This is a genomic window from Streptomyces sp. NPDC029122 (genome assembly GCF_055569445.1).
In genome coordinates this window covers 1-54,259 of the sequence record NZ_JBVHWK010000037.1, presented here as the reverse complement: position 1 = coordinate 54,259, position 54,259 = coordinate 1, and the positions used below count along the sequence as shown (strand labels likewise).

The 54,259-nt window shown below is 74.0% G+C and carries 53 protein-coding genes, 1 tRNA gene and 2 pseudogenes (1 of these 56 cut by a window edge); 28 read left to right on the top strand and 28 right to left on the bottom strand.

The window, feature by feature from the left end; all coding sequences use genetic code 11:
* The 3 genes from pelF to ACZ4WZ_RS30815 all read right to left on the bottom strand — a co-directional run.
* Window positions 1-240: the 5' end (the start) of a GT4 family glycosyltransferase PelF gene (pelF, locus tag ACZ4WZ_RS30825; RefSeq protein ID WP_467895836.1), read on the bottom strand. 1,389 nt of this gene lie to the left of the window's left edge; only the first 240 of its 1,629 coding nucleotides appear in the window; the start codon lies at window positions 238-240; its stop codon lies beyond the left edge, outside the window.
* Window positions 241-333: 93 nt separating this feature from the next.
* The gene (locus ACZ4WZ_RS30820; RefSeq protein WP_467895833.1) at window positions 334-2,493 is read right to left on the bottom strand and encodes a hypothetical protein; all 2,160 of its coding nucleotides are present in this window, start codon (window positions 2,491-2,493) and stop codon (window positions 334-336) included.
* A 411-nt stretch (window positions 2,494-2,904) separates the two neighbouring features.
* Window positions 2,905-3,429 carry a hypothetical protein gene (locus ACZ4WZ_RS30815; RefSeq protein ID WP_467895830.1) on the bottom strand — a complete coding sequence of 175 codons (525 nt, stop codon included), beginning with the start codon at window positions 3,427-3,429 and terminating at the stop codon, window positions 2,905-2,907.
* 399 nt (window positions 3,430-3,828) lie between these two features.
* Here ACZ4WZ_RS30815 and ACZ4WZ_RS30810 point away from each other — a divergent pair, with 399 nt between their 5' ends.
* On the top strand, window positions 3,829-4,413 hold the full coding sequence (locus ACZ4WZ_RS30810) for a hypothetical protein (protein WP_467895826.1): 585 nt from the start codon (window positions 3,829-3,831) through the stop codon (window positions 4,411-4,413).
* 85 nt (window positions 4,414-4,498) lie between these two features.
* Here ACZ4WZ_RS30810 and ACZ4WZ_RS30805 read toward each other — a convergent pair whose 3' ends face one another.
* Window positions 4,499-5,947, bottom strand: a complete 1,449-nt coding sequence (locus ACZ4WZ_RS30805) for an amino acid permease (RefSeq protein WP_467895822.1) — start codon at window positions 5,945-5,947, stop codon at window positions 4,499-4,501.
* A 326-nt stretch (window positions 5,948-6,273) separates the two neighbouring features.
* On the opposite strand from ACZ4WZ_RS30805, the gene ACZ4WZ_RS30800 reads away from it, so the two are divergent.
* The gene (locus ACZ4WZ_RS30800) at window positions 6,274-6,846 is read left to right on the top strand and encodes a hypothetical protein (RefSeq protein WP_467895818.1); all 573 of its coding nucleotides are present in this window, start codon (window positions 6,274-6,276) and stop codon (window positions 6,844-6,846) included.
* 54 nt (window positions 6,847-6,900) lie between these two features.
* Here ACZ4WZ_RS30800 and sigJ read toward each other — a convergent pair whose 3' ends face one another.
* From sigJ to ACZ4WZ_RS30785, 3 genes are all read right to left on the bottom strand, one after another.
* Window positions 6,901-7,806 (bottom strand): RNA polymerase sigma factor SigJ, encoded by a 906-nt coding sequence (sigJ, locus tag ACZ4WZ_RS30795; RefSeq protein WP_467895815.1) that lies wholly within the window; start codon window positions 7,804-7,806, stop codon window positions 6,901-6,903.
* Between the two features lie 162 nt (window positions 7,807-7,968).
* Window positions 7,969-9,066, bottom strand: coding sequence for a serine hydrolase domain-containing protein (locus tag ACZ4WZ_RS30790; protein WP_467895888.1), 1,098 nt, complete (start codon window positions 9,064-9,066; stop codon window positions 7,969-7,971).
* Window positions 9,067-9,244: 178 nt separating this feature from the next.
* A complete protein-coding gene (locus tag ACZ4WZ_RS30785) occupies window positions 9,245-10,141 on the bottom strand; it encodes an alpha/beta hydrolase (protein ID WP_467895812.1) in 897 nt (298 codons plus the stop codon).
* A 118-nt stretch (window positions 10,142-10,259) separates the two neighbouring features.
* On the opposite strand from ACZ4WZ_RS30785, the gene ACZ4WZ_RS30780 reads away from it, so the two are divergent.
* The 5 genes from ACZ4WZ_RS30780 to ACZ4WZ_RS30760 all read left to right on the top strand — a co-directional run bounded on the left by ACZ4WZ_RS30780 (window position 10,260) and on the right by ACZ4WZ_RS30760 (window position 14,698).
* Window positions 10,260-11,303, top strand: a complete 1,044-nt coding sequence (locus tag ACZ4WZ_RS30780) for a helix-turn-helix domain-containing protein (protein ID WP_467895809.1) — start codon at window positions 10,260-10,262, stop codon at window positions 11,301-11,303.
* Window positions 11,304-11,530: 227 nt separating this feature from the next.
* Window positions 11,531-12,373, top strand: a complete 843-nt coding sequence (locus ACZ4WZ_RS30775) for a class I SAM-dependent methyltransferase (protein WP_467895806.1) — start codon at window positions 11,531-11,533, stop codon at window positions 12,371-12,373.
* Between the two features lie 182 nt (window positions 12,374-12,555).
* Window positions 12,556-13,386: a class I SAM-dependent methyltransferase gene (locus ACZ4WZ_RS30770; protein ID WP_467895803.1), complete on the top strand. Its 831-nt coding sequence runs from the start codon at window positions 12,556-12,558 to the stop codon at window positions 13,384-13,386.
* A gap of 155 nt (window positions 13,387-13,541) precedes the next feature.
* Window positions 13,542-13,784, top strand: a complete 243-nt coding sequence (locus tag ACZ4WZ_RS30765; protein ID WP_467895800.1) for a protealysin inhibitor emfourin — start codon at window positions 13,542-13,544, stop codon at window positions 13,782-13,784.
* 122 nt (window positions 13,785-13,906) lie between these two features.
* The gene (locus ACZ4WZ_RS30760) at window positions 13,907-14,698 is read left to right on the top strand and encodes a DUF2785 domain-containing protein (protein ID WP_467895797.1); all 792 of its coding nucleotides are present in this window, start codon (window positions 13,907-13,909) and stop codon (window positions 14,696-14,698) included.
* 52 nt (window positions 14,699-14,750) lie between these two features.
* On the opposite strand, the gene ACZ4WZ_RS30755 is transcribed toward ACZ4WZ_RS30760, so the two are convergent.
* From ACZ4WZ_RS30755 to ACZ4WZ_RS30745, 3 genes are all read right to left on the bottom strand, one after another.
* Window positions 14,751-14,987: a hypothetical protein gene (locus ACZ4WZ_RS30755; RefSeq protein WP_467895794.1), complete on the bottom strand. Its 237-nt coding sequence runs from the start codon at window positions 14,985-14,987 to the stop codon at window positions 14,751-14,753.
* 230 nt (window positions 14,988-15,217) lie between these two features.
* Window positions 15,218-16,042: a DUF1206 domain-containing protein gene (locus ACZ4WZ_RS30750; protein WP_467895792.1), complete on the bottom strand. Its 825-nt coding sequence runs from the start codon at window positions 16,040-16,042 to the stop codon at window positions 15,218-15,220.
* Between the two features lie 125 nt (window positions 16,043-16,167).
* Entirely contained in the window at window positions 16,168-17,001 is an 834-nt protein-coding gene (locus ACZ4WZ_RS30745; protein ID WP_467895789.1) for a hypothetical protein, read from the bottom strand.
* A 249-nt stretch (window positions 17,002-17,250) separates the two neighbouring features.
* Between ACZ4WZ_RS30745 and ACZ4WZ_RS30740 the strand changes: the two genes are divergently transcribed.
* Window positions 17,251-17,904 (top strand): DUF7691 family protein, encoded by a 654-nt coding sequence (locus ACZ4WZ_RS30740; RefSeq protein WP_467895786.1) that lies wholly within the window; start codon window positions 17,251-17,253, stop codon window positions 17,902-17,904.
* A 124-nt stretch (window positions 17,905-18,028) separates the two neighbouring features.
* On the opposite strand, the gene ACZ4WZ_RS30735 is transcribed toward ACZ4WZ_RS30740, so the two are convergent.
* The 4 genes from ACZ4WZ_RS30735 to ACZ4WZ_RS30720 all read right to left on the bottom strand — a co-directional run bounded on the left by ACZ4WZ_RS30735 (window position 18,029) and on the right by ACZ4WZ_RS30720 (window position 21,152).
* Entirely contained in the window at window positions 18,029-18,577 is a 549-nt protein-coding gene (locus tag ACZ4WZ_RS30735) for a GNAT family N-acetyltransferase (RefSeq protein WP_467895783.1), read from the bottom strand.
* A gap of 72 nt (window positions 18,578-18,649) precedes the next feature.
* Window positions 18,650-19,516, bottom strand: coding sequence for a DMT family transporter (locus tag ACZ4WZ_RS30730; RefSeq protein ID WP_467895779.1), 867 nt, complete (start codon window positions 19,514-19,516; stop codon window positions 18,650-18,652).
* 73 nt (window positions 19,517-19,589) lie between these two features.
* Window positions 19,590-20,000, bottom strand: coding sequence for a VOC family protein (locus ACZ4WZ_RS30725; protein WP_467895776.1), 411 nt, complete (start codon window positions 19,998-20,000; stop codon window positions 19,590-19,592).
* Between the two features lie 81 nt (window positions 20,001-20,081).
* Window positions 20,082-21,152 (bottom strand): mechanosensitive ion channel family protein, encoded by a 1,071-nt coding sequence (locus ACZ4WZ_RS30720; RefSeq protein WP_467895773.1) that lies wholly within the window; start codon window positions 21,150-21,152, stop codon window positions 20,082-20,084.
* Between the two features lie 198 nt (window positions 21,153-21,350).
* Here ACZ4WZ_RS30720 and ACZ4WZ_RS30715 point away from each other — a divergent pair, with 198 nt between their 5' ends.
* The 3 genes from ACZ4WZ_RS30715 (at window position 21,351) to ACZ4WZ_RS30705 (ending at window position 23,652) form a co-directional block, all read left to right on the top strand.
* Window positions 21,351-21,800 (top strand): SRPBCC family protein, encoded by a 450-nt coding sequence (locus ACZ4WZ_RS30715; protein WP_467895771.1) that lies wholly within the window; start codon window positions 21,351-21,353, stop codon window positions 21,798-21,800.
* 350 nt (window positions 21,801-22,150) lie between these two features.
* Complete coding sequence (locus ACZ4WZ_RS30710) at window positions 22,151-22,387, top strand: chaplin (protein ID WP_467895768.1); 237 nt, start codon at window positions 22,151-22,153, stop codon at window positions 22,385-22,387.
* 152 nt (window positions 22,388-22,539) lie between these two features.
* Window positions 22,540-23,652 carry a DUF7847 domain-containing protein gene (locus ACZ4WZ_RS30705; RefSeq protein WP_467895765.1) on the top strand — a complete coding sequence of 371 codons (1,113 nt, stop codon included), beginning with the start codon at window positions 22,540-22,542 and terminating at the stop codon, window positions 23,650-23,652.
* Between the two features lie 58 nt (window positions 23,653-23,710).
* Here the strand turns inward: ACZ4WZ_RS30705 and ACZ4WZ_RS30700 are convergent, their stop codons facing one another.
* Together ACZ4WZ_RS30700 and ACZ4WZ_RS30695 are read right to left on the bottom strand one after the other, a co-directional pair.
* A complete protein-coding gene (locus ACZ4WZ_RS30700) occupies window positions 23,711-24,481 on the bottom strand; it encodes a CAP domain-containing protein (RefSeq protein ID WP_467895762.1) in 771 nt (256 codons plus the stop codon).
* 486 nt (window positions 24,482-24,967) lie between these two features.
* A complete protein-coding gene (locus ACZ4WZ_RS30695) occupies window positions 24,968-25,564 on the bottom strand; it encodes a hypothetical protein (protein WP_467895760.1) in 597 nt (198 codons plus the stop codon).
* 348 nt (window positions 25,565-25,912) lie between these two features.
* On the opposite strand from ACZ4WZ_RS30695, the gene ACZ4WZ_RS30690 reads away from it, so the two are divergent.
* A complete protein-coding gene (locus ACZ4WZ_RS30690) occupies window positions 25,913-26,089 on the top strand; it encodes a hypothetical protein (protein WP_467895757.1) in 177 nt (58 codons plus the stop codon).
* 55 nt (window positions 26,090-26,144) lie between these two features.
* On the opposite strand, the gene ACZ4WZ_RS30685 is transcribed toward ACZ4WZ_RS30690, so the two are convergent.
* Entirely contained in the window at window positions 26,145-26,327 is a 183-nt protein-coding gene (locus ACZ4WZ_RS30685) for a hypothetical protein (protein WP_467895754.1), read from the bottom strand.
* A gap of 94 nt (window positions 26,328-26,421) precedes the next feature.
* On the opposite strand from ACZ4WZ_RS30685, the gene ACZ4WZ_RS30680 reads away from it, so the two are divergent.
* Window positions 26,422-26,496, top strand: a tRNA-Trp gene (locus ACZ4WZ_RS30680).
* Window positions 26,497-26,527: 31 nt separating this feature from the next.
* Here the strand turns inward: ACZ4WZ_RS30680 and ACZ4WZ_RS30675 are convergent.
* From ACZ4WZ_RS30675 to ACZ4WZ_RS30665, 3 genes and pseudogenes are all read right to left on the bottom strand, one after another.
* Window positions 26,528-27,674 (bottom strand): annotated as a pseudogene (locus ACZ4WZ_RS30675) (NAD(P)/FAD-dependent oxidoreductase).
* Between the two features lie 270 nt (window positions 27,675-27,944).
* The gene (locus ACZ4WZ_RS30670) at window positions 27,945-28,067 is read right to left on the bottom strand and encodes a hypothetical protein (protein WP_467895751.1); all 123 of its coding nucleotides are present in this window, start codon (window positions 28,065-28,067) and stop codon (window positions 27,945-27,947) included.
* Between the two features lie 124 nt (window positions 28,068-28,191).
* Window positions 28,192-29,040: a helix-turn-helix domain-containing protein gene (locus ACZ4WZ_RS30665; RefSeq protein ID WP_467895748.1), complete on the bottom strand. Its 849-nt coding sequence runs from the start codon at window positions 29,038-29,040 to the stop codon at window positions 28,192-28,194.
* Between the two features lie 239 nt (window positions 29,041-29,279).
* On the opposite strand from ACZ4WZ_RS30665, the gene ACZ4WZ_RS30660 reads away from it, so the two are divergent.
* Entirely contained in the window at window positions 29,280-30,134 is an 855-nt protein-coding gene (locus ACZ4WZ_RS30660) for a GNAT family N-acetyltransferase (RefSeq protein WP_467895746.1), read from the top strand.
* Window positions 30,135-30,172: 38 nt separating this feature from the next.
* Here ACZ4WZ_RS30660 and ACZ4WZ_RS30655 read toward each other — a convergent pair whose 3' ends face one another.
* The gene (locus ACZ4WZ_RS30655) at window positions 30,173-31,156 is read right to left on the bottom strand and encodes an aldo/keto reductase (RefSeq protein WP_467895743.1); all 984 of its coding nucleotides are present in this window, start codon (window positions 31,154-31,156) and stop codon (window positions 30,173-30,175) included.
* Window positions 31,157-31,282: 126 nt separating this feature from the next.
* On the opposite strand from ACZ4WZ_RS30655, the gene ACZ4WZ_RS30650 reads away from it, so the two are divergent.
* Window positions 31,283-31,870: a TetR/AcrR family transcriptional regulator gene (locus ACZ4WZ_RS30650; RefSeq protein ID WP_467895740.1), complete on the top strand. Its 588-nt coding sequence runs from the start codon at window positions 31,283-31,285 to the stop codon at window positions 31,868-31,870.
* Between the two features lie 39 nt (window positions 31,871-31,909).
* On the opposite strand, the gene ACZ4WZ_RS30645 is transcribed toward ACZ4WZ_RS30650, so the two are convergent.
* A complete protein-coding gene (locus ACZ4WZ_RS30645) occupies window positions 31,910-32,767 on the bottom strand; it encodes a helix-turn-helix domain-containing protein (protein WP_467895737.1) in 858 nt (285 codons plus the stop codon).
* A 102-nt stretch (window positions 32,768-32,869) separates the two neighbouring features.
* Between ACZ4WZ_RS30645 and ACZ4WZ_RS30640 the strand changes: the two genes are divergently transcribed.
* Together ACZ4WZ_RS30640 and ACZ4WZ_RS30635 are read left to right on the top strand one after the other, a co-directional pair.
* Window positions 32,870-33,805, top strand: a complete 936-nt coding sequence (locus ACZ4WZ_RS30640) for an MBL fold metallo-hydrolase (RefSeq protein ID WP_467895734.1) — start codon at window positions 32,870-32,872, stop codon at window positions 33,803-33,805.
* Window positions 33,806-33,913: 108 nt separating this feature from the next.
* On the top strand, window positions 33,914-34,675 hold the full coding sequence (locus tag ACZ4WZ_RS30635; protein ID WP_467895731.1) for a DeoR/GlpR family DNA-binding transcription regulator: 762 nt from the start codon (window positions 33,914-33,916) through the stop codon (window positions 34,673-34,675).
* Window positions 34,676-34,756: 81 nt separating this feature from the next.
* On the opposite strand, the gene ACZ4WZ_RS30630 is transcribed toward ACZ4WZ_RS30635, so the two are convergent.
* Entirely contained in the window at window positions 34,757-35,335 is a 579-nt protein-coding gene (locus tag ACZ4WZ_RS30630; protein ID WP_467895728.1) for a TetR/AcrR family transcriptional regulator, read from the bottom strand.
* A 90-nt stretch (window positions 35,336-35,425) separates the two neighbouring features.
* Here ACZ4WZ_RS30630 and ACZ4WZ_RS30625 point away from each other — a divergent pair, with 90 nt between their 5' ends.
* The 3 genes from ACZ4WZ_RS30625 (at window position 35,426) to argG (ending at window position 38,096) form a co-directional block, all read left to right on the top strand.
* On the top strand, window positions 35,426-35,872 hold the full coding sequence (locus ACZ4WZ_RS30625) for an anthrone oxygenase family protein (protein WP_467895725.1): 447 nt from the start codon (window positions 35,426-35,428) through the stop codon (window positions 35,870-35,872).
* 122 nt (window positions 35,873-35,994) lie between these two features.
* Window positions 35,995-36,579 (top strand): RNA 2',3'-cyclic phosphodiesterase, encoded by a 585-nt coding sequence (gene thpR / locus ACZ4WZ_RS30620; RefSeq protein WP_467895723.1) that lies wholly within the window; start codon window positions 35,995-35,997, stop codon window positions 36,577-36,579.
* A gap of 62 nt (window positions 36,580-36,641) precedes the next feature.
* The gene (argG, locus tag ACZ4WZ_RS30615) at window positions 36,642-38,096 is read left to right on the top strand and encodes an argininosuccinate synthase (protein ID WP_467895720.1); all 1,455 of its coding nucleotides are present in this window, start codon (window positions 36,642-36,644) and stop codon (window positions 38,094-38,096) included.
* Window positions 38,097-38,169: 73 nt separating this feature from the next.
* Here the strand turns inward: argG and ACZ4WZ_RS30610 are convergent, their stop codons facing one another.
* On the bottom strand, window positions 38,170-38,643 hold the full coding sequence (locus ACZ4WZ_RS30610; RefSeq protein WP_467895716.1) for a hypothetical protein: 474 nt from the start codon (window positions 38,641-38,643) through the stop codon (window positions 38,170-38,172).
* A gap of 117 nt (window positions 38,644-38,760) precedes the next feature.
* On the bottom strand, window positions 38,761-39,369 hold the full coding sequence (locus ACZ4WZ_RS30605) for a GNAT family N-acetyltransferase (RefSeq protein WP_467895713.1): 609 nt from the start codon (window positions 39,367-39,369) through the stop codon (window positions 38,761-38,763).
* A 118-nt stretch (window positions 39,370-39,487) separates the two neighbouring features.
* On the opposite strand from ACZ4WZ_RS30605, the gene ACZ4WZ_RS30600 reads away from it, so the two are divergent.
* A complete protein-coding gene (locus ACZ4WZ_RS30600; RefSeq protein ID WP_467895710.1) occupies window positions 39,488-40,318 on the top strand; it encodes a dienelactone hydrolase family protein in 831 nt (276 codons plus the stop codon).
* A 6-nt stretch (window positions 40,319-40,324) separates the two neighbouring features.
* Here the strand turns inward: ACZ4WZ_RS30600 and ACZ4WZ_RS30595 are convergent, their stop codons facing one another.
* Both ACZ4WZ_RS30595 and ACZ4WZ_RS30590 read right to left on the bottom strand, forming a co-directional pair.
* On the bottom strand, window positions 40,325-40,927 hold the full coding sequence (locus tag ACZ4WZ_RS30595) for a 2'-5' RNA ligase family protein (protein ID WP_467895708.1): 603 nt from the start codon (window positions 40,925-40,927) through the stop codon (window positions 40,325-40,327).
* A gap of 38 nt (window positions 40,928-40,965) precedes the next feature.
* Window positions 40,966-41,760 carry an NAD(P)-dependent oxidoreductase gene (locus ACZ4WZ_RS30590; protein WP_467895706.1) on the bottom strand — a complete coding sequence of 265 codons (795 nt, stop codon included), beginning with the start codon at window positions 41,758-41,760 and terminating at the stop codon, window positions 40,966-40,968.
* A gap of 58 nt (window positions 41,761-41,818) precedes the next feature.
* Between ACZ4WZ_RS30590 and ACZ4WZ_RS30585 the strand changes: the two genes are divergently transcribed.
* From ACZ4WZ_RS30585 to ACZ4WZ_RS30560, 6 genes are all read left to right on the top strand, one after another.
* On the top strand, window positions 41,819-42,766 hold the full coding sequence (locus tag ACZ4WZ_RS30585) for a LysR family transcriptional regulator (RefSeq protein ID WP_467895704.1): 948 nt from the start codon (window positions 41,819-41,821) through the stop codon (window positions 42,764-42,766).
* A gap of 196 nt (window positions 42,767-42,962) precedes the next feature.
* Window positions 42,963-44,990 (top strand): HelD family protein, encoded by a 2,028-nt coding sequence (locus ACZ4WZ_RS30580; RefSeq protein ID WP_467895701.1) that lies wholly within the window; start codon window positions 42,963-42,965, stop codon window positions 44,988-44,990.
* A 173-nt stretch (window positions 44,991-45,163) separates the two neighbouring features.
* Entirely contained in the window at window positions 45,164-47,884 is a 2,721-nt protein-coding gene (locus tag ACZ4WZ_RS30575) for a glycoside hydrolase family 2 protein (protein WP_467895698.1), read from the top strand.
* Window positions 47,885-48,075: 191 nt separating this feature from the next.
* A complete protein-coding gene (locus ACZ4WZ_RS30570; RefSeq protein WP_467895695.1) occupies window positions 48,076-49,476 on the top strand; it encodes an MFS transporter in 1,401 nt (466 codons plus the stop codon).
* A gap of 85 nt (window positions 49,477-49,561) precedes the next feature.
* A complete protein-coding gene (locus ACZ4WZ_RS30565) occupies window positions 49,562-50,278 on the top strand; it encodes a response regulator transcription factor (protein ID WP_467895692.1) in 717 nt (238 codons plus the stop codon).
* The gene (locus ACZ4WZ_RS30560; RefSeq protein WP_467895690.1) at window positions 50,275-51,684 is read left to right on the top strand and encodes a sensor histidine kinase; all 1,410 of its coding nucleotides are present in this window, start codon (window positions 50,275-50,277) and stop codon (window positions 51,682-51,684) included. Before ACZ4WZ_RS30565 ends, ACZ4WZ_RS30560 begins: the two co-directional genes overlap by 4 nt.
* 129 nt (window positions 51,685-51,813) lie before the next feature.
* Here the strand turns inward: ACZ4WZ_RS30560 and ACZ4WZ_RS30555 are convergent.
* Window positions 51,814-52,739: pseudogene (locus ACZ4WZ_RS30555) on the bottom strand (TAXI family TRAP transporter solute-binding subunit).
* A 341-nt stretch (window positions 52,740-53,080) separates the two neighbouring features.
* Here ACZ4WZ_RS30555 and ACZ4WZ_RS30550 point away from each other — a divergent pair.
* Complete coding sequence (locus ACZ4WZ_RS30550; protein ID WP_467895687.1) at window positions 53,081-53,758, top strand: DUF4232 domain-containing protein; 678 nt, start codon at window positions 53,081-53,083, stop codon at window positions 53,756-53,758.
* Window positions 53,759-54,259 lie beyond the last annotated feature (501 nt).

Sequence of the window (54,259 nt, the reverse complement as noted above, 5' to 3'; positions counted from 1 at the left end):
GGGCGGCGCGCCCCAGAGGGGGACCGACCGGACGTCCAGCACGTGGCCGGGCAGGTCCCAGGCGGGGGATTCGCGGCCGGTGCCGGTGACCGCGATGACGTCGAAGTCGAAGTCGGGCATGCCCTGGACGAGTTGGTCGCACCACACGCTGACTCCGCCGTGACTGTGCGGGTAGGTGCCTTCGGTGAGCAGGGTGACACGCGTCGCGACGGAACGCCGCGCGCCGTGGTGAACGTGCATGGGTGGGCTCCACGGCCGGAGTGTGGGGTGGCGGGGGCGGGCGGCCTGGCGGTCCGGGCCGCGCGGCGGCGGCCGGGACCCGCTGTACGCCGGTCAGCCCCGGTGGGCGGCGGAGCCGGGCTCGCGCACGGCGTCGGGGACGTACGTGCGCGGGGCGGGGAGGGTCCCCGGGCCGGGGCGCGGGGCGGTGGCCGCACCGGTCCGTTCGCCGGCGCCGGCGGTGGCGGTGGCGGTGGCGGACGGCGGGAGGTGGAAGGCGGACGGCGGGCCGGCCGGGGCCGTCCAGCCGGAGACCCGGCCCGCGTACGCGGTGCCGAAGGCGGCGGTGCCCCGGCGGGTTCCGGCCGGGAGCGTCGCGGGCAGCGCGAGGCCGTCCGGGGCCTCGACCGTGACGGTGTCGCCGATGCGGTACGCGGTGACCCGGCCGGCCCGGACGGCGTCCTGCCAGGCCGCGCGGCGCTGGAGTTCGGCGCCGATGTCCTTCATCCGGAGGTTCTCCACGGGCGCGTTGTCCGCGAAGAGGGCGCCGTACCCGTCGAGCACGCCGTCCAGGACGGGGTAGGCGATGCGCTCCTCGGCGAGGTTGGACTGGTGGATGAAGTGCGGCTTGGGGTCGTTGGACAGGACGTGGCCGAGGGTGGTGCGGACCTCCTGCGGGACGATGTGGCCCGCGTAGCCGGTGGACGTGTCCAGCGGTGCGGGCAGGCAGGTGGTGGTGTCGGCGTGGTCCTCGCAGATCCCGCTGCCGCCCTGGGAGCGGCGGGTGTAGATCCAGTTGTACTCGTCGGTCTGCTCGGCGGCCCTGCCCGCGTTGTAGTAGACGTTGATCGGGTGGCGGGCGACGGTGGCGGCCGGGCCGACGAGCCTCTGACGGGGGTCGCGGGAGTTGTCCGAGGCCAGCCACCGCACTCCGTTGTCGGCGAGGGCGGGGCCCAGGTTGGGGTTGTCCTGGGGCTGCTGCGGGAGCAGTTTCGTCCCCGAGTGCTCGCCGGTGACCAGCTCGTCGTTGTGGAGGGGCAGTCCGGCGGTCTGGCCCCAGACGCGGTTGAGCGCGATCTCGTCGCTGATGGCGGTGCGGCTGACCCACTGGGTGGATCCGTCCGGCTCGGTGGCGCACTTCCAGGGCACGGTGCTGACGTCCTGCCGGCAGCCGAGGTAGGCGTGCGTGTAGGTGTGGTTGACCCAGCGGAAGCGGTCGCGCTGGGCGAGGAGGACGTCGGCGAGGGCGTCGGCGCCGTTGTCGTCCTCGCGCTGGTCCAGGCTGCCGGCCCCGTTGTAGACCATGTCCAGGGTGAAGCCGCGGGCGGTCTGCCAGTCGGCGGCGTGGGTGGCGTCGGCGCCGGTCATGCGGATCGGGTTCGGGGTGCCGGCGCCGTTCGCGCAGTCCACGTCCCCGGGCGTGCAGTCGAGCACGCTGTCCCAGCGGTCGTCCGCGGCGAACACGTCGTCGACGTGGACGGCGAAGTAGTTGCGGGAGGCGCCGAGGTGGACGCCGCCGGTCATCCACTCGACGATGCCGCGGGCCAGCAGGCGGAACTGCTGCTGGTACTGGTTGTAGACGAAGGTGACGACGAGTTCGCGCCGGCCGTCGTGCCGGTACTCGCCGACGAGCGAGCCGCGCCGGGTCGTGCCGGGGACCGGGGCGTCCACGTACGTGGTGAAGTCGGCGCCCGGCGCGGGCTGGGCGAGGTAGGCGTAGCTCTCGCCGACGGAAGGCGAGTTGTCCTCGAAGGGCACGGCGCCGTCGAGGTAGCCGAAGGGGCCGCCGAGGCCGGCCGTGGTGACCCCGGCGCGGACGCCGTCGAGGCTGCCCGCGTAGCCGCCGGGGGTGAAGTACTGGAGGCCGACCTGGGGCCGGGAGTACGTGTACGCGTCGACCTGCGGGATGCCGTACGTGCGCTCGTAGCCGGTCAGGGCGGCCATCTCGGCCGAGCCGGCCGGGAAGGGGTTGTCGTTGGGCAGGACGACGGCCTGGTACTTGGCGCGGGGCCGGCCGTCGACGCTGTCGGCGAGGAAGGCGGCGTCGATGGCGGGCCGGTCGCTCCGGGTGAGGTCGACCCGGGTGTACGGAGTGCCCGCCGACTCCAGTTCGGCGGCGATGGCGGCGGTGGTGGGCCCGCCGTCGGTCACGACGAGCACCCGTAAGTCGGTGCGCTGCGCGGGGGCGTCGGCGTGTGCCGCCCCCGCGGGCAGGCCGAGTGCGGCGATGAGCGCGCCCACCGTGAACACGGCCGTGCGTATGGTCCGCTCCATGCGGTGAAGTCCCCTCCCGGGCAGGGGTGAGCACGGCTCGCACGGAGCGGACGCACCCCCTCGCGTGACGCCGGCGCCCCCTCAGAAGCCAGTCGTCGACGCATCCGTCGCGTCACATGGTGATGTCTCTGTGTAGCGTTTGTGAGGGTGTCGCGAAAACCGGCGGGAAAGTGCGGGCGCACGAGGGGGGCGCACGGCGGAGGTGGTCGGCGGGCCCGGCCCGCCGGGCGCACTCCCGCCGACGGGGGCCCGGAGACGCGCGGAGGGTCGCGCGCTGGTCCGGACCCGGCGTGGTGCGCCGGGGCGGACCCGGGCTGTCCGCGGACCGGGCTCCGGCGGCCGGGACCACCGGAAACCCGGGCTGGGTTCATTTCCGGCCACGCACCCCGACGGTGGCGGCCGGACGGCCCGTCAGGCGCAGAGGACGCGCGTCTCGGGCGTGTAGACCGGGCCGCCGGTGGTGTTGCTGCTGTCGCTGAACTCGGCGTAGTAGTAGCTGTAGAAGCCGATGTTGCCGTTGCAGCCGGAGTCGGCGGCGACTTGGAGGGTCAGCGTGACGGTGCGGCTCTGGCCGGGCGGGATGGTGGCTCCGTAGTTGCCGCCGAGGTTCGCCGGACCGGTCCCGGAACAGGCGGTGCTGCCGGAGGCGGTGGCCAGGGAACAGCCGGTGAAGGCGTACTTCAGATCGGGCCGCTGGGTGGTCAGCCAGGTCGGGTCGATCGTCTGGTAGACGAACCAGACGTCGTGGCTCTTGTTGTTGGTGAGCGTCATCGACAGCTGCACCGTGCCACCCGGGGTGGTCGTGGCGCTGCTGGTGCTGAAGGTCAGTGCGGCCGGCGCCGGGTCGGCGCTCGCGGCCGGGGCGAGGCCGAACACGGCGAGGACGCAGGCGAGGACGGCGGCGAGGCTCAGGCGGCCCGTCAGAGGTGATCTCATGGCCCGGGAGGCTAGGCAGAACACCCGTACGCCGTCTGCCCCTTGGGGACGGACCGGACGGTGATCGGCCGGAAGTGTCCCTCGTGCGCGGGCCCTGCGGGGAAGACGTGAAGGAAGATCACATACCGTATACCGCCAGCACACGGACCGTACCGGAGCGAAAACCCCGTGCACCGCCCTCGGCGGGGTACGGACCTCCTCTTTGGCGCGCACCTGACGCACCGGCCGGCGGGCCTGCCCCGCACGGCACCCCGGGCCGGCGCGGTTTCCGGCCGGACGGGAGCGTTCCGGCCCTGCGCGGGCCGTGGAGCCGACGCCGCGGGACGGGCGGGACGGCTGCGGGCAGCCGCCCGGACGGGACGTTGCGGACATGCCGTTGCCCTCCGCTACCGTGACCGCATGGACGAACGCAGCAGGTGGGAGGCGCACCGCCGGGCCCGGCGGATGGTTTCGGCGACGGCCCGGCGGGCCGCCGTCGCCGTCGTCGCCGCTGCGACGGCCGGCGCGCTGACGGCCTGTTCGGAGCTGCCGGACGAGCGGGACGTCCGCTACGCCGGGGACTACGGCAGCCACGAGCCGCTGGCGGTGGTCGGGTACCCGTCGGCGGGCACGCTGCGGATCGCCCAGGAGGTGGTCTGGCGGACGGCCGACGGGGACGCGGAGGAACTGGCCGCCCTCGCGGCGCCGGGCACCGTCCACAGTGCCCCCGCGCCGACGGCGCGGAACTGGATCTCCGCCTTCGGCGAGGGCGCCCGCGGGAAGGTCACCGCGGAGTTCTACGACGAGGGCTCCAAGCGGCAGGGCATCGTCCTCTACTTCCACACGACGGGCCAGATCAAGCAGATCAGCGCCCGAGCGGGCATGGGCGGCGAGGACCGCGACTGGTACGTGTACATGGACGAGGCGGACCTCGCGGACGCCACGGCCGTGCCGTCGTGGATCCCGAAGACGCCCGGCGCCCTCGGCTCCCGGTCGGCGGTTTAGGCGGGACCGCGGGCGCGGCAGGTCCCCGTCCGCGAACGCGCTCCCGCCCCGTCCCGGATGGCGCGGCCGTGAGGCGCGCGCCCTCCTACACCCGCGGACTCCCTCCGGAGGCCGGGTCCGGGGTGCGCCCGGCCATCTTGGAGTGGCGGTAGGAGTAGGCGAAGTAGACGACCAGTCCGATGAGGAACCAGAGCCCGAAACGGATCCACGTCTCCACGCGCAGGTAGGTGATGAGCCAGACCGAGGCGATGACCCCGATCGCGGGGGTGAAGGGCATGAGCGGCGTGCGGAACGTGCGGGGCAGGTCGGGGCGCCGGTAGCGGAGCACGATGACCGAGGTGCACACGACGGCGAAGGCGAGCAGGATCCCGATGTTGGTGAGCTCCGCCGCCTCCCCGATCGGCACGAATCCCGCGATGGCCGCCGATGCCACGCCGACGATCCAGGTGACGCGGGTCGGGACGTGCCGGGTCGGGTGCGTCTTGGCGAACCAGTGCGGCAGCAGTCCGTCACGGCTCATGGAGAACCACACGCGGGTCACGCCGAGCATGAAGGTGAACATCACCGTGAGGATGCCGATGATCGCCCCGACCGCGATGATGTCGGCCACCACGGGCAGCCCGGCCGCCTTGAAGGCGCTGGAGAACCCGCTCTCCGGGTCGACCTCGGTGTACTTCTGCATGCCCGTCAGGACCAGGCAGGCGAGGACGTACAGCACCATGGCGATGGCGAGGGAGTAGATGATCGCCCGGGGCATGTGCCGCTGCGCGTCCTTGGACTCCTCCGCCGCCGTGCTCATGGCGTCGTAGCCGAAGACCGCGAAGAAGACTGTCGCCGCGCCGGTGAAGGCGCCGCCCACGCCGTACGGGAAGAAGGGCGTGTAGTTCTCGGATCTGATGTGGAAGAAGCCGACCACGACGACCAGCAGGACGACCAGCACCTTGAGGACGACCACGACGGTCTCGAAGCGTGCCGCGTTCTTGATGCCCAGGGTGAGCAGGTAGGCCGTGAACAGGCACAGGACGGCCGCGATGAGGTCGAAGCGGTGTCCTTCGCCGGTGCCCGGGGCGCCGAGCATCCATGTCGGGAGGGAGGCGCCCGTTTCCTCCAGGAGGAAGTTGAAGTAGCCGGAGATGCCGATGGCGACGACCGCGACGATGGCCGTGTACTCCAGCAGCAGGTCCCAGCCGATGAACCAGCCGGCCAGTTCGCCGAGGACGGCGTACCCGTAGGTGTACGCGGAACCGGCCTTCGGGATCAGGCCGGCGAACTCCGCGTAGGAGAACGCCGCCGCGGCGCTGGCCACGCCGGCGATGAGGAAGGAGACCAGCACCGCCGGACCCGCGACGCCGTTGGCGACCGTCCCGGCGAGCGTGAAGATGCCGGCGCCGATGATGCCGCCGACGCCGATCGCGGTGAGCTGCCACAGGCCGAGGGTGCGGGCGAGCTGCTCACTGGGTGCGCCTTCGGGCTCTTCGATGTGTTCGATCGGTTTGCGGCGGAGTACGCCCTGCCCTGACCACCACGTGGCCATGCTCCGTTCCTTTCGGCCGGGAGTGACGAGCGCACATCATCTCGGAAGCACCCACCGTGCGGAACTAGGCGCTCCGCCCGGTGGCGATTCCGGTCCGCGCCCCGGCGGAGTGTCCGGCCGCCCCGGGGCCGCGCGCCGACGTTCGACACGGCGTTCGACACGGCGTACCCCGAGCGGGACGATGGGGGGAGCGACGCGCTTCGGCGTCCCTCCACCGGTCGCCGGCACGCGGCGCGAAGGCGGCGGACCTCCCCCGTCCGCTCCCTTCGTCCGAATCCCCGCCCCGGGCCTTCGGGCGTACGGTCCGGGCTGCCCGGAGGAGCATCATGAAACGTCTCATCGCGTTCGGCGCGGCACCGCTCATCGCCCTGCTCGCGTCCGCCCCGGCGGCCACGGCGGCTCCGGCCGCTCCCCCGCTCCCCCGCGTCTGCCACCTCCTGAGCCAGCCCGCGGACCCGTACCACCTCGGCTGCCGCGAGGGCTTCAGGCAGGGGACGGCGGCCGGCCACCAGAACGGCCTGGAGTGCCGCAAGCTCCCGCCCCCGCTGTCGCCGGTGAACCCCAACCCGTACGAGCAGGGCAAGCGGCAGGGCTACGTGGAGGGGTACGACCGGGCGTTCGCGCACACCTACGAGAGGAACTGCGACCTGCCGCAGCTCCCCCCGGCGCAGACGACGCCGCCGCAGACGCAGACACCGCAGAGCATGGCCGCCGCCGGCCAGGCGGCGGGTGCCAACTGGGGCAAGGAGGACGCCCGGCTGACCTGCACCCGCGAGCACGCGGAGCTGGTCCCGCCGACGAAGCCCGACGTGCTGATCACCGCGTACCAGAACGGCTACCGGGTCGGCTACGACGTCGCCTACGACGAGGCGTACCGCCGGCTCTGCCTGAAGAAGTGACCGCCGCCGGGCCGTGGTGCGGCCGGAGCACCGGCCCCGCCCCGGCGGGACCGTTCAGTTCCACGTCCGCAGCTTCTCCGGGTTGCGCACCGCCCAGATGTGGGTGATCCGGTCGTCCGTGAACCCGAACGCGGCCACCGTGACGGTGGTGCCGGCGTGCTGGGCCACCAGCCCGGGGCGGCCGTTGACCGACCGTTCCAGGAGGGTCGGGCCGGGCGCCGCCCTGCCGCCGATCCCGGTGATGAGGCGGGCGATCGCCTCCGCGCCCTGGACGGGGCGGAGTACCGCGCCGACCAGGCCGCCACCGTCGGCGATCATGGTGGCGTCGGGGTCGAGGAGGCCGACGAGGGCGGCGACGTCCTTGGCCTCCCAGGCCTGCTTGAAGTCCCTGATGGCGCCGGCCCGTCGAGCGGCCGTGCCCGCGTGGGGGCGCGCCGTACCGATGCGGCGGCGTGCCGATGAGGCCAGTTGGCGGCAGGCCGCCGGGGTACGGCCGAGGATCGCGGCGACCTCCGCGAAGGGGTAGCGGAAGACGTCGTGGAGGATGAACGCGACCCTCTCGGCCGGGGTCATGGATTCGAGCACGACGAGGAAGGCCATGTCGACCGACTCGTCCAGGGTGACCCGGTCGGCCGGATCGCAGCCGGCACCGGCGGGCCGGGCGTTCCTCCACTCCGTACGGTCGGGCAGCGGCTCCGGAACCCACTGGCCCACGTAGCTCTCGCGGCGGGCCCGGGCCGAGCCGAGTACGTCGAGACAGACGCGGCTCGCCACCTTCGTCAGCCAGGCACCGGGCGACTCGATGGCCTCCTGCTGGTGCCGGGGCATGGCGTACCAGCGGGCGTACGTCTCCTGCACGGCGTCCTCGGCCTCGGCCAGGGAGCCGAGGAACCGGTAGGCCAGATTGATCAGGCCGGTACGTTCGCCCGTGATCACGCTCAGGCTCGGGTCGGTGGTCATGGCCGCGGGGGCTCCCTCGTTCGCGTCTCTTCCCGTCGACATCCTCGACGACGGGCCGGTGCGGGAGGTGAGGCGGTGAGCCACTTCACACGGGCCGGCCGGTGGCCGCCGCCTCCGCGGCCGGGCGGACGGCGCCGGCCGGGGAGGCGGGGGCGGGGTCCGTCAGGGGGCGGACGGGTGGTCCGGCGCGGTGTTCGCCCCGTCGCACATCGCTTCGCCGTAGAGCGTGGAAAGGGCGTCGTCGATGGGGTGCGGCAGCGGGTTCCCCGAGGCGTCCCGTGCGTTCCAGCGCTGGAGGTTGAAGGCGACGGACATCTGACGCCTGCCGTCGTCGCGGGTCAGGGACATGGTTCCGGCACCCCAGGCCGAGCCGTCGTGGCCCCAGAAGGTGCCGCAGTCCCGGACCGTGACCCTGTGGAGGCCGAGGCCGTACTGGACCGTCGTGCCGTCCAGAGCACGGACCGGGACGGTGCGCTGCATCTGGGCCAGCGAGGCACGGCTGACGATCCTGCCGTCGAGGAGCTTGGCGTAGAAGCGGTTGAGGTCGTCCATCGTCGACACCAGGGCCGCGCCCGTCCCGACCCAGGACGGGTCGTAGACGCTGTAGTCGCGCGGCGGGTCGAGGAGGCCGTGTGCCGCCTCGTACATGCGCGCGTGCGGGCCGTCGAGGTGCGGGCCCGTCGGGAACCCGGTGTGCCGCAGGCCCGCGCGCCGGATGACGTGGCGGGTGATGTACTCCTCGGCCGGGGTGCCGGTGACCCGTTCCAGGAGCTGGCCGAGCAGGAGGTAGTTGGTGTTGGAGTACACCCCGGTCGGGCCGCCTGGTTCGCCGGTGGGGGGTGCCGCGAGCCCCAGTTCGATCAGTTCGGCCGGGCGGAACCGCCGGAACTGGTTGTCGTCGAGGCTCTGGGGCGAATTCACCGCCAGGGAGGGGAAGGCGTAACGGACGTAGTCGGGGAGGCCGCTGGTGTGGTTGAGCAGCATCCGCACCGTGATCTTCCTGCCGCGCTCTCCCGGCACGAGGTCGGGGAGGTGGTCTCCGATCGGCGCGTCGAGCCGGATCCTGCCCCGCTCGACCTGCTGCATGACCGCCGCGGCGGTGAAGGTCTTGGTGACGCTGCCGACGCGGTGGCGCATGTCCGGGCTGACGGGGCGTCCGGTGGTCACGTCGGCGACTCCGGAGGCGCCGCGCCAGGTCCGGCCGTCGGCGCGTACCTCCGCGTACACCCCCGGGATTCCCGCCCGGTGGACGGCGTCCATCGCCGTCTTCAGCTCCGCGGGCGTCGTGCCGTGGGGAGGCGGTGCCGCCACCGCGGGGGCCGCGGCGGCGGTCGTGAGCAGGGCCACGCCGACGCACAGGGCGAGGCGGGTGCGGGTCTTCGGTCGGATCGTCAAGGTCCGGGTCCTTTCGGGGTTGTCGGGTGGTGGGGCGGGTGCTTCAGCCGGCGAGGGCACGGCCCAGGACGGCGCCGAGTTCGGCGTTCTGGCGCTGGGAGACCTCGGCGGACAGGAGGGCCTGCGAGCCGTGGAAGGTGCCGGGCCACTGGTGGATCTCGACCGGTACGCCCGCCCGGAGCAGGCGCAGCCCGTACTCGAGGCCCTCGTCGCGGTTCGGGTCGAACTCCGCGGTGGAGAGGTAGGCCGGGGGCAGGCCGGACAGGTCGGCGGCCCGGGCCGGCGCGGCGTACGGGGTGGCGGGCCGCGCGCCCAGGTAGTGCCGCCAGCCCGCGACGGCCTTGTCCCGGTAGAACCAGGGCGTGTCGGTGAAGTTCCGCGCCGACCAGCTGTCCTGGCGGTCGTCGAGCCCCGGCTGGTTGAGCAGTTGGAACCGGATCTCCGGTCCCCCCTGGTCGCGGGCCCGCAGCGTCACCGCGGCGGCGAGGTTCGCGCCGGCGCTGTGTCCGCCGACGGCGATGCGGGCCGGATCGATGCCGAGGTCGGCGGCGTGTGCGGCCGTCCAGGCCAGTACGGCACAGGCGTCGTCCAGGGCGGCGGGGAAGGGGTGTTCGGGGGCGAGGCGGTAGTCCACCGAGATCACCACCGCGCCGGAGCCCGCGGCGATGCGGCTGGCCCACGGGTGCTCCGTGTCCAGGTTGCCCATGACGAAACCGCCGCCGTGCATCCACACGATGGCGCCCCGGGCTCCGTGCGGGTGGTAGATCCGTACGGGCACGTCGGGGTCGGCGGGGACGGTGCGGTCCTCCACCCGCATGTGCGCGGCGTCCGGTGCCGGCACCGCGGTGGCCAGTCGGGCGAAGGCCTCGCGGGCCGCGACCGGGTCGTCCAGGTCGGTCCGGGGGAAGAACGGTATGAAGGCTTCGAGTTCGGGGTCCATGGCGAACATCCTCACGGGCCCGGCGGGTCCGGGTCGCCCGCCGCCCGTCGGGCATCCCGGCCCGATCGCGCGCCGATCGGCGGGCCGCGTCCGCCGGCCGGCCTTCTATGCTGCCGGTATGGAGGCACTGGCCGTACGGCTCTCGGGACTCGATCCGTACGTCGACGGGGCGCTCCGCATCGTCGCGTTCTACGACACGCTGATGCGCCGGCGGGTGGACCTGCCGGCGCTCGCCCGGGCCTCCGCGGGCCTCGCGGAGTGCGTCGCCGGGATCCGGCTCCACGGCACGGGGCGGACGATCCGTGTGGCGTCCGACGGCCGCGAGGTCCCGCGGGCGCCGGGATCCGTGTCCGCGTCCGGCGGGGTGGCCGTCGTCCTCGACGAGGAGGAGATCGGCTCCGTGTGGCTGGAGCGGCCGGGGCCGGCCGGACCGCTCGACCAGGTCCTGCTGGAGCGGCTCGCCATCGCCGTGGCGGCCGCCGTCGAACGGTACGGGCCGGCCCGTACCACCATGGCGGACCCGGCCCTCGTCGAGCTGGTCATCAGCGCCGGCACGGACGAGGCGGCCAGGGCCCGGGCGCTGCGGCTCCTGGGTTTCGCCGCCGGTCCGCCGGTCCGTGTCGCCGCCGTTCGGTCGCAGCTGCTGCCGCTGGACCGGGTGGGCGGGCTCGTCTGCCCGGGCCGGCCGGTGAAGGGGGCGGTACTCGCCGGGGTGGGCGTCATCCTGGCCGCCGCCTTGGATCCGGACCGGTTCCCGGAGGGCGTGTGCGCGGGCGTCGGCGCTGCCGAGAGGCCCGACCGGGCGTGGCAGGAGGCCCGTACCGCCCTGCGGTTCGCCACGCCGCGCGAACCCGTCGTCCGCTACGCCGGTCTGGGCGCGCTGGCGCTCCTGGCGGAGGTGCCGCCGGAGACGCTGCGCGGCAATCCCGATGTCGTGGCGCTGGCCGCCGTGGCCGGCAGCCCGGAGGACCTGGAGACGCTGGACGCCTACTGCGCCACCGGGTCCCTGCGCCGGGCGGCCGACCTGCTCCACCTGCACCACAGCAGCGTGGCCCGCAGGATCGAGCAGATCGGCAGGGTCCTCGGCCTCGACCTGAGCGCCCCGGCGGGACTGATGCGGGCCAGGCTCGCCCTCGCCGCGTGGCGGCTGGCCGGCGGCTGAGGGGCCGCGGGCGTGTCGCCACACCGGCGCCCCGCCCGCGAGGGGGGTACTCCCGGAACCGGTTCCTGTCGGAGTCATGGGCAGCCGGCGCCCGTGGCGGGCCGGCGCACCGGCCCTCCCCGGAGTGCACCCCCTCGGAGCCATGACGGTCTCGCCGGGCCGGTGACCCGCCGGGTTCCTATGCTCGAAGGGACGGCCATCGGCCGTACGACGAGGAGGCGGGTGGCATGACCGAAACGGCGGACGCGCGCGAGGCCGACCGTGCGCTCAAGGCGAAGCACCGGGCGATGTGGGCACTGGGCGACTATCCCGCGGTCGCGACACGGCTCGTGGCGGCTCTCGGGCCCGCGCTGGTGGAGGCCTGCGGGGTGAAGGAGGGGGACCGGGTGCTGGACGTCGCCGCGGGGTCGGGGAACGCCTCGATCCCGGCCGCGCTGGCCGGTGGCGAGGTGGTGGCCTCCGACCTCACGCCCGAGCTGCTGGCCGTGGGGCGGCAGGAGGCCGCCGCGCGCGGCGCCCGGCTGAGCTGGCGGGAGGCGGACGCGGAGGCGCTGCCGTTCGAGGACGGGGCCTTCGACACGGTGATGTCCTGCGTCGGGGTCATGTTCGCCCCGCACCACCAGGCCGCCGCCGACGAGCTGGTGCGCGTCTGCCGGCCCGGCGGCACGATCGGTCTCGTCAGCTGGACCCCGGAGGGGTTCATCGGGCAGATGTTCGCCACCATGAAGCCGTACGCGCCGCCGCCCCCGCCGGGAGCGCAGCCGCCGCCGCTGTGGGGGCGGGAGGAGCACGTACGGACGCTCCTGGGCGACCGCGTCACCGATGTCGACGCACGCCGGCGGACGCTCCGCGTGGAGGCGTTCGGGGAACCGGAGGAGTTCCGCGAGTTCTTCAAGGCCTCCTACGGGCCGACGATCACGGTCTACCGGAACATCGCCGACGATCCCGAGCGGACCGCCGCCCTCGACGGGGCCCTCACGGACCTGGCGGCCGGGGCCCTGCGGGACGGGGCCATGGAGTGGGAGTACCTGCTGCTCACCGCGCGGCGGAGCCCCGCGGGGGCGGGGTGACGGACGGCTCCCGGGGCCCGGGACCAGGTCCCCGCCGGCAGGAACGCGGACGGACGGCGCCGGGCGGGGACGCGCCGTGCCCCGGGGCGCGCCGCCGACCGGCCCAATGCCGTCGTCCCGGCGGGCCGGCGGGCGATCGTGGGGCGGGCCGGTACGGGCCTCCCGGTCGAAGGAGTCACACGGTGGCAGCAACATCACCCGAGGAGCGCCCGGAGCCGGCGGGCCGGTACGGCGAGGCCCTCTTCCCGCCCGGGCGGCCCGGCGAGGGCGAGCGCATCGACCACGCGGCGCTCGTCTACGACCCGCTCACCCGGCAGCGGCTGCGCGCGCTCGGCGTCGGCCCCGGCTGGCGCTGCCTGGAGGCCGGCGCCGGTACGGGCACCGTCGCACGCTGGCTCGCCGAGGAGGCCGGTGCCGAGGTCGTCGCCCTGGACCGCGACACCAGCCGGCTGACCCCGCTCGCCGGACCTCGGCTGCGGGTGCTCGCCGGCGATCTGACCCGGCTCGACGACACGGCGGAGCCCGGCTCGTTCGACCTGGTCCACGCCCGGTTCGTCCTCATGCACCTCCCCGAGCGCCGGGCCCTCGTCGACCGCCTCGCGAAGCGCCTCAAGCCCGGCGGGTACCTCGTCCTCAGCGATGCGGCGGACGTGCCCGACCCCGCCGACGCGCGCTCCGCGTACCGCCGCACCCTGGACGCCATGTGGCGGACGCTGGCGGAGACCATCGGCACCGACGTCGCCGCCGTGCGCTCCTACCCGCACGCCCTGCGCGCGGCCGGTCTGGCCGACGTCGCGGCGGAGCTGGTCTGCCCGCCCCTGACTCCGGGCGCCCCGCTCGCCGCCTTCTGGCGCGAGACCTGGCAGCGGATGTGGACGGACCTCCTCGCCCCGGGCCGGCTCGAACCGGCCGTCTTCGACGAGGCGCTCGCCTACCTCGACTCCCCCGGCCTGGCCGAGCTCGGCCCCGGCATGCTCACGGCGTGGGGCCGCCGTCCGGTGCCCCAGGGCTGACCCGACCGCGCCCCACCGGCCGCTCGGCGGTGCTTTCCGGCCGTTCCCGGCCGCCGGGCGGGCACGGGCCTGCATCGGGGGCACCCGCGGAAGCGGCGGCAGCACGCCGCCGCGCGCGGACCGCGCGCCGGCCCACAGCACCCGGAGGAACGATCATGCTGATCACGGTCACCCGTACCGGCGGCTTCACCGGAGCCGAGAAGCTCCGCTCGCTCGACACCACCGGCCGACGGGACGCGGCACGGCTCGAAGAACTCGCCCACCGGGCCGTCTCCTCGGTGGCGGACGGCTTCCACTACCGCATCACCGTCGACGGCGAGGTCCTCGACGTCCAGGACCCGTGCCTGTCCGACGACCAGCGGGCGCTGATCCGCACCGTCCTCGGCGAAGGCGCCTGACGCCGGAAGCCGTAAGCCGGTCGCGTGCGCCCGGGACGGCCCACCGGGCGCGCGCCGGTGCAGGACCGCGGCAGGCCGGCAGAGCGGGCGGTGCGGCAGGCCGGCGGGCTATCCTGCGCGCCGTGATCAACTGGACCGAGATCGAAACCGCCGACTGCGCGGTGCCCGCCGGCCGCTCCATGGAAGAGATGGTGCGGCTGCTGTCGGCTGCCCTCGCGGATCCGGATCCGCTGGTCCGGGACGGGCCCCCGCACTCCGTCCTCGCGGCCTGGATAGCCCGCGGGGTGATACCCGCGCCCCGGCGGCTGGCGCTGGGTGACGAGATGGCCGCCCGTTTCACCGATCCCGCGGTCCAGGCCCGTGCCTTCGCCCCTCTGGTGCTCGACATGCTCGTGGCCAGGGGCGACTTCAAGGCCGCCTGGGTCGACGCCTTCGAGCGCTGGTACCCGGCGGAGAAGGACCTGAGGGGCCACGACGAGGAGCTGGGCTGGCTGCACGCGGTGGCGCACGGTGCGGACCTGCTGAACCGGTTCGGATGCCGTCCCGAGGTGGACCCGGCACGGATGCTGGACCTCGCCGCCGCGCGGCTCACGGCGCCCACCGCCCACGTGTTCGACCAGCTGGAGGAGGACCGGCTGGCGAGGGCGCTCGCCCGGGTGCTCACCCGGCCCGACATGAGCGAGCGCGACGCGACCTCGTGGCTCGAACCGGTCGCCGCCCGCTTCGGCTCGGACCGCATCCCCTCGCCGGTACCCGCACACCTGACCAACTGCCTGCGCACGCTCCGGATGCTCTACGTCTTCGCGGACCGTGGGGTGCGGCCGGACCCCGCGTCGGCGCCGGTGGCCCTGCACCACCGCGCGGCGGTCAAGGCCGCGCTGGCGCAGACCCTCGACGGGATCATCAGGCGCTGAGGAGGACGACACCGGCCCGGCGGGAACGGGCGGGGCCGTCCGCCCGGGCCCCTCAGTGCAGGGTCCAGTGGAACTTCCCGCCGCCGACCCACCGGACCTCGTCCAGGTCGTCGAGGTCATGGATGGTGATCCCCGCCTCGGCGGCGACCAGCAGCACGTCCGTCATCGACTCCGCCCGGCCGACGAACTCTCCGTCGAGCTCGACGATCCGGAAGGGCGGGGTACCGGGTTGGAGGCCCAGGACGGTGATGCGTGCCGGGGAGAGGTGAGGTGTCAAGCCTTCGGTCATGGGGAGACGGTTGCACGCCGTCACCGGCGACGGGCGCGGCGACACGTCCCGGGGAGCCGATCGGCGGCGTACGGGCGACCTCGCACCAGCCGGCGCGGCCGGGCGGACGGGCGGCCGGGTTCGCTGCGCCGGCGGCACCGCGGTTCCGGTGGGGGCGCCGGAGGGCCGGGCGCGTGGAACCGCGGGGCATCCGCCGCGGCGGGTCCGGGCGCCTCGGCACGGCGCGCCGGTCAGACCCGCCGCCAGGCGGCCATCGCCCACGAGAACAGGCCGAACAGCACCAGGCCCGCCGCCACCACGACCAGCAGCCACGGCCCCGCCGGGGTGTCGGCGAAGGCGCGCAGGGTGTCGTCGATGCCCTTGGCCTTGCCGGGGTCGTACTCCACCGCCGCGTAGACCGCGCACCCGCCCACCCCCGCGAACAGGGCGCCCCGGGCGAGGCCGCCCGCCACGCCGAGCGCCTCGACGACACCGCTCAGCCAGCCCGGCCGCGAGGGCAGCGCCAGTTCGTCGCGGAACGTACGCCGCACCGCCGACACGGCGATCACGACTCCGCCCACGACCACGGCGAGTCCCGCCAGACCGACCAGCCAACGGCCGCCGGGCCATTCGAGGACGCTCGCGGTGGCGTCGCGCGACTGCTCGTCGCTGGACTTCCCGCCGCCCTGCCCGGCCGCGAAGGCGAACACGGACGCCGCGACCACGGCGTAGAAGACCGCCCGGAAGGCCGCCGCCAGCCGTTTGCCGGCCTTGCGCCCGTCGGGCCCGGCACCGCCGAAGGCGGCTTCCGACAGGCGCCACAGGGTCATCCCGACCAGGCCGATGCCGACGGCCCAGATCAGGACCCGCCCCAGGGGTCCGACCGCCAGTCCGGCGAGCGCTCCCTGCCGGTCCGCCTGCCGCCCCGGGTCCTGGCCGAACGCGATGCGCAGGGCGATCGCGCCGACCAGGACGTACAGGACCCCGCGCGTGGCCAGTCCCGCCCGGGCAGCGGCGACGAGGCCGGTCCGGGAGGCGCCGTTCCGGACCCCGCTCCCACCAGCAGTCGATTGCATGATCAGCCCTCCGGTCCGGGAGCGCGTCCGCGCTCCCCTCCCGGGCGTCTGCCCCGTACGGCGCCGTTGTCCCAGACGCGTCCGGAGTGGTCACGCCGCGTGGACCGGCCGTCCACGGCGCGGGGTCAGCGGCCCAGGGCCCGGCGCAGGGTGATCCCGTACCGGCTGCGCAGGCGGCGCACCTCCCAGACCGAGAGCGCGGTCACCGACAGGGGGCCGCCGAGGAGGAACATGTACAGCACCTCCGGGGGTGCGGCGACGTCCGGGCCGTTGAAGACCTGGAAGGCGAAGAGCGACCACACCAGCAGCGGCGAGAGCAGGGCCGGGAGCATCTGGTGGACGTCGGAGGCGCGGAAGCAGGTGGTGACGCAGACGTAGGCCGTGAGGATCGTGTACGGGACCGAGGCGATCAGCAGGGCGATGGCGATCAGCCAGCCGATGACGAGTACGAGGAAACTGAGCACCGAGCACAGGATCCCGCGGCCGACGATCGCGGAGAAGAAGCCCATCAGGTCGTCCCCGCCGACGAGTTCGCCCTTGATGGTCCTGAGGGACAGCCAGGTGGCGGCGGGGCCCAGGGCGAGCGCCAGCATGGAGACGACCGGTCCCAGCAGCCGCCGGGCGAAAGCGCGGCGCCGGTCCGGGGTGCCCGCGACGAGGAAGGCGGTGATGCCGATGACGCTCCCCGCGAGCAGGATGGCGCAGGCGATGCCGAGTTCGACGAGCTTGCCGAGGACGAACTCCTCCCGGCCCGAACTCAGCGGGTAGGCCACGACGAGCCACACCGCGGCGACCATGCCGAGGAGCGTCCGTCCGAGCTGCATCCCGCTGATGAGCCGGTCGTGCGGGCGTTCGTCCGGCCCGGGGGCGTGGTCGCCCATGCAGGTGTGGAAGAACTCGTTCACCGTGGCGAGGAGTCCGCCCTCGTCACCGCCCACCTGCGGCCTGGCCGTGCTCACTCGCTGCTCCCCCGGTCCTGCGCGTGCTCCGCGCGGCGCGTGCAGCGCACCGCGAATGCCGAACACCCTAACGGATCTTGAACGGTTGGCCGGTCCGGGGACGGGTGTTCTCATCGCGGAAGGAAGCGGACGGCGGGATACCGGGCTCGGCGAAACGGCCGGTGCCGTGGAAGCGAAGGGGCACGTCCACACGCCGCGAAGCGGTCCCTGCCACCGGGGGTGTCAGTGCCCTTTGGCAGCATGACCCCCATGAGCAAGGTAGTGAACTACAGCATGGCGAACCGCGGCGAGGTCATGCGCTTCGTGCCCGCCCTGGACCTGACCGCCGACGAATCGCGACGCCTCGAGAACATGCGGGCCAGGGCACGGGCGCGTCAGGCCGATCTCGACTACCAGGGCGTGGACTGGGGTCTGTCGGTCCCCGACGCACTGGAGGAACTGGTCGCCGGCCGGGCCGAATCCTCCGCCGACTACGCCGGGAGCGCCTACTACGCGGCCCTCCAGATCATCATCGACCACAACGCGAGCGACAGCGCCACCCTGGCGAGTTACCGCAGTCCGGTCACGTACTTCTCGGCTCTGGACGCCGCGCTGAGCGCGGAAGGCGTCCCGGCGGACCTGCTGCCGTACCAGTACGTCTTCAGCGGCCCGCCCTCGGAGATCCCGTTCCACATCCCTCATCCCCTGGACGGCTCACCGGAGATCGGATGCTGGCCTCTGGCGAAGGCCGGGCCCGCGGTGGAGGCCTACCGCGCGGTGCTGGACCGGATCGACACCGATCTCCGGTACGACCTGGAGGAGCTCGTCAAGGCCCTCGACGGCTGGGCCTCGGAGTGGAACGAGGGTCAGGGCGCCTGGTGGTGGGCCGAGGACGGCTCGATCTTCTTCTCGATCACCGGCTGACCGGCCGCGGCGGAGCCGAGGGCCGGCCGCGCCGGCCGCGACCCGCCCTCGAATGTCTCGCGCGGACGTGCGCACGCCGACCGGCGGCCCGGGCCGGATCACCGTGGCGTGCGCGACGGGAGCTCTAAGAGGGGCGGTTGAGGCCCCACGTCTGCAGGACGAACGGCCGCCCCTTCTCCTCACCCTTGATCAGCGGTACGTCCAGCAGGCCGAAGCCGGCCTTCCGCGCCACGGCGACGCTGGCGGCGTTCTCCGCCTCCAGTTCGAGGATGACCTGCTCCGCGTCCAACTGCTCGAACGCGTACGCGGCCATCACCCGTACCGCCCGTGCCGCCAGTCCCCGGCCCCGGTGCGCGGGGCCGACCGCGTAGCCGATCTCCATGCCCTCAGGGGCGCGCCGCAGCATGATCTCCCCGAGCGCCGCGCCGCCGTCGACGGTGATGGCGAGCAGGACGGTCGTGCCTTCCTGCCGCAGCTGCCGGGCCCGGGCCAGCCGTGTCCGCGCGGCCGCCTCGCCGAAGGGCGAAACGATCGGCGTCCAGTACGCGATGTCCGGGTGGTCGAACAGCTCCGGCATCGCGGCCAGGTCCGCCTCCGTCCAGTCGCGCAGGACGAGCCCCTCGCCCGAGAGCTCGATCCGCTCGGGCAAGGACGACGATGGGGCACTGCTCATGTGTGGGACCTCCCTGGCCTGTTCAGGACGAGGCAAGATAACCGAGACGGGCCCAGGAGCAGGCGTATTTTCTCACGGGGTGCCTGTGTCGGACGGGGTGGCGACCCTGGAGAGGGTCAGTACCCCCACGCAGATCACGGCCAGGCCCAGGAACTGCGGGACCAGCCACCAGTGGGCCCGCAGGTGCTCCTCGTACAGCAGGACCCCCAGTGCGATGCCGACGCCGGCGTCGCCGAGGGTGAGCGCGGGCTGCGAGGCGACCAGGGGGCCGCCCTGCATGGCGTGTCCGAGGAGCAGCAGGGCGCAGCTGCCGGTCAGGGCGAAGGCGTACGTCTCCCAGGCCGTCAGGAACGCACCCGTGCCGCCGTCGTCGAGTGCGTGCACGGCCGACTTCATCAGGGCCGCCGTGACGGCGTAGCAGACCGCGGTGGCCGCGCCGAGGCAGCCGGCCCGCATCCGGCCGGGCGGCCGCCGCAGCCCGGCCGCGGCCAGGGCGGCCACCGCCGCGGCGCACACCGCCAGCGCCAGGACCCAGCGGCCGAACGGAACCTGCGTACGGTTCCCGGTCGGAGCGGCGGCCACCAGGACGATGCCGAGCCCGGCCACGACTCCCCCCACGGCGAGCCACAGGGTGCGCGGCAGCCGGCTCCGGGCGAGCACCGAGGAGATCAGCAGGGCGAGCGGCAGTTCCAGCACGAAGAGGGGCTGTACGAGGGCCAGGGGCCCCGTGGCCAGTGCCGCGCCCTGTCCGGCGCCGGCCGCGATGACCGCCAGGATCCCGCCGATCCAGACGGGCCGCCGCAGCAGGTCGAGGACGAGCCCGAAGCGGAATCCCTGGCTCTGCGGGACGGTGAGGGACGCCCGCCGCTGGAGGACGGTCCCGAGCGCGTTGCTGGACGCCGCGAACAGTGCGAAGAGGACCGGCAGGAGGAAGCCCATGCCCCGATCCTCACCGCACCGGCGGCCGGTCGCCGCCGCGACACCGCGTGCGGTCCCTCCGGGGCCGCGCCGCTCACCCCTCCGGCGTCCCCTCGTGCGCGGCGAGTACGAACGGGTGGCCCGCCGGGTCGGCGTAGCGGCGCAGCGTGGTCCGGCTGCCCGGCCGGGTCTCGCCGCCCTCGGCGGCCAGCGGGCGGGCCCCCAGGTTCACCGCCTCGCGCTCGGCTTCGTCGAGGGACCGCGCCGCCACGAGGATGCGCAGCTCGGCCCCCTGAGCCTCTCCCGGGGGCGGCCAGCTCGGCGGGGCGTGGTCCGGGTCGCGGCGGACGCCGAGGACGACGCCGGTGCGGCCGGTGACGAGGATGAGGTCTCCGTCTCCCTCGGCGGGGCCGGCCGTGGCACCGGTCAGTTCGGCGTAGAAGCGGGCCAGGACTTCGGGCTCGGCGCTGTCCAGGACGAGGACGGCTGTCTTGGGTACGGTCATGAGCCGCGTGTGCCCCTCGGCCGTTCCCCTATGCGGGCAGCGCCCCAACCCGCCGATGGGAGCGGTCGGTTGACGGGCCGCTCACCCGCCGGGCTCCGCCGCGCGGAACCCGGGCGCCCCCGGCGACGGCGCGAGGAGGACGCGGGGCAGGGCCTCCGGATGCTTCTCCGACAGCCAGGCGATCAGCTGTTCCCGTACGGCACAGCGCACCGTCCACAGGTCGTCGGCATCCTTGGCCGTGACGATCACGCGCACCACCATGGTGGAGGGAGTGGTCTCGGTGACGGCCACGTCCCAGCCGCGCCCGTCCCACTCCCGGCACTGGTCGAGTATCTCGCGCGCCTTGTCCCGTATGAGGTCCACGGGGGCGCCGTGGTCGCAGTGGAGGAAGACGGTGCCGGTCATCTGGACGCCGCCGCGCGACCAGTTCTCGAAGGGGCGGGTGGTGAAGTACGAGACGGGCATCGTGATCCGCCGCTCGTCCCAGGTGCGTACGGCGAGGAAGGTCAGCGTGATGTCCTCCACCACGCCCCATTCGCCCGCGACCACGACCGTGTCCCCGATGCGCACCATGTCGCCGAAGGCGATCTGGAACCCGGCGAAGAGGTTGCCGAGCGTGGACTGGGCGGCGACGCCCGCGACGATGCCGATGATTCCGGCGGACGCGAGCACGGAGGTGCCCAGTGCGCGGAAGCTCGGGAAGGTCAGCAGCATCGCCGCGGCCGCGACGACCACGACGACGGCGGTCACGACCCGCATGATCAGGGTCACCTGCGTGCGCACCCGGCGGACCCTGGCCGGATCGCGGGTGCCGGTGGCGTACCGGGCGTACGCGGATTCGACGACGGCCGAGGCCACGCCCACGACGAGCCAGGCACCGGCACCGATCAGGGCGAGCGAGAGGACCCGGCCCACGACGGCCTCGTGTTCCTGGAGCGGCCGCCACGCGGTCTGCTGAAGGGCCCCTCTGAGCAGCGCGGCCAGGAGCACGATCTGCAACGCCGGACGGCAGCGGCGCAGCGAGTGCCACAGGGGTGTTTCGGGGTGACGCGCGTCGGCCCGGCGCAGCAGCAGGTCGACGGCCCAGCCGGCCGCGCCCGTCAGCAGGATCGCGGCTGCCAGGACGGCAAGCGGGCGGAGAGCGGCGTTCATTCATCTCCTCGGCGGATGTGGACGGCGACGGCACGGACCTCCACGCCCCTGCCCCGACGGCGGGAGCCGACACCCTCACGGTGCCGACGGGGCCGGCGCATGGGCCTGGCGAGGGCGGGTACCCGGGGCCGTGGACGTCCTGACGGAGCGACCGGCACCGAGGGGTGCGGGGCTGCCGGGGACAGGGAAGGGGTGCACATGTCGCATGTCGAGGAGTACGTCGAGGTCAACGTTCCGGTACGTACGGCCTACAACCAGTGGACGCAGTTCGAGGACTTCCCCGCCTTCATGGAGGGCGTCGAACGCGTCGAGCAGCGGAGCGACACGCTCACCCACTGGGTGACGAACGTGAACGGTGTACAGCGCGAGTTCGACGCGCGGATCACCGAGCAGCTCCCGGACCAGCGTGTCGCGTGGATGACGGTGGACGGGGAGACCCGACAGGCCGGCCTGGTCGTCTTCCAGCCGATCGACGCGAGCACCACCAAGGTCGTCCTGCACATGAACTGGGTGCCCGAGGGACTGGCCGAGAGCGCGGCCGACAAGCTCGGCTTCGTCAAGCGCCAAGTGGCCGGGGACCTGAAGCGGTTCAAGCTGTTCATCGAGTCGCGCGGGGTCGAGACGGGCGCCTGGCGGGGCGAGGTCTGACCACGGCCGGGGCGATCCGCCCGGTGCCCCGCACGTACGCGAAGGCCCCGGTCTCCGTGAGGAGGCCGGGGCCTTGATCGAGCGCTGGGCAGGCCTTGCACCTGCATCCCCCCACGGGAAGTGGGGTGTCTTTCCTTGGACCACCAACGCCGGTCCCCCCACCGTGTTCCACGGCGGCGAGCTCGAGATCAACTATACGGCACACGGACGGGCGGTACGAACCGCCGCGCCGGCCGGCCCCGGTCGCCCTTGGTGACGTAACACGCCGTTGGTCAGGTGAATGCCGGGCTCAAGGGCCCCGCAAGCGGTGTGATCCTGCTTCGACGTTCCGTCATCTACCTTGGAGTGACATGCGTATTCGAACTGCGATCGCCGCCACCGTCCTGGCCGCGGCCGGCATTCTGGGCGCCGGCGGTACCGCCGTCGCCGACGCCAACGCCAACGGCCTCGCCGTCGGCTCCCCGGGCGTGCTGTCCGGCAACGTCGTCCAGGTGCCGATCCACATCCCGGTCAACGCGTGCGGCAACAGCGTCAACATCATCGGCCTGGTCAACCCGGCGGCCGGCAACGTCTGCGTCAACACCTGACGGCGACGCGGCCCCTGGCCGCGTCGCCGACGGTCCCGCCCGGTGGGGAAGCCCGCCCGGGCGGGACCGTCGTCCCGCCCGGCGGACACCCCGCTCCCGTGCGGGGGTACGCCGGGATACCTTGTTCCTCCAGGTCAAATAGGGGGAACGTGATGTCGTACAACGCCGGGTGGGGTCCGCATCCCGGGCAGTCCGCGCCGCAGTGGGCAGGGGGCTGGATCCCGCCGGCTCCGCAGCCGGGGGTCATACCCCTGCGTCCGCTCGACGTGGGCGAGATGATCGGCGGCGCCTTCACGGCCTTCCGCCGGTACTGGAAGCCGCTGGTCGGCGTCATGCTCGCGGTACAGGGCACCGGATTCCTGCTGGCGGTCGCGGCGGTGGTGATCGCCGTCGTGGCCTTGCCCGACAGCTTCTCCGCGGTCTTCGACCCCGCGCCGGGACAGCGGCCCGACAGCGCGGAGGTGACGGACGTGGTCCTGGCCCTCCTGCCCGGGGGTCTGCTGCTGATGTTCGTGATGCTGGCCGGCACGGCGGTGATCGGCGCCCTGTGCCCGGCGGTGGTGCAGGAGGCCGTGCTCGGCCGCACCGCCACCTTCCGCTCCATGTGGCGCCGCAGCTGGTCCCGGATGCCTTCGGTGCTCGGCGCCGTAGTGCTGATCGGACTGATCGCGGGCGGGCCGGTTCTCCTGATCTACGCGATCGGTTTCCCGCTCGCCCTCACGACCTGGGACGGATCCGGCCCGCCGGCCGCCCTCCTGCTGGTCATCGCGGGCGTCCTGGCGTGGATGCCCGTGGCGGTCTGGCTCATGACGCGGTTCAGCCTCGCGCCCGCCGCGGCGGTGTTCGAGGGAGTCGGCCCCGTCGACGCACTGCGGCGCTCGGCCCGGCTGGTCGGCAACAGCTGGTGGCGCGTGTTCGGCATCACCCTTCTCGCGTACGCCATCGGGATGATCGGGGGTTACGCCATCCAGATGCCGTTCGGCCTGGTGGGCGTCCTCGCGCTCTTCCCCGCCCTGCTGGACGCCGGCACGGGCGGCGAGGACGTCGCACCGCTGTTCTTCGGAATCGCCGTGTACTCGGTCTGCCTGCTGGCCGGCGTCGTGATCAGCGCGCTGTTCCAGCTGGTTTACCCCCAGCTCGCGGTCTCGCTGCTGTACGTCGACCAGCGGATGCGCAAGGAGAACCTGGCGGCGGCCCTGGTCATGGCCGCGCAGCCCGCGCCGGCGCCGGGCCCGGTCCCGGGCCCGGGTCCGGCGTCACTCTGACGGGCGTTCCGGCCGCCCGGGCGCAGCGGCGCCCGGGGTCATCGGGGTGCCTGCGGGATCAGCGTGCCGCGCCGAAGTCCTGCGTCCAGTACTGGCCGGGCTGGGCGAGGCCGATGCCGATCTCCTTGTAGGAGCAGTCGAGGATGTTCCGCTTGTGCCCGGGGCTGTTCATCCAGCCCTCCATGACCTGCTCGGGGGTGCTGTACCCGTAGGCGACGTTCTCGCCGTACGTGCGCCACTCGTACCCCGCGCGGGTGATGCGCCGGCCGGCGTCGGAACCGTCGGAGCCGGTGTGGGACATGTTGCGGTGGGCGGCCATGTCCGCGCTGTGGTCCTGCGCGGCCTTCGTCAGCTTCTCGTTGACGGTGACCGCCGGGCAGCCGGCGGCGGCGCGCGCCTGGTTGACGAGTTCCAGCACCTTGGTCCGGGCGTCGGACGGCGCACCGGGGGCCTGCGGGGCGGCGGGCTCGGCCGAGGCGTCCGCCGGCTGGGGCTGCGGCTGGGACCGCTGGGGCTGCCGCGGCTGCGGGCGCGCGGGCGGCGCGGCCTCGACGACCGGCTCGGCGGGCTGTTCGGCGACGGGCCGGACCGGTTCCGCCGCGTCGGCGCCGGGGAGTGCGGGCGGGCCGGCCTCGACCGGAGCCTGCGCCGGGAGCGGGGCCCCGGTGTCGCCGAAGGGCACGTCCAGCTGCGCCGCGGCGGGCCGGGCGCGGCCGGTGTCCTCGGTGTCCAGGCACGCCATGGCGGCGGTGGGCACGCCCACGACGGCCAGCGCCCCGACGGCGACGGCTATTTTCCTGTAGTGCGTCTTCTTACGGTGCTTCTTCATGCGGGACCTCACTCGGTGATCGCGAAGCTCCCGGCGCCGGACCGCGAGAGCGCCGGAGGATGCGCCATTCTTAGAAGCCCCGCAGAGGCATGGCAAGCCGGCACCGAGGGACCGGCCGGGTGGTCCCGGCTCCGGCTTGAAAGGGCGCGAAGATCGTGCATCGGCCCCGTCACGGCCCGTCGCGCGCAGCTGACGCGCCAGTAGAACCACCTCCCGCCAGGAACGTTGGGCGAGGTGAAATGAGAGCCCCTTATTCCGTTTCTGGCGGAGTGCGGCATGTCAACGCCAAACAGGGACAAATGGCGAAATGATCGGCGTTGGCGATCTTCGTGAGCCCCTGCGGACCGCCGAAAGCGCTGTGTCGCATGTCACGCATACGGAAAGCCCCGTACCCCCGTCGGCTGACGGGCGTACGGGGCTCACGAGCGGACCCCGGCGGCGGGGGCGGGTACGGCGCCCCCACTGCCGGACACGTCTCGCCCTGTGTCAGAGGGAGCTCTTCGACGCGCTGGCGACGACGCACTCCTTGTACTCGCTGCCGTTCCCCTTCCCCAGGTACGGGGTCGTGGCCTCGGTCTGCTGGGACGCTCCCGCCTTGACCTTCAGGCCGCTCACCCGGGCCTGGGCGGGGATCGCGGCGGGGGTCGCGGTGGAGGTCGAGCTGCCGCGGAACTTCATCGTGATGTTGTACGTGTAGTCCAGCGAGCCGCTGTTGGTGACGGTGAGCTTGGCGACCAGGTTCTTGCCGGTGCTGTCCAGCTTGCACCCGTCGATCCGGATGTCGCGCTCGGCCTTGTCCCTGGAACCGCCCGTGACCGAGCCGCTGGTGGAGCTGGAGCTGGTACCGCTGCTGGTGCCGGTGGTGCTGCTGTCACCGCTGGTGCCGGTGGTGCCACCGCTGATGCTGGTGCTGCTGCTGTCGCTGCCGCCACCGGTGGTGCTACCACCGCTGGAGCCGCTGGAGCTGCTTGAGCTGGAGCTGCTGCCGCCGCCACAGCTGGCACCGTGCGAACCACGGGCTCCGGTCAAGGCGACGACGGCGATACCGAATACGGCGACCGCGCGGACATGGCGAAGCTTCACGTTCAAACCCCGTTGAAATATCAGTGAGCAGGAGGGCCCGCCTTGACGGGCGCACGTCACCCTACCGTCGATGGGCGGGTGCTCCGGACACCCTTCGGGCGGCGCGGCGCGCCAACGGGGGGGTGCGGGGCCGGGAGTCGGATGCGGGCCCGCCCGGCGTCCTCGGGCGTCCTTGCGGCTCGCGGGGCGGACGGGTCCGCACCGGACCCGCACACCTCCGTGAAGTATCCGCACCGCAGGCGCACACCACCCTCACGCGCCGGTCCGTGCGCGACGGGGCGCGGCCCGGGGCGATGCGTGTCAGGGTGAACGGAGGAATCCCACCCCGGCGCCGAGGAGTCACCCGTCATGGGCGGTACGAAGGACACGCGGCAGGAGCCCGGCGAACAGGGCGAGGAACGCGAGCGCCCGCAGCCGCCCAGCCAGGACCCCGTCCACCCCGAGCCCGTCACCGCGTCCCGCAGCAGGCGGGCGGAGGAGAAGGGGCGCCGCCGGGAGGAAGAGCGCCGACGCGAGGGCTCCTGAGCGCCGCGGCCGGCCCGGAACCCTCCGCACCCGGCCCTCCCGTACGCGGCGACGGTCAGCGCCGCCGCCGCACTTCCGGCGGATCGTCCTCGGGCCACAGACCGATCATGTCCAGCAGGGTTTCGAGGTCCTCCGCACCGAGGGCGCGGGAGGCGACCGCGCGCCGGGCGGCGGCCCGGTCCATGCTGTCGGCCCGGGCCAGGAAGGCCGGCTCGTCACATCCGAAGGGATCCTTCATACGACCGATGCCACCACGCCCCCGGCACTTCCGCAGCCGCCACTGCTCCCATCAGCCCCCCGTCCGGGGGCGTGCCATAGGATGCCGGGCGGGCGGGGCCGTAGCGCAGGGGTCGACGCGCGCGGTCTCCAAAACCGTGAGGACGCCGGTTCGAATCCGGCCGGCTCCGCCTCCTTCCCGGCAGTCACCGCAACGGGTGCTCAGGCCGTCTGTCCGGCGGTGACGGGGGACGCGTCCTGCCCGGCCCGCGCCTGGAGCTTCTTCTGGCGTGCGGGGCCGCCGGAGATGCGGTGGAGGCGGTAGCCGCCGGGCTTGCGGGCCTCGTCGGCGAGGTGCTTGACGACGCCCTTGCAGACGGCTTCCTTCATCGTGGCGCCGGGCCGTCCGTCGACGTGGAGCCAGATCGCGGTGTCGCCCCGGTCGGCGAACTGGAAGATGCCGTCGTGGCGGCCCAGGCTGATGCACTGGGCGCCGAAGGCCTGGTTGAGGGTGGCGGGCCGGTCGCCCGCCAGCCGGCTCAGGAGGGTGTCGGCGGCCCGTGCGCCCAGGGGCATCGCGGCCTGGCAGCTCATCCGCAGCGGCACGCCCGAAGGCGCGGCCGAGTCGCCGGCCGCCACGATCCGTACGTCGTCCACGCTGGTCAGCGTTTCGTCGGTGAGCAGGCGGCCCGCGTCGTCGGTGGTCAGCCCGCTGCGGGCGGCCAGGTCGGGGACGGCGAAGCCGGCGGTCCAGACGGTGACGTGGCTGGGCAGTTCGCGGCCGTCGGCGAGGCGGACGGCGCGGTCGGTGACGGCGGTGACCTTGGTGGCGGGGCCGTCCAGGACGGTGACGCCCAGGCGGGCGAGGCGGCGGGCGACCGAGCGGCGGCCGCGGGGGTGGAGGTAGGGGCCCAGGGCGCCGCCGCAGACCAGGGTGACGGTGCGGCCGGCGCCGGCGAGTTCGGCGGCGGTCTCGATGCCGGTGGGGCCGGCGCCGATGACGGTGAGGGGGGCGGTGGCGGGTGCGGTGTCCAGGACGGGGCGCAGCCGCTGGGCGTCCTCGAGGGTGGCGACGGGGTAGGCGTGCTCGGCGGCTCCGGGCACGTGCGGGTGTGCGCCGGTGCTGCCGACGGCGTAGACGAGGTAGTCGTAGCCGAGGGTGGCGCCGGAGGCGCGGTGCAGGGTGCGGGCGGGGGCGTCGATGCGGTCGACGGTGTCGACGGCCAGGCGTACGTCCTCGGCGAGGACGTCGACCCGACGGCCGTGTCGGTGCCGCCGACCAGCTGGTGCAGGCGGATGCGGTGGACGAAGGAGGCACGCGGGTTGACCAGCGTCACCGTCACATCACCGAGCAGCGTCTCGCCGCCATCACGCCCGCGTAACCTCCGCCGACCACGACCACCGGTCTTCTCGCTCATGACTTCTCCTTCGCTCAGGGGCTCGGACACAAGACACCGCCGCCCCGGCTCCTGTGACAGGCAGGCCTGTGTGACCTCCGAGCGGAAACGACCCGCCGAGAGCGTTCTCACGGCGGGCCTCCACACATGCGAAGCGGCCAGGACGGGCGGGATCCGGCCTCGGGTCAGAGCCGGTCCGCCGCGTCCTGGCCGCGGGGGTGAAGCGCCAGCGGGCGTTCCCGTCAGCGGGCGTTCCCGTCGCCGCCCTCCCTGCGCCGGCGGCCGCGCCGGCCCAGGGCTCCGGCCAGTCCGATCAGGCCGCCTGTGAGCGCGCCGGCCACGAGGATGCGCAGCAGGTCTTCCATCGAGTACTCCCCCTCTGGTCAGTGCCAGGCGGAGGTGTCCGTCCGCCCGGGTGTCTGATCGACTACGAACGGGGACACTAGCGACGCGCGGGCCGCCCGGCTTGGACGAATCCGACCTCGCCCCTCACAGGGGAAGTGCCCCCTCCGACACCCGGGCGGCGGCCATCCGTCCGGGAGTGGTCCCGGCCAGGGCGCGGAACTCCCGGTTCAGGTGGGCCTGGTCGTAGAAGCCGCAGGCGGCGGTCACTTCGGTGAGCCGCGTGCCGCCCCGGGCGATCAGCCCAACGGCACGGTGGAAGCGGAGCACACGGGCGGACGCCTTGGGCGTCAGACCCACCTGTTCGGTGAACCGGCGGGCCAGGTAGCTCTGGCTCCAGCCGACTTCGGCGGCGATCCGGCCGATCGGGACCGCCCCACCGGTGCGGGACAGCAGGCGCCACGCGTGGCTCACTTCCGGGGAGGGAACGGGACCGTTCGCGAACCCTGCCGTCAGCGCGGCGTCCAGCAGGTCGAACCGGGTTCCCCAGTCGGCGGCGGCTGCCAGTCGTTCCACCAGCACGTCGGCCCCGGGGCCGAGGACGTCCCCGAGTGCGACCGCCCTGTTGGTCAACTCGCTCATCGGGACCGCGAAGAGACGGTAGGCGCCGAGCGGGGTCAGCTCGAGCCGTATCGCCTCCTGGCCGCCGGGATGCTCACACACTCTGGGACCGTCCTCCAGGCCCACGACCAGCGAACCGGGCACCGGCGCCCGCCCGTTCGGGACCGTCTCGTCCAGCCGCCGGACCTGGGCGAACGGCTCCCCCAGGCTGATCACCACGACGGCCCGCCCGTTGGGCACGATCCGTACCCGGTAGGCCGAGGCCGCCGTCTCCCAGTAGCCGGCGTAGCTGTGCACGTACGGGCGCAAAGGAGCGGGCCACGGCCGGGTCACCCGCCACCGCCCGGCACCCACGCGGGTCATCCCGACGCGCATGTCCCTCTCTCCCCTCACGTGCACCGGCGTCCCGGAGAACCGGAGTGCGGGCGGCGTGCCGTGGCCGGCAGGTGCGGGGCCGCGTCGCGCGATCCGTCCAAAGGGGTCGTCCAGCGAGGATGGCACGGCTGGCCGGGGATCCGCCACGACCCGCCCCGCCCGGTGCCTCCGGCCGGGGGTGCCCGGCGGATCAGGAGGCTCCGGCCCCGCCCGGTCTGCGGGAGACCTAGGGTGGAGGGATGAGCGAGATGGAGATCGTCGCCGAACACGGCGCGTGGCGGGGTGAGTTCGAGGAGCGGGTGCTGGCCGCGTACCGGGCCGCGGGGTGCTCGGAGCCGCTGGCCCGGGCCCTGCTGGAGAGAGCCGTGAAGGGGATCGACGGCTGGACGGTGGCCACGGACGGCACGGGGTGGATCGCGGTCGGGGTGACGGAGGACAACGGGGCGGTGGTGGGCCGGATCCACGACCTCACGGTGCCGCACGGCCGGGAGTGGGCCGAGCGGTGGTGCGCCGAGCACGGCGCCGAGCGGATCGAGGTCCGGCTCACCGGCGGAGCCGGACCCTTCGCCGGATATCCCGTACGGGGGCAGAACCGGATGCGCGCCGTCCCCGAACGGCCGGCTCTGCCGCCGGGGCTGACGGTCCGTCGGCTTATGGAGGACGAGTACCCCGCCTGGTACGCCGGCGAGGAGGCCGCCTACATCGCGGACATCGTCCGGGCCGGAGTCCTGACCCCCGAGCAGGCCAAGGAGAAGTCAGACCGGGACTTCGCCCGGCTCCTTCCGCTGGGCTACCTGACCCCCGGCCACGCCTTCTACGCCATGGAGACCGGCGGCGAGCTGATCGGCACCGGCTGGGTGAACCACGGCTTCCTGCCGGGGGTCACCTTCGGCTTCTCGCTGGAGGTGTACGAGGAGCACCGCGGCAAGGGCTACGGCCGGGCCGCGATGGCCGTCGGCGAGTGGGCGACCCGGCACGGCGGCGACGAGGCGCTGATGTTCAACGTCTTCGGTGGGAACGAGGTCGCGATGGGCCTGTACGACAGCACGGGCTTCGCGGTCCTGGACGAGTACCGCTCCATCGCCCTGCGGTGACGTGACCCGCGGCCGCCGAGGGCGGCCGGCCCGCGGGCTCAGCCGTTCAGCGACGCCATGAGCTCGGGTGCGTACCGGTCGCCCGAGACCACGCCGTGCGGCGCGACGGCGTCGATGGAGGCCAGGTCGGCGTCGGTCAGGGTGACCCCGGTCGCGGCGACGTTCTCCTCCAGGTAACGGCGGCGCTTGGTCCCGGGGATCGGGACGGCGCCCATGCGCAGGGTCCAGGCCAGCGCGAGCTGCGAGGGGGTGATCCCCTTCTCGGCGGCGAGGGCCCGGACGCGGTCGACGACGGCCAGGTTGCGGTCGAAGTTCTCGCCCTGGAAGCGGGGGTCCGTACGCCTGAAGTCGTCGGCGGCGAAGTCGTCCGGGCGGGTCACGGCTCCGGAGAGGAAGCCGCGGCCGAGCGGCGAGTAGGCGACGAGGCCGATGCCGAGCTCGCGCAGGGTGTCGCGTACGCCGTCGTGCTCGATCCCGCGCTCGAAGAGGCTGTACTCGGTCTGCACGGCCGCCAGCGGGTGCACGGCGTGGGCACGGGCGATGGTGGTCGCGGCGGCCTCGCAGATCCCGATGTGGCCGACCTTGCCGGCGGTGACCAGGTCGGCCATGGCGCCGATGCTCTCCTCGATGGGCACGGCCGGGTCGACGCGGTGGAGGTAGTACAGGTCGATGTGGTCGGTGCCGAGGTGGCGCAGGGAGCGGTCGGCGGAGCGGCGGATGTACTCGGGTGTGCCGTTGTGGCCCCGGAAGGCGCCCTCGTCGGTGAACTCGACGCCGGTCTTCGTGGCGATCACGGCGGCGTCGCGGCGGCCGCGGAGGGCCTTGCCGAGGAGCTGCTCGTTGAGGAAGGGGCCGTAGCCCTCGGCGGTGTCGAGCAGGGTCACGCCCAGTGCGAGGGCGCGGTCGATGGTGGCGAGGGACTCGGCCTCGTCGGTGGCTCCGTAGTGGGCGCTCATGCCCATGAGGCCGAGGCCTTCGGCGCCGACCTCCAGGCCGTGGCCGCCCAGTGCGCGGATCTCCATGGTGTCCTCCGGGGGTGAGGTGGTGGGGGTGCGGTCAGTCGTAAGTAACTAACTGGATAGTTTAAGTCTGCCCCGAAGGTGCGGCTGATGTCAATAACTGGATAGTTACTTGCTAGGCTGCCCGCCATGGCACGGGATTCCAGCGCGACCAAGGCCCGGCTGCTCGACGCCGCCTTCGCCGAGTTCGCCGCGTACGGCATCGCCGGGGCGCGGATCGACCGCATCGCGGCCAACGCCCAGGCGAACAAGCGGCTCATCTACGTCTACTACGGCAACAAGGAACAACTGTTCGATGCCGTGCTCCAGCGGGCCCTGGAGACGGGCTCGGAGTCCGTCCCCTTCGACGCGGAGGACCTGCCCGGGTACGCGGGGGCCGTCCTCGACCACTTCCTCGCGCACCCCGACCTGATGCGCCTGGTGCAGTGGAAGCAGCTGGAGCGGCCGGACACCACGGAGCTCGTCGCGGAGTCCTACCGGGGCAAGATCGCGGCCGTGGAGCGGGCCCAGGCGGCGGGCAGCATCGACCCGGACCTCGATCCGGAGGACGTCCTGACACTGGTCATGGGGCTGGCGCAGGCGTGGACGGGCGCGGTGGGCGGCCCCGCGGCGGGCGGCCCGGCCGGGCCCTGGCCCGCCGCGCGGCTGGCCCGCCACCGCGAGACGGTCGTGGAATCCGTCCGCCGCCTGATCAGGCCGCCGCACCCGCGGGGGTGACGGGGGCAGGGCCGGCCGCGGGTTCGGCCCGTAGCGGCGTCAGGGCCGGGAGCGCGCGGTGGCCTGGGCCAGGAGCTTGAGCGCCGTGTGGTGCTCGGAGCCCGCGGGGGCCGTGGCCACCAGGAGGGTCTGGTCGTCCGTGACGCGCAGGGCCTGCTGGGTGACGGTCAGGTTCCCCACCAGGGGATGCCACATCCGCTGCTCGGCGGCGGTGCAGGGGCGGGCCCGGTGGTCGGCCCACATGGTGGCGAACTCCTCGCTCTTCATGCTGAGTTCACCGACGAGCGCGCCGAGGAGCGCGTCGTCCGGGTGACGGCCCGCCGCGTACCTCAGGTTGGCGACGGCGGCCCTGGCCTTGGACTCCCAGGTGGCGTACAGCTCGCGCAGGTACGGGTCGAGGAAGATCAGCGCCGCCATGTTCGGCCGGCCCGCGGGCCGGTCGGGCGCGGCGGGGTCGAGGTGGCCGGCGAACAGGGCGTGCCCCAGCGGGTTCCAGGCCAGGACGTCGGCCCGGCGGCCGGTCAGGACGGCCGGGACGTCGGGCATGGAGTCCAGCAGTGTCCGAGTCGCCTCGTCGACCCGTTCCGCCGGCGGGCGACGGGCGGCGGGCCGCCTGACGGCCGGGCCGGCGAGGTCGTGGACGTGCCGCCGCTCGGACTCGTCCAGGTTCAGCGCGCGGGCCAGCGCGTCCAGCACCTCCGGCGAGGCGTTGTGCGCATGGCCCTGCTCCAGCCGTGCGTAGTAGGAGGCGCTGACCCCGGCGAGGAGGGCGAGTTCCTCGCGGCGCAGGCCGGGGACGCGGCGCCGTTCGCCGTACGTGTCGAGGCCGATGTCCGCCGGCGTCAGCCGGGACCGGCGGGCCTGCAGGAACGCGCCGAGGCCGCTCTGTCCTTCCATGTGCCCCAGTATCGCGGGCCCCGCGGGGGCTTGCCCCTCCCTGCCGGGGATAGGCAGCGAAGGGTGTGGCTGCCGCGCCGGGTCCTGCGCAGGGTGGGAGCCATGAACACCACAGACACCATCGAGTTGGGCGATGTCGGCGTGACCCGGGTCCGCGAGTTCTACGGACCGCTCGGGCTCACCCCGCACGCATTCATCCCCGGGAGCAGTGCGGACGTCTGGTCGGCGCACGCCGACTGGCTGCGGCCCGGCTTCGCGGACGGCGAGCCGCCCGTGTCCCAGGTGGCACTGCAGACGTGGGTGCTGCGCAGCGAGGGCCGCGTCGTCCTCGTCGACACCGGCGGCGGCAACCACAAGGCGCGCCCCGGCACGCCCTGGGACCAGCAGGAGACGGCCTTCCTCGACGAGCTGGCCCGGGCCGGGGTCAAGCCCGAGGACGTCGACCTCGTGGTCAACACCCACCTGCACGGGGACCACGTCGGGTGGAACACCCGCCTGGACGGGGACCGGTGGGTGCCCACCTTCCCGAACGCCCGCTATCTGATCAACCGGAACGACTTCGAGTTCTGGAACCCGGCGAACGGCCACCCCTCGGTCCTCGGCGACGGCAACGCCGGCGTCTTCGAGGACAGCGTCGCCCCCGTCCACGAGGCCGGCCAGGTGGTGCTGTGGGAGGACGGCCATCAGATCGACGGGAACCTGCGGCTGGACCTCGCCGCCGGGCACACACCCGGTTCCAGCGTGCTCACCCTCGCCTCCGGCAGTGACCGGGCGGTGTTCGTGGGCGATCTGCTGCACAGCCCGGTGCAGATCATGGAGCCGGACGCCAACAGCTGCTTCTGTGAGGACGCCGGACAGGCCCGGGCCACCCGGCGCCGACTGCTGGGCTGGGCCGCCGACCACAACGCGCTGCTGGTTCCGGCGCACTTCGGCTCCCACGGCGCCCTGGAGGTCGTGCGGGACGCGGGCGCCTTCGCGGTGAAGGGCTGGGCGCCGTTCGCCGCCTACGCACCGGACGGCGAGGGCGGCGAGGGCTGACCCCGGGCGGCGCGCCCCGGGACCGCCCGGTCGCGGGGCCGCCTCCGGACCGATACGAGTAGGGTCCGTCGTAGACAGGCCAACCCATACGAAACGGATCCGCTCCCCATGTACGCACCCGAGCGTCAGCACCGGATCGTCCAGCTGACCCAGGAGCGCGGACGCGTCGAAGTCCCCGCCCTGGCGGAGGAGTTCGGAGTCACCCAGGAAACGGTCAGGCGGGATCTGACCGCCCTGGAACGGGCCGGTCTGCTGCGCCGGGTGCACGGCGGCGCCCTGCCCGCCGGGGGGCTGCGCCTGGAGCCGGGGCTCGCCGAGCGCGACACCACCGCAGCGGCCGCCAAGGACCGGATCGCCAGGGCCGCGCTCGCCCTGCTGCCCGAGGAGGGCAGCCTGCTGCTGGACGCGGGCACCACCGTCTCCCGGCTGGCCGCCCTGCTCCCGCTGGACTCCACCCTCACGGTGGTCACCAACGCGCTCCCGGTGGCTTCCCGGCTCGCCGCGCACCCGGGGCTGCGCCTCCACATGGTCGGCGGCCGGCTGCGGCACCGTACACAGGCGGCCGTGGACGCCTGGGCCCTGCGCGACCTCGCCGAACTCCAGGCGGACACGGCGGTGATCGCGGCCAACGGCTTCTCGGCGGAGGCGGGGCTGACCACTCCCGACCTGGCCGAGGCGGCCGTCAAACGGGCCATGGTGGCCGGCGCCCGCCGGGTGGTCCTCGTCGCGGACTCCTCCAAGTACGGCGCCCGGCACTTCGCCCGGTTCGCCACGCTGGAGCAGGTGGACGTGCTGGTCACGGACACCGGACTGACCGATGAGCAGGCGGACGAGATCACCGGGCGCGGCCCCGAGGTGATCCGGGCCTGAGTGCCCGGCGCGCGGGGCCGCCGACCCGGTCCGCGTGTCCGGTGGCTCACGGCCGGTCGCAGTGCCCGCCGGGACGGTGCGTCAGACCACGGCGAGCCGGTCCACCAGCAGTTCCGTCCTCCGCTCGGCATCCTCCGGCGGCAGCCGTCCCGCCCGGGTCAGCGTCGCCAGCCCGTGCAGGGCCGCCCAGAACACCTCGGTGAACAGCCCCGGGTGGACGCCGTCCCCGGCGACCTCTCCGAGGCTTTCCAACAGGGCGGCGAAGGCGTCCTTCAGCGGTTCGGGGGTCTCCTCCGTCGCGAACGCCAGGCCGCCGTCGAGCCGGAACATGGCGTCGTAGACCGCCGGGTTGCGTGCGGCGAAGTCGAGGTAGGCGCGGGCGAGGGCGGCGACCCGGGCGCGCGGCTCGGCCGTGGCGGAGGCCGCGGCACGGAGCGACGCGGCCATCTCGGCGGCGCCTTCGAGGGCGACGGCGCCGATGATCTCGCGCTTGCCGCGGAAGTGGCTGTAGAGGACGGGCTGGCTGTATTCGATGCGCTCGGCGAGCCGGCGGGTGGTGACCGCGTCCCAGCCCTGCTGTTCGGCGAGTTCGCGGGCCGTCGCCACGATGAGGCGCTCGCGGTCCGCCCGTTCGCGTTCCTTGCGTTCCTGTACCGACATAAAGCGATCCTAGCAGCGCTAGACAACCAAGCGGCAGCAGTACTAGCATCGCCTCATCATCTAGCAGTGCTAGATCCTGGAGGGGTCATCATGCTCAACGCACTCGAGGTCTTCACCACCGTGGTCGTCGGCGTGATGGTGGGGGTGGAGTTCTCCGTCGCCTTCGTCATCAACCCGATCCTCAACGGCCTCCCCGAAGACAGCGGCCAGCTCGGCCGCGCCCATGGGGGCCGGATGCTCGGCGCCGTCATGCCGGTCTGGTACATCACCTCGCTCGTCCTCGTCGCGGCCTGGGCCGTCGCGGGATGGCACCACCAGGGCACGGGCCTGGTCGTCACCGCCGGCGCACTGCTGATCGTCAGCGTGATCATGTCGGTCCTGCTGCTCGTCCCGATCAACAACCGGGGCAAGACGTGGACCCCCGACAACCGGCCCGCCGACTGGAAGCAGCAGATGAACCGGTGGGACCGTTTCCACTACATCCGCGTCGCCGTCATCGTCGCCGCCTTCACCCTGCTGGTCGCCTCCCTCGCCTGAGTCCGCGGGCCGTCACCGCGCGGCCGCCCCGGCCGGGGCTCCGGCCCCGCGTGACACCGGGCGGGCGGAGCTGACGGGGCGGAAGGTGACCGGAGCGGCCGGGAGGCGGTACGAAGGCGTACGTGAAGGAACAGACCCAGGCCGCGACCGTCCGCGTGTTCATCGCCCTCGCCCCGCCCGACGACGCGAAGGAGGAGCTGGAGCGGGCCCTCGGCCCCGCTTACGAGGCGCACCCGCGCATGCGGTGGAACCGCGTGGAGGACTGGCACATCACCCTGGCGTTCCTGGGCGAGCTCCCGGTCGGCGCCGTTCCGCCGCTGCGGCCGGCGCTCGCGGACCTGGCGGCGGCGCGCCGGCCCGTACGGCTCTCCCTGCGCGGCGGCGGGCACTTCGACGAGCGGGTGCTGTGGAGCGGGGTGGGCGGGGAGCTCGAGGAGCTGCACGTGCTGGCCTCGGAGGTGCGCGCGGTGGTCAAGGAGTGCGGCGTCGCCTTCGCGGACCGGCCCCTGCGCCCCCATCTGACGCTGGCCCGGGCCCGCCGCGGCGATTCCTCCGCCGCGGTGGAGGCCGCCGCCGGACTGGCGTCCTTCGGCGGGCGGGAGTGGGAGGCGGGACGCCTGCACCTGGTGGGCAGCAACGTCGGCCGGGGCCCGGGGCCGATCCACTACCGGGACATCGAGTCCTGGCGTTTCGGGGGCACGGCCTGAGGCCGGGAGACCCCGACCGAGCCAGAATTGCATGACCATGCGGCAGCATGCATAATCTTCCTATGTCTAAGGTCCTCACCTCCCTTCCCGCCGGCGAGCGCGTCGGCATCGCCTTCTCGGGCGGTCTCGACACCTCCGTCGCGGTCGCCTGGATGCGCGACAAGGGTGCCGTCCCGTGCACCTACACCGCCGACATCGGCCAGTACGACGAGCCCGACATCGCCTCGGTGCCCGGCCGTGCGAAGACCTACGGCGCCGAGATCGCGCGCCTGGTCGACTGCCGGGCGGCGCTGGTGGAGGAGGGCCTGGCCGCGCTGACCTGCGGTGCGTTCCACATCCGCTCGGGCGGGCGGGCCTACTTCAACACCACCCCGCTCGGCCGTGCCGTCACCGGCACCCTGCTGGTCAGGGCGATGCTCGAGGACGACGTCCAGATCTGGGGCGACGGCTCGACCTTCAAGGGCAACGACATCGAGCGGTTCTACCGCTACGGTCTGCTCGCCAACCCGCACCTGCGGATCTACAAGCCCTGGCTCGACGCGGACTTCGTGACCGAACTGGGCGGCCGCAAGGAAATGTCGGAGTGGCTGCTGGCCCACGACCTGCCCTACCGCGACAGCACCGAGAAGGCGTACTCCACCGACGCCAACATCTGGGGCGCCACGCACGAGGCCAAGACCCTCGAGCACCTGGACACCGGCGTGGAGACGGTCGACCCCATCATGGGCGTGCGGTTCTGGGACCCGTCCGTCGAGATCGCCACCGAGGACGTGACGATCGGCTTCAACCAGGGCCGCCCGGTCTCGATCAACGGCAAGGAGTTCTCCTCCCCCGTCGACCTGGTCATGGAGGCCAACGCCATCGGCGGCCGTCACGGCATGGGCATGTCGGACCAGATCGAGAACCGGATCATCGAGGCCAAGAGCCGCGGCATCTACGAGGCGCCCGGCATGGCCCTGCTGCACGCCGCGTACGAGCGGCTGGTCAACGCCATCCACAACGAGGACACCCTCGCCCAGTACCACAACGAGGGCCGGCGCCTCGGTCGGCTGATGTACGAGGGCCGCTGGCTGGACCCGCAGGCCCTGATGGTCCGCGAGTCCCTCCAGCGCTGGGTCGGCGCGGCCGTCACCGGTGAGGTGACCCTGCGGCTGCGGCGCGGCGAGGACTACTCGATCCTCGACACCCGGGGCCCGGCCTTCAGCTACCACCCCGACAAGCTCTCCATGGAGCGCACCGAGGACTCGGCCTTCGGCCCGGTCGACCGGATCGGCCAGCTCACCATGCGCAACCTGGACATCGCCGACTCCCGCGCCAAGCTGGAGCAGTACGCCGCCCTCGGGCTGATCGGGACCGGCAGCCCCGCCGTCGGCGCCGCCCAGGCGGCCGCGACCGGTCTGATCGGCACCATGCCGGAGATGCCGGAGGGCGGCGCCGAGGCCATCGCCTCGCGCGGCGAGGTCTCGGACGACGAGCAGATGCTGGACCGCGCCGCGATGGAGTTCGGCACGGACTGACCTGCCGCGGCAGGACGGAGGGGGGGCCGGCTCGGCGCCAGGGGCGCGGAGCCGGCCCCCCCTCCGCGGCTCCTCAGTAGACGAGCTTGTACGTCACGTCCTTGGGCACCGGGTGCGGGGCGGTGTCGGTGTAGATCAGCCGGATCATCGTGAACCGCCGGACATCGGGGCGGTCGGGCCAGGCCTGCGGATGGCTCAGCGTCACCTCCACGGGGTACGGGCGGAAGCGCCCCGCCGCGCAGTAGGGACGGCAGTCGTTGACCATGTCCGTCCCGGTGGCGGTGGCCGCGCTCGGCCCCCAGCTCTCCCAGCGCAGTCCGACGAGCCGGTTGTTGCCGTCGCCGCAGGCCAGCAGGTACTCCTCGGGGCGGACCTGGGGCCGCTCGAAGCAGTCGACCACCACGACCGGATCCGGGGCGGCGCGGGTGCGGGCGGCGGAGGCCGGGACCGCGGCCGCCGCGAGGGCGGCGAGCGAGCACAGCAGCGCCGCCCTGCGCGTCCCGCGCCGGGGTACCCGTACCGGCCGGGTCTCCTGCGAAGCGTCCATCGGCCCCTCCTCGCCAGTCCGCCCCGCCGCCCGTCGGCGCCGCGGCACTGACCAGCTTTCCGCATCCGGCCGCCCCCCGCACCCGCTGGCGGGCCGGAGGCCGGCGCTACGGGGTGCTCAGGCGCCCCGCGGTGCGCGCCGCATGGCCCACAGGGTGGGGCCGCCGCCCGGGAGCTCGACCTCGCCCAGCACCGTGAACCCGAAGTGCTCGTAGACGGGCAGGTTGGCCGGCTTGGAGGACTCCAGGTAGACGGGCAGGCCCGCCGCGTCGGCCTTGGCCAGGCCGGAGCGCAGCAATGCGGCGCCGTGGCCCTGGCCCTGGCCGGCCGGGTCCGCGCCGATCAGCGCCAGGTACCAGTGCGGTTCCTGCGGCGCGTGCCGCGCGGCCAGCTCGACGGCGTCCCGGAACAGGGGGGCCCGGTCGCCGAGGATGGCGGTGAGCTCCTGGATGGTCTCCGCGTCGGGGACGGCCTTCTCGTGCCCCTCCGGCGACACCCAGAAGGCGGCCGCCGCGTCGGTGCGTTCGCACACCCCGTGACGGACGTACTGGCGGGTGTAGATGGTGCTGAAGTAGCGGGCCAGGCTCTCCTCGCGCGATTCCTCGGCGGGGAAGAACCAGTTCATCATCGGGTCGTCGTGGAAGGCGCGGGCCAGGGCACGGCTGATCGACGGGGCATCGTCAACGGTGGCCGTCTTCGGCAGGTTTGTCATCGACATACGGGTCATTCTGCACGCTGATGATCTTCGCTTCGACGCGGGGGCCCTCTTGACCGGCAGACCCTACGTGCCGGTAACTTGGGGCGCTCCCAGGACGTTTCGAGGATTCGACGCAGAGAGCGGGACCGTGGCAGATCACGACCTGACCGGCTTCGGCAAGGGCACGTTCACGTACGAGGGTGCCACCCGCCGGGTGCTGCGCCGGGGCTCGGGTCCGGCGGTGATCGTCATGGCGGAGATCCCGGGCATCACTCCCAAGGTGCTGGAGTTCGCCGCGCGGGTGGCGGAGGCCGGGTGCACCGCGGTCCTGCCGGTCCTCTTCGGCGAACCGGGCCGGGACGCGGACCCCCGTACCGCCGGCTGGCCGAAGGCGGGGAGCTACCTCGCGAAGACGATGTGGCGGGTGTGTGTGAGCCGGGAGTTCACGCTGCTGGCGACGGGCCGCAGTTCGCGGGTGGTGCGGTGGCTGCGGGCGCTCGCCGCCGCCGAGCACGAGCGGTGCGGCGGTCCCGGGGTCGGCGCCGTCGGCATGTGCCTGACCGGCGGCTTCGCCCTGGCCATGGCCACCGACGAGCGTCTGCTCGCGCCCGTGCTGGCCCAGCCCTCACTGCCGCTCGCCTGCACTCCCGGCCGCGCGGGCAGCATCGACATCTCCCCCGAGGACCTGGCGGTCGTACGCGGACGGTGCGAGCGCGAGGGCCTCCAGGTGCTCGGGCTGCGGTTCCGCGGCGACCGGCTGGTGCCCGGGGACCGGTTCGCCCACCTGCGCCGGGAACTGGGCGACGCGTTCGTCGCGGTCGAGCTGGACGCCGGCGACGCGGATCCCGGGAGCGCCATGCCCCCGCACTCCGTCCTGACCGAGCACCTGGTCGACGAGCCCGGACAGCCCACGCGGCAGGCCCTGGACACGGTCCTCGACCTGTTCCGGGCGCGGCTGCTGGCGGCCGGACCCCGCTGACGCCCGTCAGGGGTGCCGCCAGCCCGTCTCCCCCGTGCCGAGGGCGATCGTCGCGCGGACCCGCATGGGTCCCTCACCGCGGCGGGAGAGCAGTACCACCTCCCCCACCCCGGCCCGCATGCCGTCCAGCCGGGCGGCGCATTCCGGGACCAGGCGGCGCGGGTCGCGGGTGCGGCCGAGCGACAGGTGCGGGGTGAAGTGCGGGAACCGGCCCCCGCAGCGGGGGAACGGCTCCGCCAGGGTCTGCTGGAGCGCCGTCCAGGGGCCCCGGCCCGCCGCCGCGGGGTCGAGCCACACGGTGGCGTACGCGCGGTGCCGGAAGGTGCGCACGCCGCTGAGGCGGACGGCGAACGGCGTACACCGTGTTGCGGCGGCCGCCAGCAGCGGGACGGCCGCCGGGAAGTCCTCCTCCGGTACGAAGCCGAAGAGCAGGTTCACGTGCGGTGGCCAGCGGCGGATCTGGGGGTCGTGTTCGGCCCGGATGTCCTGGATGGGCGGCCACAGCGCCGCCGGCGGCAGCCAGGCGACGGCGGTCCGGGGCGTGGGGGCGACGTCCAGGAATCCGGGGACCCCGGCGGCGCTGCCGTCGGCGGCCGGAGGCACGCTCACCCCGCCATCATGCCTCCGGCCGGTCCCGCCGGGGCCCGTCAGGGGCGGATGCGGGCCAGGTCCTGGCCGGCCAGGTCGGGGCGGGCGGCGAGTTCCGCGTGGACGGCCCGCAGGAGCGGGAGGCGGGCCCCGGCGGTGTCCAGGGCCAGGGCGACGTCCTTGGCGGCGAGGGCGACCGGGAAGTGGGAGCCGGCCGCGAAGGTGCGGGCTACCGCTCCCGACAGCGGGCCCTTGGCCAGCTCGCCGCGGACCAGGTCGGCGGGCAGACCGAGGGCCTGGCCCAGCCGGAGCGCCTCGGACACCAGGGCCACGCCGCCGATCGCCGCGTTGATCAGGACCAGCTTGAGAGCGGCCCCGGAGCCGGGGCCTCCGCATTCGGTGACCGCTCCGAGCCGGTCCAGGACCGTACGTACCGGACCGGGCAGCGGCCCGCCCGCCAGGACCCACAGCTCGCCGGTCGCCGCCCGGTCCACGCTGCCCATCACCGGCGCGTCGGTCAGCGTCACCCCCTCGGGGAGGCGGGCGGCCAGCTCGGCGACGGTGTCGGGCCCCACGGTGGAGGTGTCGATCCAGTGGGTGCCGGGCCGCAGGGCCGGGAGCACGGAGTCGCCCACGGCCCGTGCGGCCGCCGGGTCGGCGAGCATGGTGATGACGATGTCGGCCGCGCGGACGGCCTCCCCGGGACTGTCCGCGAGGTGGGCGCCGGCCGCGGTGAGCGGGCCGGCCTTGTGCGGCGTACGGTTCCAGACCGTCAGCGGGTGACCGGCGGCGAGCAGGCGGCGGGCCATCGGCAGCCCCATGCCGCCGAGGCCGAGGAATGCGATCTTGTCCATGGCCTCGACGGTAGGTCCCGCTCGCACATGCGACAAGCGATTGTCTAGCATGGCTGCCATGCCCGAAGCACATGGCTTGTACGAGGTCTTCCTGCGGGTGGCCCGAGAAGGCTCCTTCACCGCCGCCGCCCAGGGTCTCGGCTACACGCAATCGGCCGTCTCCCGGCAGGTGCAGGCCCTGGAGGAGGAGTGGGGCACCGCCCTGTTCGACCGGCTGCCGCGCGGGGTGCGGCTGACCGAGGCCGGGCGCGTCCTGCTGCCGCACGCCGAGGGCGTGCGGGACCGGTTGCGGGCGGCGCGTGCGGAGCTGGCCGCGCTGGGCCGCCTCGGCGGCGGCACCCTGCGGCTCGGGGCCTTCGCCGCCGCCAACGTGTCACTGGTCCCGCGCGCCCTGGCCGCCTTCGGGGAGCGGCACCCGGGCGTCACCGTCACCCACGCGGAAGGACCCACGGCCAAGCACGTGGCGCTGCTGGCGGAGGGCGGCCTCGACCTGGCCGTGCTGAGCACGCCCGCCGGAGTCCCGCTGCGGGGACCGGAGTTGCACCATCTGCTGGACGAGCCCATGTACGTGGCCCTGCCGCGCGGCCACCGGTACGCGGGGCATCCCGTGCTGCGACTGGCCGAACTGGCCGACGAGGACTGGATCGAGGGGGACGTCGGCCCCGAACGGACCCTGCTGGCTCCCGCGCTGGCGGCCGGGTTCCTGCCCCGCGTGGCGTTCCGCGTCAACGACTGGACCGCCAAACAGGGGTTCGTCGCCGCCGGGCTCGGCATCACGGTGCTGCCGGAGCTGGCGGCGGGGGCGGTGCGGCCGGACATCGCCCTCGTACCCGTCGACCCGGCGGACCTGCCGTGCCGGAAGGTGTACGCCGGCACGCCGCGCGGGCTCGGGCATTCCCCCGCGGTCGGCGCCTTCCTCGCGCTGCTGCGGACCGCGGCCGACGGCGCCCCCGGGGGCACGCCGGCGCGGAAACCACAAGGCGGCCGGGCTCCCGGAACGCAATGAGCGATATGCGGAACGGCGGAATGCACGCCATAGGGCCAGCCGTCGCGAATTCAGCTCAGGGCCATGGATTCACCAAGTAAACAAGGCTTATCTTCGGGGAACTTCGACCGTATGGTGTGGCTCGAATCGAAGGAGCCCCCTGTTGTCGAACCCAAATGACCACGCCGCGCGTGCGGTTGCATCGGAGCGGGATTATGTGTCCTCCCTGTACGAGCTGCTCACCGAGCGGCTTACCGAGGCGCGAGCACACCGGGCGAATGTGCTGAAGGCTCCGGCGGAAAGCGCCGGCGAGGCATACGAGAGAGAAATCGCCGCCGAGCGTCTGGCCAGGGAAATCGGCCGGCTGGAGGGCGCCGAAAAGGGGCTGGTCTTCGGGCGCGTCGACCGGACGGACGGCACGGCCCTGCGCATCGGGCGGATCGGACTGCATACGGAAGAGGATGAACTGCCCCTGCTCGTGGACTGGCGCGCGAACGCGGCGCGGCCCTTCTACGAGGCGACACCGGTCCACCCGATGGACCTGCGGCGGCGCCGGCACCTGCGCCTGGAGGGGCGCACGGTCGTCTCGGTGAGCGACGAGCTGCTGGACGGGACCGCCCCGACCGACGAGGACGTCGTGGGGGACGGCCCGTTGACCGAGGCCCTGTCGGCACGGCGTACGGGCAGGATGCACGCGGCCGTCGCGACGCTGCAGGCCGAGCAGGACGAGATCGTCCGCTCCTCCCACCGCGGGGTGACCGTGGTGCAGGGCGGGCCCGGCACCGGCAAGACGGTGGTCGCCCTGCACCGGGCGGCCTACGTGCTGTACGCGTTCCCGCGCGCCGCGGAGGAGGGTGTCCTGGTGGTGGGTCCGAACGCGCGGTTCCTCGACTACATCTCCCAGGTCCTCCCCTCGCTCGGGGAGAACGACGTCGTCCTGACCACCTGCCGGGAACTGTCCGGAGTGTCCACGGACACGGTGGACCCGTTGGCCACGGCGCGCCTCAAGGGCGGCTCCGAACTCGCCGACGCCTTGGCCGGACGGCTGCGCGTCCACCAGGCCCCCGCCGGGGACTTCACCGTGCGGGTCGGAAGGGAACCGGTTCGCCTCTCCGGCGAGGAGGTCGCCGCGGCACGCGACGCCGCCGTGGCGGCCGTACCGGGGCACAACCCCGCGCGACAGGTGTTCAAGGAGCTCCTGGTCGACGCCGTCACCGACGCGGCGCACAGGGACATGGGCGACCTCCTGGAGCAGATCGACGCCGATACCGAGAGGTTGACGGGGATCGACCTCGACCGGTTCACGGGAGCCGCACAGCGCCGTGCCGAAGGCGCGGCCGACCCGGGTCCGGTCCACGAGCTGGACCTGGACGCCATCCGGGCGGATCTCCTCGACGACGCCGGCGTCGACCGAGCGGTCGAGGTGCTGTGGCCGCGGCTGGTACCCGGTGACCTCGTGAAGGCGCTCCTGACGGACGCCGGCGCCCTCGCCGAGCACCTGCCCCGCCTGACCGCGCAGGAGCGGTCCCTTCTGCTGCGCGGTCCGGACGACCCGTGGACCGATGCCGATCTGCCCTTGCTGGACGAGGCGGCGAGCCTGGTCGACGGCCCGCCCGAGCGGACGTACGGGCACGTCGTCGTCGACGAGGCGCAGGAACTGACCGCCATGCAGTGGCGGATGATCGTCCGCCGCTGCCCGTCAAGGGCGATGACGCTGGTGGGTGACTTCGCACAGGCGGGCCCGGTCGCGACGGCACGCGACTGGAAGGAAGCACTGGGCCCCCACGTCGGACCGCGGTTCCGGCTGCACCACCTGACCGTCAGTTACCGCACGACGCAGGAGATCCTGGAGAGCGTCCGGGACCTGCTCGCGCGGATCGCTCCCGACCAGAAGCCCACACGGTCGCTGCGCAGCGGTGAGAGCCCCCGCACCGTGACCACGCCTCCGGACGGGCTGTTCACCGCCGTCGCCCGGGAACTCCGCGCCCAGCGCACCGCGCACCCGGGCGAGCTGCTGGGAGTGATCTGCCCGGACACCAGGGTGAGCGAGCTGACGGCCCGGGGCATCACCGACCACGCACGCGTCGTGCCGGCGTCCGAAGCGCGCGGCCTGGAATTCGACGGGGTCGTCGTCATGGACCCCGAGGAGATCGTCACGGCCCGCCCCGGTGGGGAAAGGGACCTGTACGTAGCCCTGACCCGGGCCACCAAGCGCCTCTGCACGATCAGCCTCCGGCCCGCCTGAGGACCCGGCGCCCGCGACGGCACCCGGCGCAGGACGGACACGGGCCCGCGCGCACGGGGCTGCCGGCCGCCGGTGACACGCCGCGCCGTGCGGGGGCCGTCGCGGCGTGTCGGTGCCCGGCCGTGACAGACTCCGCGCGGAATCCCGAGTCCCGTCCACACGGGAGGTCCCCCGTGCCGCACCGCCCCGCCCCCGGCCACGTCCGGACCGCCGCCCTGGCCGTCGGCGCCCTGGCCCTCGTCCTCGCCGCCGGGACCTCCCCCGCGGCGCCCGCGCCCCCGCCGACCGCCGGGCCGGGGGCGACGGCCGTGGCCGCGGCGCCCGGGAGCGAGACGGTCCTGGCCCGGTACGCGATCCAGTCGACGGCGAAGGTCGCGGACTCCGCCGCCGCCGTGTCCAGCCCCGGCTATCCGGCGGCGGGCTGGTACCCCGCCGGGTCCCGCTCCACCGTGCTCGCGGCGCTGCTCGCGGCCGGGGTCCACCCGGACCCCTTCTACTCCGTCAACCAGAAGAGGATCCCGGCCGGGGACTTCACCGTCCCGTGGTGGTACCGGTCGGACTTCCTCGTCGCCGACACGGGCGCCCGTACGTACCTGGACTTCAGCGGGGTGATCTCCGCCGCCGACGTCTACGTCAACGGACGCCGGATCGCCGACACGAGCACGGTCGCGGGCGCCTACACCCGGCACGAACTCGACGTCACGGACCTGGTCAGGGCGGGTGCCAATACGGTGGCGTTCCGGATCCAGCCCAACAACCCGCGCAAGCGGCTCACCATGGGCTGGCTCGACTGGCTGCAGCCGCCGCCCGACGAGAACATGGGGATCGTCCGCGACGTCACGGTGCGCCGGGCCGGGCCGGTCGCCCTGCGCGACGCACACGTGGTGACCTCGCTGGCCCTGCCGTCCCTGTCCTCGGCCGAGCTGACCGCCAAGGCCCGGGTGCGCAACGACTCGCCGGCCGCCGTCACCGCGACCGTATCGGGCACCGTCGGCCCGGTCGCCGTCAGCCGGAGCGTCACCCTGGCCCCGCACGAGACCCGCACCGTGGTGTTCTCCCCCGCCGACCACCCGGGCCTGCGGCTGGAGTCGCCCCGTGTGTGGTGGCCCGCCGCGATGGGCGAGCAGCCGCTGTACTCCCTGGACCTGACCGCCACGGTGGACGGCCTGCCCTCCGACACCGCGCACCGGTCGTTCGGCATCCGTGACGTGCGGGCGCCGCTCAACGGCGACGGGGCGCGCCAGTACGTGGTCAACGGGCGCCCGCTGCTGATCAAGGGCGGCGGCTGGTCACCCGACGAGTTCCTGCGCTGGGACGCCACCTACGTCGAGGACCGGCTGAAGTACGCCGTCGACCTCGGGCTGAACGCGCTGCGGCTGGAAGGGCACATCGAGCCCGACGAGTTCTTCGACCTCACCGACCGGTACGGGATCCTCACGCTGCCCGGATGGGAGTGCTGCGACAAGTGGGAAGGGGAGGTCAACGGCTCCGAGGCCGGGGAGCGGTGGGAGAGCGCCGACTACACCGCGGCGAAGGCCTCGATGGCCGCCGAGGCCGCGCGGCTGCGCCACCACCCCAGTGTGGCCTCCTTCCTGATCGGCAGTGACTTCGCGCCGGACCGGACGATCGAGCAGGGGTACCTCGACGCGCTGGGGGCCGCCGACTGGACGGCCCCGGTGATCCCGTCGGCATCCGCGCGGTCCTCGCCGATCACCGGGCGTTCCGGGATGAAGATGACCGGACCGTACGACTGGGTCCCGCCCGCCTACTGGTACGGCAAGCGGGAGGGCGGGGCCACCGGATTCAACTCCGAGACCAGCGCCGGCCCGGACGTACCGACCCTCGACACGCTGCGCCGCATGATGTCCCCGGCGGAGCTGGAGAGCCTGTGGAAGGACCCCTCCGCGGCGCAGTACCACCGTTCCCCCTCGGCCACCTTCTCGACGCTGCGGCTGTACGACGCCGCCCTGGCGGGCCGCTACGGCGCCCCGACGAGCCTCGAGGACTACGTGCGCAAGGCGCAGCTCGCCCAGTACGAGAACGTGCGCGCGCAGTTCGAGGCGTACGCCCGCAACGCGAAGGACGCCTCCGCGCCGTCGACCGGCGTCGTGTACTGGATGTTCAACAGCGGCTGGACCTCGCTGCACTGGCAGCTGGTCGACCGCTACCTCGACCAGGGCGGGGCCTACTTCGGGGCGAAGAAGGCGAACGAGCCCCTGCACATCCAGTACGGGTACGACAACCGGGCGGTCTCGGTCGTCAACAGCCGGACGCCCGCGGCCTCGGGCCTCACGGCGCGGGTGACGCTCTTCGACCCCGACGGCACGCAGCGGTACGACCGGACCGTGACGGGGCTGAGCGTGGCGGGCGGCGGTGCGAGCACCACCGCCCTGACCCTGCCCGCGTCGGTCACGGGCCTGTCCACCACCCGTCTGGCGCGGCTGCTGCTCACCGACGGTGCGGGCCGGGAGGTGAGCCGCAACGTCTACTGGCTCTCGGCCGAAGCCGACGTGCTCGACTACTCCAGGAGCACCTGGTACCACACGCCGACCACCGCGTACGCGGACCTGACGGGCCTGAACACGATGCCGCGGACGGCCGTCGGGGCGACCGCGTCGACGACGGCGGACGGCCGGGGCCTGTCCACGACGACGGTGACGCTGCGCCACGCCGGTACGGGCAACGCGCCGGCCCTGCTCACCGACGTGCACCTGCTGGGCGCGGAGGGCAGGCCGCTGCTGCCCGTCCGCTGGAGCGACAACCAGGTCACCCTGTGGCCGGGCGAGTCGGCGACGCTGACGGCGGCCTACCGCACGGCCGACCTGCGCGACGCGGCACCGGCCCTGCGGATCTCCGGCTGGAACGTCCCGACGACGACGGTCCCGGCCGGCTGACGGGCCGGGCCCCGGCCGGGCCCGCCCGGGGTCCGCGAGGGGGGTGGGGGCCGCGGCGCGCGCGGGTTTCTTAGCGGAACGTTAGATCTGGGTGCCGGGCCTTGTCCGGATCCGGCACCGGATCCATGCTCTGGGCACCCCCTCATCCGGGGTGTTCCCCCGCCCATCAGGGACTTCCGTCTGGAGCCGCCATGTCCTCGTCCGCCGTCACGCCCGAGTCGCCGCCCCGGGACGAGCGCGGCAAACGCCGCCTCGCCCTGATCGGCGGTTCGCTCGGCAATCTCGTGGAGTGGTACGACTGGTTCGTCTACGCGAGCTTCGCGATCTACTTCGCCGACTCCTTCTTCCCCGGCGACAATCCGACCACCCAGCTGATGAACACGGCGGGCATCTTCGCGGTCGGGTTCCTGATGCGCCCCGTCGGCGGATGGATCCTCGGCCGGGCCGCGGACCGCCACGGCCGCAAGAGCGCGCTCACCCTCACCGTCACGATGATGTCGGTGGCCGCCCTGCTCATCGCCATCGCCCCGACCTACGGCCAAGCCGGGTACTTCGGCGCCCTGGTGCTGCTGCTCGCGCGCCTGCTCCAGGGGCTGAGCATCGGCGGCGAGTACGCGGCCAGCGCCACCTACCTCACCGAGGCGTCGGCCCGCGACCGGCGCGGGCTGGGCTCGTCGTTCCAGTACGTGTCGATGACCTGCGGGCAGCTGCTGGGCCTCGGCATCCTGATCACGATGCAGCACACGCTCAGCGCCGCCCAGTTGTCGAGCTGGGGGTGGCGGATCCCCTTCGCCCTCGGCGCCCTGTTCGCGGTGGTGGTCTTCTGGCTGCGGCGGCGGCTCGAGGAGACCGACGCGTTCAAGGAGGAGTCCGCGGACGAGGACGCCCACGACGACAGCCCGCGCGGCTCGCTGAAGGCGCTGTGGGAGCACCGGCGCCAGGCCGGGCTGGTGATGGCGCTGACCCTGGGCGGCACCGTGGCGTACTACACGTACACCACGTACCTCACGAAGTACCTGGTCGGCAGCGCGGGCCTGGCCAAGACCACGGCCACGCTGGTGAGTTTCACCGCCCTGGCCCTCTTCGCCGTGCTCCAGCCCTTCGCCGGGATGCTGTCCGACCGCATCGGCCGCCGTCCGCTGCTGATCACCTTCGCGGTGGGCTGCACGGTCGGCACGTACCCGATCATGACGGCCCTGGGCTCCGCGGACTCGTACTGGACGGCACTGGGCCTGTCCGTGCTGGCCCTGGTGATCGTCACCGGCTACACCTCGATCAACGCGGCGGTCAAGGCCGAGCTGTTCCCGACCCGGGTGCGCGCCCTGGGCGTGGCGCTGCCGTACGCCGTCGCCAACGCCCTGTTCGGCGGCACGGCCGAGTACGTGGCCCTGTGGTTCAAGAGCGGCGGCCACGAGAAGATGTTCTTCTGGTATGTGTCCGGCTGCGCGCTGATCTCGCTCGTGACCTACGTCCTGATGCCCGACACCCGCAATGCCGCGCTCAGCCGCGCCGAGGCCGAGGCCGGGGCGGGGGCGGGTGGGTCCGGCGGGCACGGCGAGCCGGCGGAGGCCTCCGCCGGGGCCGGCCGCTGAGCCGCGCCGGTGACCCGGGGCGGCGGCTCCCGTAAGCTGCTGCCCCGGCTCACGGGCACCGGCACGCGTCTCGAGGTAACCGCCCATGCACGCACTGCTCGTCGAGGACGACGACCGCATGGCCCGGGCCCTCGGCACCGCCCTCGTACAGCGCGGGCACACGGTACGCCGCGCGGCCCGGGCGCTGGACGCGCTGCGGCACGTCCGGGAGGCCGAGTTCGTCCTGCTGGACCTGGGCCTGCCCGACCTCGACGGGCTGGAGCTGCTGCGCCGGCTGCGTACGGTGTGCGACGCGCCGCTGATCGTGGTGACCGCCCGCTGCGAGGAGCGCGACATCGTGCAGGGGCTGCGGGCGGGCGCCGACGACTACGTGGTCAAGCCGTTCCGGATGGCCGAGCTGATGGCTCGGATCGACACCGTACGGCGCCGCACCGGCGCGCGGGCGGGCGCCGCGGGAGCCGGCCCGGCGCGGGATCCCGGCGGTCCGGTGCGGCGCGGGGACGTCGAGGTGGACCCGGCCGGGCGCACCGTCACGGTGGCGGGGACGGAAGTCCGCCTGACCCGGCGCGAGTTCGACGTACTGGCCATCCTGGCGGCGCGCCCCGACGAGGCGCATTCCCGGGAGGAGATCCTGGACCGGATCTGGGGGGACGCCTTCCTCGCCGCCTCCCGCTCCCTGGACGTGCACGTGGTGGGCATCCGCGCCAAGACCGGCCGTCCCGGCCTGGTGCGTACGGTGCGCGGGTTCGGCTACCGGCTCTGCGCCCCGGACGCGGGGGAAGAGCGGGACCGCGACTCGTGAGGCGCAGGCTCCTCGCGGTGCTGATGGTGCTCATGGGGGCCGCCGCGCTGCTGCTGTGCGTGCCGCTGGCCGACGCGTACGCCCGCGGGCGGACCGAACATCTGCTCCTGCAACGGCGTTCGGAGGCGGTGCGCTTCGCCGACCTCGCCGACCGGACGGGCACGGCGGCCGACCGGGCGGAGCTGTCGGCCGAGATCGGACGGTACGCCCAGCTGTACGGGGCCGGGGTGGTCGTGGTCGACGCGGCGGGGGCGACGGCGGCGCGGGCCGGTGCGGGCCCCGCCCTGGACGCCCTCACGGGTGCGGGCCCGGGCGGTACGGTCGCGGCGGAGGCCCGGGACCGGGCGCTGACGGGCCGTTCCACCGACCGGCTTCCCACGGTGCGGCCCTGGGGACCGGCCCGGGTGGTGCTCGCGGAGCCGGTGGGGCGGGACGAGCGGGTCAGCGGGGCGGTCCTGCTGGCCGTGCCCACGGACGCCGCCCGGCGGGACGTGGCGGTGCGCTGGTCGCTGATCGCCGCCGGGGCGGCCGCCGCCTTCGCCGCGGCGGCGCTGGTGGCGGCGGGCATCACGCGCTGGCTGATGCGCCCGTTGCTCGACCTGGACCGGGCGGTGGAGGGGCTGACCGCCGGAAGCCTCCAGACACGGGCCGTCTCCGACACCGGCCCGCCGGAACTGCGGCGGCTGCGGCGGCTGCGGCGGCACTTCAACACCATGGCGCAGGCCCTGGCCGACTCCATCGGCCGACAGCGCGACTTCGTCGCCGACGCCTCCCACCAGCTGCGCAACCCCCTGGCCACCCTGGTGCTCCAGCTGGAGAACCTCGAGCCGCACATCGCCCCGGGCCCCGGCCGGGCCGAGCACGGCCGGGCGCTCGAGGAGACGGAGCGGCTGGAGGAGCTGCTCGACGGGCTGCTGGCGCTGGCCCGGGTGGAGTCGGCGGCGCCGCAGCCGCGCGAGCAGGACGTGTCGCGGGCGGTACGGGAGCGGGTGCGTGCCTGGACGCCCGTCTTCCGGGCCGCCGGGCTGGCGCTGACGGCCGGCGCCGCTCCCGGGGAGCTGTGGGCCCGCGCGCTGCCGGACGCGGCGGCGCGGGTCCTGGACGCCGCGCTGGACAACGCGGTGAAGTTCGTACCGCCCGGCGGCGGTGTGGAGGTGTGCGCCCGGCGGGACGGGGAGGGGTGGGCGGTGGTGCGGGTGGCCGACGACGGGCCGGGGGTCCCCGAGGAGCAACTGGGCCTGCTGCTACGCCGGTTCGCCCGTTCACCGGCCCACCAGAACGTGCGCGGCAGTGGGCTGGGCCTCGCCATCGCGGACGAGATCGCCCGGCTCAGCGGCGGCCGTCTGGCCGTCAGCGGCACCGACCCGCACGGCCTGACGGTGGAGCTGCGCCTGCCACCCCCGTGAGCCCCCCGCCGCCGGACGGCCGGGGCGCCGTGGACCGGATCGGCCGGGGTCCGCCCGGCCGCAGGGCCCCTCGGCCGGTGGGGCTCGGCGGTAAGGGGGTCGGCCCGTGGGCCGCGTCGGCGGGGGTGTTCAGCCGTACACCGAGCGGTAGTAGGCGGCGGCGCTGGGGTGGAGGGGGACCGCGCCGGTCGAGATGGCGAACCGGGGTTCCAGCCGCACCCCCGCCGTCACCTCGCGCAGCAGGTCGCGCCACCGGTCGAACACCACCCGGAGCAGCGCGCCCACGGCGTCCGCGGCCACCCCGTCCCGGGCCAGGAGGTAGTTGCCGACGCCGAGGGTCCCGACGGGCCCGGCCGGTCCGTACGCCCCGGCCGGCAGGGTGACCGGCGTGTAGACGGGGCCGTGGCGCTCGCGCAGCGGGCCCGCGTAGCCGTCGAGCGGGAGGAAGCGCAGCGGCAGTTCGCGCGCCAGCGCCGTCAGCGCCGGCGTGGGCACCCCGCCGGACCAGAAGAGCGCCGCGACGGTGCCCGCGCGCAGGGCGGCCACCGATTCGGCGAGGCCCAGCTGTTGTGCGTGCGCCGGGGAGGGGCCCGCGCCGGCGCCGCTCAGCCCGGCCGCCCGCAGGATGCGTCCGGCGACCACCTGTACCCCGGACCCGCGGCGCCCGCCGCGACGGGGCGCCCGGCGAGGTCGCCCACGGCGTGCACCGGCCCGTCCGCGGGGACGAGGAGGTGGGTGTAGTTGACGTAGACCCGGGCCAGTGCCGTCACCCCGGCCGGCCGGGGGAAGGGCTCCCGCCCGAGCACCGCGTCCTGGGCGACGTCCGCCATGGCCAGGGCCAGGTCCACGGAGCCCTCGTCCAGCCTCCCCAGGTTGTCCACGCTCGCGGCGGTGTCCACCGGCACCACCTCCAGGTGCTGTCCGCTCGCGGCGGCCGCCCGCGCCAGGGCCCGGCCGAAGGCGTTGTACGGGCCACCGCGCGGCCCCGTCGCGAGCCGCAGCCGCCGCGCCGGGCGGGGGTGCGCCGCGCAGCCCGCGATCGCCGCCGCGGCCATGCCGAGCCCGGCCCGCACCAGCCGCCTCCGGCCCGTCTCCGTACCCGTCACGGCGGCAGCGTAGCCCTCCCCGGAGCCCGGCGACCCCGGGATGCGCACCACGGCCGGCCGCTCGGCGCCACACCGGAACGCGGCGCTCCGCTCCGGCTCCCCCGGCGGGGCCTACCGTGGGGAGGCGGTTCCGTCCGCGCGCCCCGTTCCGCCGGGGCCTCACCGGAAACGTCATGGTCGCGTGACAGGACCGCCACAACGGCGCAGCCCGGGAACTCCGGCGGGGCGGGGCGTCGTGTCCCTTCACGCGTGCCGGTGCGGGGCCGGCCGGGAGACACCGAGGAGCACCCATGCACCACACAGCAGGCCTGCGCCGCCCGGCGGCGGTGCTCGTGGCGGCCGCCGCGGCCACCGCTCTGATGACGGGCTGCGGTCCGGCCGAGGACGGGGCGGCCGGCATCCCGCCGGCGCCGCCCGCCGCGTCGGTCCCGGCGAAGCCGACGCACCCGGGCGGCTCTTCGACCGGCGGCGGGGTCGGCACCGCGCCCACCCCCTCGGCGTCCGCTCCGGGCGGCGGCGCGGCGAAGCCCTGCACGATCGACGCGGTGAAGGTCTCGGACGCCCAGCAGGCGCAGGTCCGGCCGCCGGGAACCGGAACGGGCGCCGCTGTCCTGTCGGTCGCCAACACCTCGAAGCACCCCTGCACGCTCACGGGGTTCCCGACGGTCGCCGGCGCGGGCAACGGCTCGCCCGACAAGAACCTGCCCCTCGCCGTCACCCACAGCGGCAAGGCGTCGGCCGTGCCGCTGGCACCGGGCGCCCGCGCCTGGACGAAACTCACCTTCGTCAACGTCCAGGGCGAGGCGGACGGGTACTGCGTCTCCGGCGCCACTCCCGTCAGTTTCCCGACCCTCGTCATCGGGGTCCCCGGCGCGGGCGCGCACCAGATCGCCATGGACGACGGGGTGTTCGCCGAGTGCGACAACAAGGTGACCGTCACCGCCTTCTCGGCCACCAAGCCGTCCTGACGCGGAGGGAAACGGGCCGGCGGGGAGGCCGGTGGCGCGCCCCGGTCCGGCCACGCCACCACGCCCGCCTCCGCACCGACGCCGCCGAGGTCTTGCGTGATGCCCGGTGCCCGCCCGCAGCGCCACGACGGCGAGCGGGCGGTGGGGAGCGGCAGGTTCAGCCGGTCGAGGTCGGACCCGCGCTCGCCTCGGGCTTCGCTCAGGGCTGTCCCGTAACCCCCGGCGGGCGCGCGACGCCAGCCACGGCACCTCGCCGCGTCGTCGGATCGCCCGAATACGCCCAGTATGAGGACGACCCTCCGCCTTGCGATGCACCGCATCTGACGCCGCGCGCTGACCCACCGGGGGTTACGGGACAGCCCTTAGGGCTTGCAGATCATCAAGGTGTTGCTTCCTGACCTGGGGCTCGTTGGTGTGGTATGCGCATCCCGGACGAGACCCGTGACCAACTCTCCGCGAAGTTCGCGGTGTTGTTCCCACATCTGGACGAGCGGCAGCGAC

Excerpts from the sequence above, each read along its gene's own strand:
- ACZ4WZ_RS30820 (WP_467895833.1), bottom strand. The coding sequence starts at position 2,493 with ATGGAGCGGACCATACGCACGGCCGTGTTCACGGTGGGCGCGCTCATC.
- ACZ4WZ_RS30815 (WP_467895830.1), bottom strand. The coding sequence starts at position 3,429 with ATGAGATCACCTCTGACGGGCCGCCTGAGCCTCGCCGCCGTCCTCGCC.
- ACZ4WZ_RS30810 (WP_467895826.1), top strand. The coding sequence starts at position 3,829 with ATGGACGAACGCAGCAGGTGGGAGGCGCACCGCCGGGCCCGGCGGATG.
- ACZ4WZ_RS30805 (WP_467895822.1), bottom strand. The coding sequence starts at position 5,947 with ATGGCCACGTGGTGGTCAGGGCAGGGCGTACTCCGCCGCAAACCGATC.
- ACZ4WZ_RS30800 (WP_467895818.1), top strand. The coding sequence starts at position 6,274 with ATGAAACGTCTCATCGCGTTCGGCGCGGCACCGCTCATCGCCCTGCTC.
- sigJ (WP_467895815.1), bottom strand. The coding sequence starts at position 7,806 with ATGACCACCGACCCGAGCCTGAGCGTGATCACGGGCGAACGTACCGGC.
- ACZ4WZ_RS30790 (WP_467895888.1), bottom strand. The coding sequence starts at position 9,066 with ATGGACGCCGTCCACCGGGCGGGAATCCCGGGGGTGTACGCGGAGGTA.
- ACZ4WZ_RS30785 (WP_467895812.1), bottom strand. The coding sequence starts at position 10,141 with ATGGACCCCGAACTCGAAGCCTTCATACCGTTCTTCCCCCGGACCGAC.
- ACZ4WZ_RS30780 (WP_467895809.1), top strand. The coding sequence starts at position 10,260 with ATGGAGGCACTGGCCGTACGGCTCTCGGGACTCGATCCGTACGTCGAC.
- ACZ4WZ_RS30775 (WP_467895806.1), top strand. The coding sequence starts at position 11,531 with ATGACCGAAACGGCGGACGCGCGCGAGGCCGACCGTGCGCTCAAGGCG.
- ACZ4WZ_RS30765 (WP_467895800.1), top strand. The coding sequence starts at position 13,542 with ATGCTGATCACGGTCACCCGTACCGGCGGCTTCACCGGAGCCGAGAAG.
- ACZ4WZ_RS30755 (WP_467895794.1), bottom strand. The coding sequence starts at position 14,987 with ATGACCGAAGGCTTGACACCTCACCTCTCCCCGGCACGCATCACCGTC.
- ACZ4WZ_RS30750 (WP_467895792.1), bottom strand. The coding sequence starts at position 16,042 with ATGCAATCGACTGCTGGTGGGAGCGGGGTCCGGAACGGCGCCTCCCGG.
- ACZ4WZ_RS30740 (WP_467895786.1), top strand. The coding sequence starts at position 17,251 with ATGAGCAAGGTAGTGAACTACAGCATGGCGAACCGCGGCGAGGTCATG.
- ACZ4WZ_RS30735 (WP_467895783.1), bottom strand. The coding sequence starts at position 18,577 with ATGAGCAGTGCCCCATCGTCGTCCTTGCCCGAGCGGATCGAGCTCTCG.
- ACZ4WZ_RS30730 (WP_467895779.1), bottom strand. The coding sequence starts at position 19,516 with ATGGGCTTCCTCCTGCCGGTCCTCTTCGCACTGTTCGCGGCGTCCAGC.
- ACZ4WZ_RS30725 (WP_467895776.1), bottom strand. The coding sequence starts at position 20,000 with ATGACCGTACCCAAGACAGCCGTCCTCGTCCTGGACAGCGCCGAGCCC.
- ACZ4WZ_RS30720 (WP_467895773.1), bottom strand. The coding sequence starts at position 21,152 with ATGAACGCCGCTCTCCGCCCGCTTGCCGTCCTGGCAGCCGCGATCCTG.
- ACZ4WZ_RS30715 (WP_467895771.1), top strand. The coding sequence starts at position 21,351 with ATGTCGCATGTCGAGGAGTACGTCGAGGTCAACGTTCCGGTACGTACG.
- ACZ4WZ_RS30710 (WP_467895768.1), top strand. The coding sequence starts at position 22,151 with ATGCGTATTCGAACTGCGATCGCCGCCACCGTCCTGGCCGCGGCCGGC.
- ACZ4WZ_RS30705 (WP_467895765.1), top strand. The coding sequence starts at position 22,540 with ATGTCGTACAACGCCGGGTGGGGTCCGCATCCCGGGCAGTCCGCGCCG.
- ACZ4WZ_RS30700 (WP_467895762.1), bottom strand. The coding sequence starts at position 24,481 with ATGAAGAAGCACCGTAAGAAGACGCACTACAGGAAAATAGCCGTCGCC.
- ACZ4WZ_RS30690 (WP_467895757.1), top strand. The coding sequence starts at position 25,913 with ATGGGCGGTACGAAGGACACGCGGCAGGAGCCCGGCGAACAGGGCGAG.
- ACZ4WZ_RS30685 (WP_467895754.1), bottom strand. The coding sequence starts at position 26,327 with ATGAAGGATCCCTTCGGATGTGACGAGCCGGCCTTCCTGGCCCGGGCC.
- ACZ4WZ_RS30670 (WP_467895751.1), bottom strand. The coding sequence starts at position 28,067 with ATGGAAGACCTGCTGCGCATCCTCGTGGCCGGCGCGCTCACAGGCGGC.
- ACZ4WZ_RS30665 (WP_467895748.1), bottom strand. The coding sequence starts at position 29,040 with ATGCGCGTCGGGATGACCCGCGTGGGTGCCGGGCGGTGGCGGGTGACC.
- ACZ4WZ_RS30660 (WP_467895746.1), top strand. The coding sequence starts at position 29,280 with ATGAGCGAGATGGAGATCGTCGCCGAACACGGCGCGTGGCGGGGTGAG.
- ACZ4WZ_RS30655 (WP_467895743.1), bottom strand. The coding sequence starts at position 31,156 with ATGGAGATCCGCGCACTGGGCGGCCACGGCCTGGAGGTCGGCGCCGAA.
- ACZ4WZ_RS30650 (WP_467895740.1), top strand. The coding sequence starts at position 31,283 with ATGGCACGGGATTCCAGCGCGACCAAGGCCCGGCTGCTCGACGCCGCC.
- ACZ4WZ_RS30645 (WP_467895737.1), bottom strand. The coding sequence starts at position 32,767 with ATGGAAGGACAGAGCGGCCTCGGCGCGTTCCTGCAGGCCCGCCGGTCC.
- ACZ4WZ_RS30640 (WP_467895734.1), top strand. The coding sequence starts at position 32,870 with ATGAACACCACAGACACCATCGAGTTGGGCGATGTCGGCGTGACCCGG.
- ACZ4WZ_RS30635 (WP_467895731.1), top strand. The coding sequence starts at position 33,914 with ATGTACGCACCCGAGCGTCAGCACCGGATCGTCCAGCTGACCCAGGAG.
- ACZ4WZ_RS30630 (WP_467895728.1), bottom strand. The coding sequence starts at position 35,335 with ATGTCGGTACAGGAACGCAAGGAACGCGAACGGGCGGACCGCGAGCGC.
- ACZ4WZ_RS30625 (WP_467895725.1), top strand. The coding sequence starts at position 35,426 with ATGCTCAACGCACTCGAGGTCTTCACCACCGTGGTCGTCGGCGTGATG.
- argG (WP_467895720.1), top strand. The coding sequence starts at position 36,642 with ATGTCTAAGGTCCTCACCTCCCTTCCCGCCGGCGAGCGCGTCGGCATC.
- ACZ4WZ_RS30610 (WP_467895716.1), bottom strand. The coding sequence starts at position 38,643 with ATGGACGCTTCGCAGGAGACCCGGCCGGTACGGGTACCCCGGCGCGGG.
- ACZ4WZ_RS30605 (WP_467895713.1), bottom strand. The coding sequence starts at position 39,369 with ATGACCCGTATGTCGATGACAAACCTGCCGAAGACGGCCACCGTTGAC.
- ACZ4WZ_RS30590 (WP_467895706.1), bottom strand. The coding sequence starts at position 41,760 with ATGGACAAGATCGCATTCCTCGGCCTCGGCGGCATGGGGCTGCCGATG.
- ACZ4WZ_RS30585 (WP_467895704.1), top strand. The coding sequence starts at position 41,819 with ATGCCCGAAGCACATGGCTTGTACGAGGTCTTCCTGCGGGTGGCCCGA.
- ACZ4WZ_RS30570 (WP_467895695.1), top strand. The coding sequence starts at position 48,076 with ATGTCCTCGTCCGCCGTCACGCCCGAGTCGCCGCCCCGGGACGAGCGC.
- ACZ4WZ_RS30565 (WP_467895692.1), top strand. The coding sequence starts at position 49,562 with ATGCACGCACTGCTCGTCGAGGACGACGACCGCATGGCCCGGGCCCTC.
- ACZ4WZ_RS30550 (WP_467895687.1), top strand. The coding sequence starts at position 53,081 with ATGCACCACACAGCAGGCCTGCGCCGCCCGGCGGCGGTGCTCGTGGCG.